54 protein-coding genes (1 of these 54 cut by a window edge) are annotated in these 56,392 nt (G+C 69.9%); 38 read left to right on the forward strand and 16 right to left on the reverse strand.

Features of this window, described 5'->3' with window-relative positions:
- A partial coding sequence (locus tag AB0O44_RS06770) for a DUF222 domain-containing protein (RefSeq protein ID WP_364135841.1) occupies positions 1-939 on the reverse strand: 939 nt, incomplete at its 3' end.
- Between the two features lie 486 nt (positions 940-1,425).
- On the opposite strand from AB0O44_RS06770, the gene AB0O44_RS06775 reads away from it, so the two are divergent.
- The 4 genes from AB0O44_RS06775 (at position 1,426) to AB0O44_RS06790 (ending at position 4,867) form a co-directional block, all read left to right on the forward strand.
- Positions 1,426-2,187, forward strand: a complete 762-nt coding sequence (locus AB0O44_RS06775; protein ID WP_364135844.1) for an aminoglycoside phosphotransferase family protein — start codon at positions 1,426-1,428, stop codon at positions 2,185-2,187.
- Positions 2,188-2,327: 140 nt separating this feature from the next.
- A complete protein-coding gene (locus tag AB0O44_RS06780; RefSeq protein ID WP_364135847.1) occupies positions 2,328-2,933 on the forward strand; it encodes a malonic semialdehyde reductase in 606 nt (201 codons plus the stop codon).
- 20 nt (positions 2,934-2,953) lie between these two features.
- Positions 2,954-3,589: a hypothetical protein gene (locus AB0O44_RS06785; protein WP_364135850.1), complete on the forward strand. Its 636-nt coding sequence runs from the start codon at positions 2,954-2,956 to the stop codon at positions 3,587-3,589.
- Positions 3,590-3,691: 102 nt separating this feature from the next.
- Positions 3,692-4,867: a GGDEF domain-containing protein gene (locus tag AB0O44_RS06790; protein ID WP_364135853.1), complete on the forward strand. Its 1,176-nt coding sequence runs from the start codon at positions 3,692-3,694 to the stop codon at positions 4,865-4,867.
- A 101-nt stretch (positions 4,868-4,968) separates the two neighbouring features.
- Here the strand turns inward: AB0O44_RS06790 and pgm are convergent, their stop codons facing one another.
- A complete protein-coding gene (gene pgm / locus AB0O44_RS06795; RefSeq protein ID WP_290257038.1) occupies positions 4,969-6,642 on the reverse strand; it encodes a phosphoglucomutase (alpha-D-glucose-1,6-bisphosphate-dependent) in 1,674 nt (557 codons plus the stop codon).
- A gap of 162 nt (positions 6,643-6,804) precedes the next feature.
- Here pgm and AB0O44_RS06800 point away from each other — a divergent pair, with 162 nt between their 5' ends.
- Positions 6,805-7,278: a DUF4190 domain-containing protein gene (locus AB0O44_RS06800; RefSeq protein WP_364135856.1), complete on the forward strand. Its 474-nt coding sequence runs from the start codon at positions 6,805-6,807 to the stop codon at positions 7,276-7,278.
- Here the strand turns inward: AB0O44_RS06800 and AB0O44_RS06805 are convergent.
- The 4 genes from AB0O44_RS06805 to AB0O44_RS06820 form a co-directional block, all read right to left on the reverse strand.
- Positions 7,268-8,137, reverse strand: coding sequence for a phosphotransferase (locus AB0O44_RS06805; RefSeq protein WP_364135859.1), 870 nt, complete (start codon positions 8,135-8,137; stop codon positions 7,268-7,270). The genes AB0O44_RS06800 and AB0O44_RS06805 overlap by 11 nt on opposite strands.
- 5 nt (positions 8,138-8,142) lie before the next feature.
- Entirely contained in the window at positions 8,143-9,612 is a 1,470-nt protein-coding gene (locus AB0O44_RS06810; protein WP_364135862.1) for a peptide MFS transporter, read from the reverse strand.
- Between the two features lie 101 nt (positions 9,613-9,713).
- Positions 9,714-10,826 (reverse strand): alcohol dehydrogenase catalytic domain-containing protein, encoded by a 1,113-nt coding sequence (locus AB0O44_RS06815; protein WP_364135865.1) that lies wholly within the window; start codon positions 10,824-10,826, stop codon positions 9,714-9,716.
- Positions 10,827-10,938: 112 nt separating this feature from the next.
- Positions 10,939-12,369 (reverse strand): amidase, encoded by a 1,431-nt coding sequence (locus AB0O44_RS06820; RefSeq protein ID WP_364135868.1) that lies wholly within the window; start codon positions 12,367-12,369, stop codon positions 10,939-10,941.
- A 120-nt stretch (positions 12,370-12,489) separates the two neighbouring features.
- Here AB0O44_RS06820 and AB0O44_RS06825 point away from each other — a divergent pair, with 120 nt between their 5' ends.
- The 3 genes from AB0O44_RS06825 to AB0O44_RS06835 all read left to right on the forward strand — a co-directional run bounded on the left by AB0O44_RS06825 (position 12,490) and on the right by AB0O44_RS06835 (position 14,141).
- The gene (locus AB0O44_RS06825) at positions 12,490-12,816 is read left to right on the forward strand and encodes a rhodanese-like domain-containing protein (protein ID WP_290257031.1); all 327 of its coding nucleotides are present in this window, start codon (positions 12,490-12,492) and stop codon (positions 12,814-12,816) included.
- 14 nt (positions 12,817-12,830) lie between these two features.
- Positions 12,831-13,802, forward strand: coding sequence for a prephenate dehydratase (pheA, locus tag AB0O44_RS06830; protein WP_364135871.1), 972 nt, complete (start codon positions 12,831-12,833; stop codon positions 13,800-13,802).
- 120 nt (positions 13,803-13,922) lie between these two features.
- Entirely contained in the window at positions 13,923-14,141 is a 219-nt protein-coding gene (locus AB0O44_RS06835; RefSeq protein ID WP_290257029.1) for a hypothetical protein, read from the forward strand.
- A 1-nt stretch (position 14,142) separates the two neighbouring features.
- Here the strand turns inward: AB0O44_RS06835 and AB0O44_RS06840 are convergent, their stop codons facing one another.
- On the reverse strand, positions 14,143-15,204 hold the full coding sequence (locus AB0O44_RS06840) for a diacylglycerol kinase family protein (protein ID WP_364135874.1): 1,062 nt from the start codon (positions 15,202-15,204) through the stop codon (positions 14,143-14,145).
- A 78-nt stretch (positions 15,205-15,282) separates the two neighbouring features.
- Between AB0O44_RS06840 and serS the strand changes: the two genes are divergently transcribed.
- The gene (gene serS / locus AB0O44_RS06845) at positions 15,283-16,563 is read left to right on the forward strand and encodes a serine--tRNA ligase (RefSeq protein WP_364135877.1); all 1,281 of its coding nucleotides are present in this window, start codon (positions 15,283-15,285) and stop codon (positions 16,561-16,563) included.
- 135 nt (positions 16,564-16,698) lie between these two features.
- Entirely contained in the window at positions 16,699-17,544 is an 846-nt protein-coding gene (locus AB0O44_RS06850; protein WP_290257026.1) for an HAD family hydrolase, read from the forward strand.
- Here AB0O44_RS06850 and AB0O44_RS06855 read toward each other — a convergent pair.
- The 4 genes from AB0O44_RS06855 to AB0O44_RS06870 all read right to left on the reverse strand — a co-directional run bounded on the left by AB0O44_RS06855 (position 17,541) and on the right by AB0O44_RS06870 (position 20,953).
- Complete coding sequence (locus AB0O44_RS06855) at positions 17,541-18,140, reverse strand: hypothetical protein (RefSeq protein ID WP_290257025.1); 600 nt, start codon at positions 18,138-18,140, stop codon at positions 17,541-17,543. The genes AB0O44_RS06850 and AB0O44_RS06855 overlap by 4 nt on opposite strands.
- Before the next feature lie 66 nt (positions 18,141-18,206).
- Positions 18,207-18,965 (reverse strand): DUF429 domain-containing protein, encoded by a 759-nt coding sequence (locus tag AB0O44_RS06860; protein ID WP_364135882.1) that lies wholly within the window; start codon positions 18,963-18,965, stop codon positions 18,207-18,209.
- 3 nt (positions 18,966-18,968) lie between these two features.
- Entirely contained in the window at positions 18,969-20,294 is a 1,326-nt protein-coding gene (locus AB0O44_RS06865; RefSeq protein WP_364135885.1) for a carboxylesterase family protein, read from the reverse strand.
- Positions 20,295-20,464: 170 nt separating this feature from the next.
- On the reverse strand, positions 20,465-20,953 hold the full coding sequence (locus AB0O44_RS06870) for an inorganic diphosphatase (RefSeq protein ID WP_290257022.1): 489 nt from the start codon (positions 20,951-20,953) through the stop codon (positions 20,465-20,467).
- A gap of 153 nt (positions 20,954-21,106) precedes the next feature.
- On the opposite strand from AB0O44_RS06870, the gene dacB reads away from it, so the two are divergent.
- From dacB to AB0O44_RS06945, 15 genes are all read left to right on the forward strand, one after another.
- The gene (gene dacB, locus AB0O44_RS06875) at positions 21,107-22,678 is read left to right on the forward strand and encodes a D-alanyl-D-alanine carboxypeptidase/D-alanyl-D-alanine-endopeptidase (RefSeq protein ID WP_364135889.1); all 1,572 of its coding nucleotides are present in this window, start codon (positions 21,107-21,109) and stop codon (positions 22,676-22,678) included.
- 185 nt (positions 22,679-22,863) lie between these two features.
- Positions 22,864-23,994, forward strand: coding sequence for a zinc-dependent metalloprotease (locus tag AB0O44_RS06880; RefSeq protein ID WP_364135893.1), 1,131 nt, complete (start codon positions 22,864-22,866; stop codon positions 23,992-23,994).
- 140 nt (positions 23,995-24,134) lie between these two features.
- A complete protein-coding gene (gene tilS, locus AB0O44_RS06885) occupies positions 24,135-25,226 on the forward strand; it encodes a tRNA lysidine(34) synthetase TilS (RefSeq protein WP_364136671.1) in 1,092 nt (363 codons plus the stop codon).
- Between the two features lie 29 nt (positions 25,227-25,255).
- Complete coding sequence (gene hpt / locus AB0O44_RS06890; RefSeq protein WP_290257019.1) at positions 25,256-25,807, forward strand: hypoxanthine phosphoribosyltransferase; 552 nt, start codon at positions 25,256-25,258, stop codon at positions 25,805-25,807.
- A gap of 201 nt (positions 25,808-26,008) precedes the next feature.
- A complete protein-coding gene (ftsH, locus tag AB0O44_RS06895) occupies positions 26,009-28,075 on the forward strand; it encodes an ATP-dependent zinc metalloprotease FtsH (protein WP_364135896.1) in 2,067 nt (688 codons plus the stop codon).
- Between the two features lie 111 nt (positions 28,076-28,186).
- Positions 28,187-28,747 (forward strand): GTP cyclohydrolase I FolE, encoded by a 561-nt coding sequence (folE, locus tag AB0O44_RS06900; RefSeq protein WP_364136673.1) that lies wholly within the window; start codon positions 28,187-28,189, stop codon positions 28,745-28,747.
- A gap of 12 nt (positions 28,748-28,759) precedes the next feature.
- On the forward strand, positions 28,760-29,677 hold the full coding sequence (gene folP, locus AB0O44_RS06905; RefSeq protein WP_364135899.1) for a dihydropteroate synthase: 918 nt from the start codon (positions 28,760-28,762) through the stop codon (positions 29,675-29,677).
- A 12-nt stretch (positions 29,678-29,689) separates the two neighbouring features.
- Positions 29,690-30,049 carry a dihydroneopterin aldolase gene (gene folB / locus AB0O44_RS06910; RefSeq protein WP_364135902.1) on the forward strand — a complete coding sequence of 120 codons (360 nt, stop codon included), beginning with the start codon at positions 29,690-29,692 and terminating at the stop codon, positions 30,047-30,049.
- The gene (folK, locus tag AB0O44_RS06915; protein ID WP_364135905.1) at positions 30,046-30,618 is read left to right on the forward strand and encodes a 2-amino-4-hydroxy-6-hydroxymethyldihydropteridine diphosphokinase; all 573 of its coding nucleotides are present in this window, start codon (positions 30,046-30,048) and stop codon (positions 30,616-30,618) included. Before folB ends, folK begins: the two co-directional genes overlap by 4 nt.
- Positions 30,615-31,139, forward strand: a complete 525-nt coding sequence (locus AB0O44_RS06920) for a DUF3180 domain-containing protein (RefSeq protein ID WP_364135908.1) — start codon at positions 30,615-30,617, stop codon at positions 31,137-31,139. Before folK ends, AB0O44_RS06920 begins: the two co-directional genes overlap by 4 nt.
- Positions 31,120-31,632, forward strand: coding sequence for a PH domain-containing protein (locus tag AB0O44_RS06925; protein ID WP_364135911.1), 513 nt, complete (start codon positions 31,120-31,122; stop codon positions 31,630-31,632). The genes AB0O44_RS06920 and AB0O44_RS06925 overlap by 20 nt, the downstream gene beginning before the upstream one ends.
- Positions 31,629-33,236, forward strand: a complete 1,608-nt coding sequence (locus AB0O44_RS06930) for a PH domain-containing protein (protein ID WP_364135913.1) — start codon at positions 31,629-31,631, stop codon at positions 33,234-33,236. The genes AB0O44_RS06925 and AB0O44_RS06930 overlap by 4 nt, the downstream gene beginning before the upstream one ends.
- Positions 33,229-34,125, forward strand: a complete 897-nt coding sequence (locus AB0O44_RS06935; protein ID WP_364135915.1) for a DUF2520 domain-containing protein — start codon at positions 33,229-33,231, stop codon at positions 34,123-34,125. The genes AB0O44_RS06930 and AB0O44_RS06935 overlap by 8 nt, the downstream gene beginning before the upstream one ends.
- 25 nt (positions 34,126-34,150) lie before the next feature.
- Positions 34,151-35,038, forward strand: coding sequence for a pantoate--beta-alanine ligase (panC, locus tag AB0O44_RS06940; RefSeq protein ID WP_364135918.1), 888 nt, complete (start codon positions 34,151-34,153; stop codon positions 35,036-35,038).
- 106 nt (positions 35,039-35,144) lie between these two features.
- Positions 35,145-36,692: an MDR family MFS transporter gene (locus AB0O44_RS06945; RefSeq protein ID WP_364135921.1), complete on the forward strand. Its 1,548-nt coding sequence runs from the start codon at positions 35,145-35,147 to the stop codon at positions 36,690-36,692.
- Between the two features lie 86 nt (positions 36,693-36,778).
- Here AB0O44_RS06945 and AB0O44_RS06950 read toward each other — a convergent pair whose 3' ends face one another.
- Positions 36,779-37,612 (reverse strand): alpha/beta hydrolase, encoded by an 834-nt coding sequence (locus tag AB0O44_RS06950; RefSeq protein WP_290257008.1) that lies wholly within the window; start codon positions 37,610-37,612, stop codon positions 36,779-36,781.
- 247 nt (positions 37,613-37,859) lie between these two features.
- On the opposite strand from AB0O44_RS06950, the gene AB0O44_RS06955 reads away from it, so the two are divergent.
- Positions 37,860-38,618 (forward strand): hypothetical protein, encoded by a 759-nt coding sequence (locus tag AB0O44_RS06955; protein ID WP_364135924.1) that lies wholly within the window; start codon positions 37,860-37,862, stop codon positions 38,616-38,618.
- Between the two features lie 109 nt (positions 38,619-38,727).
- Here the strand turns inward: AB0O44_RS06955 and AB0O44_RS06960 are convergent, their stop codons facing one another.
- Positions 38,728-39,351: a thymidine kinase gene (locus AB0O44_RS06960; protein ID WP_290257006.1), complete on the reverse strand. Its 624-nt coding sequence runs from the start codon at positions 39,349-39,351 to the stop codon at positions 38,728-38,730.
- 89 nt (positions 39,352-39,440) lie between these two features.
- Here AB0O44_RS06960 and lysS point away from each other — a divergent pair, with 89 nt between their 5' ends.
- The 4 genes from lysS (at position 39,441) to AB0O44_RS06980 (ending at position 44,464) form a co-directional block, all read left to right on the forward strand.
- The gene (gene lysS, locus AB0O44_RS06965) at positions 39,441-40,970 is read left to right on the forward strand and encodes a lysine--tRNA ligase (RefSeq protein WP_290257005.1); all 1,530 of its coding nucleotides are present in this window, start codon (positions 39,441-39,443) and stop codon (positions 40,968-40,970) included.
- A 2-nt stretch (positions 40,971-40,972) separates the two neighbouring features.
- Entirely contained in the window at positions 40,973-41,167 is a 195-nt protein-coding gene (locus AB0O44_RS06970; RefSeq protein ID WP_364135927.1) for a hypothetical protein, read from the forward strand.
- Positions 41,168-41,296: 129 nt separating this feature from the next.
- Complete coding sequence (locus AB0O44_RS06975; protein WP_364135929.1) at positions 41,297-41,623, forward strand: Lsr2 family protein; 327 nt, start codon at positions 41,297-41,299, stop codon at positions 41,621-41,623.
- Between the two features lie 348 nt (positions 41,624-41,971).
- Positions 41,972-44,464, forward strand: a complete 2,493-nt coding sequence (locus tag AB0O44_RS06980) for an ATP-dependent Clp protease ATP-binding subunit (RefSeq protein ID WP_290257002.1) — start codon at positions 41,972-41,974, stop codon at positions 44,462-44,464.
- 127 nt (positions 44,465-44,591) lie between these two features.
- On the opposite strand, the gene AB0O44_RS06985 is transcribed toward AB0O44_RS06980, so the two are convergent.
- On the reverse strand, positions 44,592-45,038 hold the full coding sequence (locus AB0O44_RS06985) for a Rieske (2Fe-2S) protein (RefSeq protein ID WP_364135932.1): 447 nt from the start codon (positions 45,036-45,038) through the stop codon (positions 44,592-44,594).
- Between the two features lie 124 nt (positions 45,039-45,162).
- On the opposite strand from AB0O44_RS06985, the gene AB0O44_RS06990 reads away from it, so the two are divergent.
- From AB0O44_RS06990 to dhaM, 5 genes are all read left to right on the forward strand, one after another.
- Positions 45,163-47,283, forward strand: a complete 2,121-nt coding sequence (locus AB0O44_RS06990) for an alpha/beta fold hydrolase (protein ID WP_364135935.1) — start codon at positions 45,163-45,165, stop codon at positions 47,281-47,283.
- A 58-nt stretch (positions 47,284-47,341) separates the two neighbouring features.
- Positions 47,342-47,851 carry an amino-acid N-acetyltransferase gene (locus tag AB0O44_RS06995; RefSeq protein ID WP_290256999.1) on the forward strand — a complete coding sequence of 170 codons (510 nt, stop codon included), beginning with the start codon at positions 47,342-47,344 and terminating at the stop codon, positions 47,849-47,851.
- Positions 47,852-48,243: 392 nt separating this feature from the next.
- Positions 48,244-49,245, forward strand: coding sequence for a dihydroxyacetone kinase subunit DhaK (dhaK, locus tag AB0O44_RS07000; RefSeq protein WP_364135937.1), 1,002 nt, complete (start codon positions 48,244-48,246; stop codon positions 49,243-49,245).
- 2 nt (positions 49,246-49,247) lie between these two features.
- On the forward strand, positions 49,248-49,889 hold the full coding sequence (dhaL, locus tag AB0O44_RS07005; protein ID WP_290256997.1) for a dihydroxyacetone kinase subunit DhaL: 642 nt from the start codon (positions 49,248-49,250) through the stop codon (positions 49,887-49,889).
- Complete coding sequence (dhaM, locus tag AB0O44_RS07010) at positions 49,886-50,557, forward strand: dihydroxyacetone kinase phosphoryl donor subunit DhaM (protein WP_364135940.1); 672 nt, start codon at positions 49,886-49,888, stop codon at positions 50,555-50,557. The genes dhaL and dhaM overlap by 4 nt, the downstream gene beginning before the upstream one ends.
- A 24-nt stretch (positions 50,558-50,581) precedes the next feature.
- Here the strand turns inward: dhaM and AB0O44_RS07015 are convergent, their stop codons facing one another.
- The gene (locus tag AB0O44_RS07015; protein ID WP_364135942.1) at positions 50,582-51,604 is read right to left on the reverse strand and encodes an A/G-specific adenine glycosylase; all 1,023 of its coding nucleotides are present in this window, start codon (positions 51,602-51,604) and stop codon (positions 50,582-50,584) included.
- Positions 51,605-51,700: 96 nt separating this feature from the next.
- On the opposite strand from AB0O44_RS07015, the gene AB0O44_RS07020 reads away from it, so the two are divergent.
- A complete protein-coding gene (locus AB0O44_RS07020; RefSeq protein ID WP_364135944.1) occupies positions 51,701-52,381 on the forward strand; it encodes a hypothetical protein in 681 nt (226 codons plus the stop codon).
- Positions 52,382-52,446: 65 nt separating this feature from the next.
- Here AB0O44_RS07020 and disA read toward each other — a convergent pair whose 3' ends face one another.
- Positions 52,447-53,523: a DNA integrity scanning diadenylate cyclase DisA gene (gene disA / locus AB0O44_RS07025; protein WP_290256993.1), complete on the reverse strand. Its 1,077-nt coding sequence runs from the start codon at positions 53,521-53,523 to the stop codon at positions 52,447-52,449.
- A 327-nt stretch (positions 53,524-53,850) separates the two neighbouring features.
- Between disA and AB0O44_RS07030 the strand changes: the two genes are divergently transcribed.
- Both AB0O44_RS07030 and AB0O44_RS07035 read left to right on the forward strand, forming a co-directional pair.
- Entirely contained in the window at positions 53,851-55,464 is a 1,614-nt protein-coding gene (locus tag AB0O44_RS07030) for a peptide chain release factor 3 (protein ID WP_290256992.1), read from the forward strand.
- A 186-nt stretch (positions 55,465-55,650) separates the two neighbouring features.
- On the forward strand, positions 55,651-56,392 hold the 5' portion of the coding sequence (locus AB0O44_RS07035; protein ID WP_364135948.1) for a GAF domain-containing serine/threonine-protein kinase. It continues 626 nt past the right edge of the window; the window shows 742 of its 1,368 coding nt (coding positions 1-742); its start codon is at positions 55,651-55,653; its stop codon lies beyond the right edge, outside the window.

Genomic DNA, 56,392 nt, shown 5'->3' on the forward strand with positions numbered 1-56,392 from the left:
GGCGGGGAGTCCGCCGGTGGCGAGAGCGGCCTTGCAGGCGCCGATCAGGCCGTCGAGCAACCGCTGCGGGCGGGACCGGAGATCCAGCCGCTCGTTGGACACTCCCGATTCCGCAGCGAAAACCTCCTCCGCCGAAACTGTGCAGCCTACGGCAGCATCTTTGTCGGCAGCGGCCGGGGTGGTCCCGCTGGCATCCACCGCTCCGGGAACGGTCGCGGCTGTTCGGGGGTTGGTGGCGGTGTTCATGACGGTGAGGAGGTGTTCGAACTGGTCGGTGGTCGCGAAGATTTCCAGGTGCTGGAGACCGTGCCGGGGTCGGCGGATGAACGCGCCCTGGAGTTGGCGGAGGAGCTCCTCGGAGGGTTCGGCACCGTCCTGGTCCAGGCCGTCGACCCAGCGGCGGGCGACCCGGGTCAGGAAGTCCGGGTCATGAACCGCCGCGACCGTGGTCAGGACTTCTTCCATCCGGGTCACGGTGGCCGTGTCGGTCAGGAGTCGGACCCGGTCCAGTGCCTGGGTGATGATGGTCGCGGACCGGGACGGGACCTCCCCTCCCGCGAACGCCGCGGCGAGTTCCTCATGAACGGCCGGGATCGGCTGGCCGGACAACCCAACACGGGGCAGGACTTCCCCGGCAAGGCAGAGGCGGCGGTGGGCTTCGGCGGCGCTGATCCGCAAGCGGTCCCGCAGGAAGTCCGTGGTCCGCCGGTACCCGTCACCCTCCGGCCCGCAGGTGATGGCTTCCGGGGCGGCACCTGGTCCGCCGGCCTCGTCCTCACCGGTCAGCCCCGCGCCGCCGCGCGTGGATGCTGCCGATATCGCCGCTTGGGTGCGCGTCCGGTCGACAGCGCCCGCCGCAACAACCTGGAGGAACTCCACGGCCCGGGCGAGCTCCTCCACATCCCCGGCGAAAGCCGCCGCCTCAGTGAAACCCAGCACCCCAGCGTCGTCGACCGCAGACGTGCAGAACTCCCGCAGCGAAGCAGCGATATCCCCCAACGCAATACCGCCGCACCCGCCAGCGACCGGTCCGGGGACCGGAAGAAACGAAACCGCAGCCGTTGCGTTCATGGGTTAATCCTGCCGCCGACCACTGACAATCAAGCCCGCGCAGGCAGGACGCATGCCCCAGTCACCGACCGGCCAGTGAGCCGGTAGATACGAAACCGCAGCCGTTGCGTCCATGACTCGACTATCCCGCCGACCACTGACAATTAACCTCGCCCAGGCGGGCCGCATGCGCCCGTCACCGACCGGCCAGTGAGCCGGTAGATACGAAAGCGCAGCCAGTGCGTCCATGACCCAATACTCTCGCCGGCCTCTGACAATTAAGCCCGCCCGCCAACCGGGGCAGCCAAGGCTGCCCACAACAACGCCCGCCAACCAAAAACCAGCACCAGCCCCGGAACCGCATAGATTGGTCCGGTGGAGAACGAAGAGGTCCTGGACGGCGGCAACTCGAGCGTCGTGGTGCGCGTGGGGGACACCGTCCGCCGCAACACCGGTCCATGGACACCCGCGGTACATGACTTCCTCCACGCCCTCCACGCCGGCGGCGTCACCAACGTCCCGGAAGCGCTCGGCCTCGACGAGCAGGGCCGCGAGATCCTCACTTTCGTGCCGGGCGACGTCGTCCGCTACCCACTCCCCGCCTGGATCTGGCACCCGGACATCCTCCGCGACGCCGCCACCATGCTGCGGAAAATCCACGACGCCGGAGCCCACCTCGCGGACACAAGCCGGCCCTGGCTTTTGGCCACCCACGAACCGGCAGAGGTGGTCTGCGCCAACGACTTCGCCCCCTACAACATGGTCTTCCGGGACCGGAAACTCGCCGGGGCTTTCGACTTCGACGCCGCCTCTCCCGGTCCCCGCATCTGGGACGTCGCCTACCTGGCCTATCAGCTGGTGCCCTTGATCGAGGGGACCGGTTCCGGGGAACCCGCGGAGGAGGAAAAGCAGGCCCGGCTGGACGACCTCATCGAGGCCTACGGCCAGCCCTTCGCCCACACCGACATTTTTGAGACTCTCGGCCGGCGGCTGCTGGAACTCGCGGAGTACTCCGACCAGCGCGCCGTCGAGACCGGACGCACGGAACTGCACGAGCATGCCGCGGGCTACCGCCGGGACAGCGCCCGGATGATCGCCCGCGCACAGGCGTCGGATGTGGCTGATCTCACGCCCTGAGGCGGGAAGCGGCCGCTGAAGGCGCCGGTTAATTCCTAAGACAGCAGCGCTCCCAATGCACGGACAACGCGCGGAAATCCACGGACAACGCACGGACCGGGCCGGGAAGCAGCAACGCAGACCAGGGAAAAGAGACGCACATGACCATCGCCCACGAAGAAGCAGTAATCGACGCCGAGGCGGTAGACGCCATCTTCGCCCAGGCACGCACCGCTAACGCCTTCACCGGCGAGGTCACCGACGAGCAGGCCCGCGCCATTTACGAACTGACCAAGTTCGGCCCCACCGCCTTCAACTCCCAGCCGCTGCGCATCACCTACGTCCGCTCGGACGAGGCCCGCGCCACGCTAGTGGACGCCCTGTCCGCCGGTAACCGCGCCAAGACCGCCTCCGCTCCGCTGGTCGCCACCCTCAGCACCGACACCGCTTGGCACGAACAGTGGGACGCCTTCCTCCCCGGTTACAACGCCCCGAAGGCCATGTACGACGCCTCCCCGGACCTCGCCGCCGCCACGGGCAACAACAACGCCCACCTGCAGGCCGGTTACTTCATCCTCGCCGTCCGCTCCCTCGGCTTCTCCGCGGGCCCCATGACCGGCGCCGACTTCGCCGCGATTGACGCCTCGTTCTTCCCCGACGGCAGCCAGAAGAGCTTCATGGTGGTCAACATCGGCCGTCCCGCCGAAAACGCCTGGGGCGCCCCGAAGCCGAAGTTCGCCTACGAGGACGTCGTCCGCACCGTCTAGCTCGGTGGCAGACTGGGCCCATGCGGAACCTGGTGGCCGTCGCCTTCGTAGAACCCGTCAGCGCGGGGCAGGTCTTCGCCCGCGACGCGTGGCCCCTGCACATCACACTGGTGCGCTTCGACGTCGCGGACCCGCCTGCGGAGGCAAAGGACGACGACGGCGGGTACCGGGCCCCGGCGTCGGGCGCAGCGCCCTCGGCGTCATCGCCCGTAAATCCGGAGACCGGTCCAACGGAAGCCGGTCCGTCGGAGACTGGCCCGCAGGAGACTGGCCCGCAGGAGACCGACCCGTTGGCGGACGAGGTCGCCCGGCGGATGGACCCGGTGGTGCGCGCCGCGCTCGGTGAGGTCCTCACGGCCGGGGAACCGGCCAACTTCGGCCGTAACGGCTCCATCCCGGTCACCCTGATCGAACCCAACGAGCGCCTGCAGCAGCTGCACGAAGGGCTGCTCGACATCGTCGAATCGCTGCACGGGCGGGTCGCCACCGGTGCCTACACCCGGTCCGGCTACCGCCCCCACGTCTCCCACCAGGGCGCCAAACTGCTGAAGACCGGTGACCGGCTGGTCCTCGACCGGGTCGCACTGGTGGACATGGCACCGGGCGGAACCCACAGTTCCCGCAAGGTCCTGACGCTGTGGGATGCCACATTGTGAATGAAGCTCTTCATTTGTATCCCGTGGTGCCATACTGGGGGCACATGGGGAGTCTGACACCGCTGAAATGGGGTCACCGGGTGCTGGCGGGAGAAAAAGCGGATGGTGCTTGATACGTCGACCCTGCGAGTTTCCTTGGCCGTCGTCACGCTGACGCTGCTCTTCCTCTTCTTCTTCATCACATACCGCAAAACCCGCTCGGCCTACAGCGCATGGTGGTGTTCCGCGCTGCTGCTGTTCCTCACCGGCTCCGCCTCCTATCTGCTGGACGGAACCGTGCATCAGGAATGGGCGAACCCGCTTGGGAACACCCTGCTGGTCGGCGGCGCCGGGGCCATGTGGGCGGGGGCCCGCTCGCTGCGCTCCACCAGTCCAAAGATCTGGTACCTGATCGCAGGTCCGGTTCTCACCGGTATCGTCTCCGTCCTCGACAACCCGGCCACGAATAACTGGTCCGGTGGCCCGGTGCTCCTCGGCCTCATGGCCCTCATGCTGGGGCTTTCCTCGCGCGAGCTCTTCCTCCTCGAGGTCGATTACTCCCGCGTCCACAGGCCGCTCGCCTATGGCTCCGCCCTGCTGACCATCTTCTACGTCGGCCGCCTGGTGGTATTCCTGCTACAGGGGCCGAACAGCCCGGTCTTCGAAACGTACTTCGGCTCGGTGGTGACCACCATCCTGACCACGATGGTTCTGGTGGTGGCCTCCTTCACCATGGTGGAGCTAAGCAACGAGCAGCTGACCCGTGACCTCCGGTCCCGGGCGACGATGGACGGCCTGACCGGGCTGCTGAACCGGACCGCGTTCATGGACCTCGCGGCCGAGGAACTTCGCCGGCTCAGCAACGCCCGGACGCCTGCAGCCCTGGTGCTCGCCGACCTTGACCACTTTAAGACTGTCAATGACCGGTACGGCCACGCCGCCGGCGACGTGGCGCTGCAGGCATTCGCGGAGGCGTGTACCGAATCGGTCCGCTCCACCGACCTGGTGGGCCGCTACGGCGGCGAGGAGTTCATCATGCTCCTGCCCGGCGTGAGCCCCGAGCGCGCCGAAGACATGACCGCTACCATCAGCAGGCGGCTGCAGGAAAAGCAGCCCCAGGTTGAGGCCAAGCTTCCCACCGTCAGCTATGGGATTACCGCCACAGGGGCGGGCCGGGCGGACCTGAAGGCCTTGGTGGAGTGCGCCGACGCTGCCCTCTACCGGGCCAAGACCCAGGGCCGCGACCAGTCTGTGCTGGCGGCCAGCCTCGGCGAGGAAGAGACCGCCGGCACCGTCTGAGCCGGCCGGGTCAGGAAACCGGGGCGCCGCAGCGCCCCGAGCGTCCGCCGAAGCGGACGCGCACGCCAGGCCCGGGGCGCCGCAGCGCCCCGGGGAACGGGTCAGGAGATGACCGAGTCCACCAGCGCCTTCGCCTCGGCCTGGACCTGCTTGAGGTGTTCCTCGCCCTTGAAGGACTCGGCGTAGATCTTGTACACGTCCTCGGTACCCGACGGGCGGGCCGCGAACCAGGCGTTCTCGGTGACCACTTTGAGCCCGCCGATGGCCGCACCGTTGCCGGGAGCCTCGGTCAGCTTGGCGGTGATCGTCTCGCCGGCCAGTTCCGTCGCGCTGACGTCCGAGGAGGAGAGCTTGCCCAGCGCGGCCTTCTGCTCGCGGGTCGCGGCCGCGTCGATCCGGGCGTAGACGGGGTCACCGAACTGGTCGGTCAGACCTTTGTACAGCTCCGACGGCGAGCTGCCCGTGACGGCGGTGATCTCGGAGGCCAGCAGGGCCAGCAGGATGCCGTCCTTGTCGGTGGTCCAGACGCTGCCGTCCATTTTGTTGAAGGAGGCACCGGCGGATTCCTCGCCGCCGAAGGCACCCTCGCCGGAGAGCAGTCCGGGGACGAACCACTTGAAGCCCACCGGTACCTCCACGAGCTTCCGGCCCAGGCTTTCGGCGACCCGGTCGATGATCGAGGAGGAGACGAGGGTCTTGCCGATCACGGACTGGGGGTTCCAGCCGGTGCGGTGCCGGTACAGGTAGTCGATGGCGACGGCGAGGTAGTGGTTGGGGTTCATCAGCCCACCCCGGCCGTTGACGACGGGCGTCACGATGCCGTGGCGGTCGGCGTCGGCGTCGTTGCCCGTGGCGATGTCGAAGGGGGCGGCGCCGTCCGCGCCCGCTCCCATCCGCTGGATCAGGGACGCCATGGCGGCGGGGGAGGAGCAGTCCATCCGGATCTTCTCGTCCCAGTCGAGGGTCATGAAGGCCCACTGCGGATCCACGGTGGGGTTCACCACGGTGAGGTTCAGGTGGTGGCGTTCGCCGATCTCGCCCCAGTAGTCCACGGAGGCGCCGCCCATCGGGTCCGCGCCGATCCGAACGCCGGCGTCGCGGATGGCGTTCAGGTCCAGGACGGAGGGCAGGTCGTCGACATAGCTGGAGAGGAAGTCGAACTTGCCGGTGGTGCCGGCGGCCATCGCCTCGGCGATCGGAACCCGCTTGACGCCGCGGAGGCCGTTTTCGAGCAGCTCGTTGGCGCGGTTGGCGATCCAGCCGGTCGCGTCGGTGTCCGCCGGGCCGCCGTGCGGGGGGTTGTACTTGAAGCCGCCGTCGCCGGGCGGGTTGTGGCTGGGGGTTACCACGATGCCGTCTGCCTGCGGGGCGCCGGCCGCGGCCTTGTTGTTGTGCGTCAGGATCGCGTGGCTGAGGGCCGGCGTGGGCGTGTAGCCGTGGCGGGCATCGATCAGCACGTGCACGCCGTTGGCGGCAAGGACCTCCAGCGCGGAATTCTGGGCCGGCTCGCTCAGGGCGTGCGTGTCCTTGGCCAGGTAGAGCGGGCCGGTAATGCCCTGCCCGGCGCGGTATTCCACGATTGCCTGCGTGATGGCGAGGATGTGCGGCTCGTTGAACGAGGCCTTGAGGCTGGAGCCCCGGTGGCCGGAGGTGCCGAACACCACCCGCTGCCCGGGGTCTTCGAGGTTCGGCGCGACGTCGTAGTACGCGTCGAGGAGCGCTGTGAGGTCAACAAGGTCCTGGGGTTGGGCAACTGTGCCCGCGCGGCTAGCCATGGCTCCAGCATGCCAGAACCGTGGGCCCGGTGGCACGGTTTGGTCGCAATGCGGCCGCGGGTGACGGCGGAAACGGCGGCGGGAGGGCGGCGGGAACGGCTGCCGCCCGGGCCGGCATCGCGGCGGTACGCTGGACGAACACACGTCAACAAGGGGAGTGCCATGACCGAGCAGACCGGGCAAGGGTACGACGGCGGCTACCGCGGTCAGGTGCCGCCGATGCCACCGTCCGCGCCCCACCAGGGAGGCCTCGCCGGCGGTTACGGCCCTGCCGGCTCGGGTATGGGCGGCCCCGGCGCCTACGGACCCCCGGACTACCGGGGAGGCGTCCGGCAGCAGCCTCCCGCCGTCGACGCCTACGGCCAGCCGCTCTACTACCCGGTGCCCGCGGCCCCGAAGGGCCTCAGCATCGCCAGCCTCTGCTGCGGCATCGCGGCCTTCCTGGGCCTGGGATTCTTCCTGCTCCCGCAGCTCGCCGCCGTGCTGCTGGGGCACCTGGCCCTGCTCCGCGAACCGGGCGGCCGCGGCCTGGCCATCGCCGGACTGGTCCTCGGCTACATCGCGATGGCCATCACGCTGCTGGTGGTCATCGTCCTGGGCGTCGCCTTCTCCAACGCGGAGTTCGTCACCCGCTAAGGGCCTCCAGCAGCCGCCCGGCGTTGGCCTCCAGCCAGTCGCGCCGGCGCAGGATCAGTCCGCCCACGCCCTCATCCCACATCCTGGCCCAGCCGCCGCCGAGCGTCCGGGCCCGCTCCTGCATCCGGCCGTAGCTCAGCTCCGCCGCCTCGATGCCCAGGGCGGGCACCCGGCGTCGTTCTTCCGGGGTCCAGCCGTAGGCGTCGGCGAAGACGCGGAGCCGGTGGAAGGGGTCCGTGCCGGCCCAGCCGGGCCAGACGTCCTCCGGGGCCAGCAACGGCACCCAGTGCATTGCCGCGTTGTACGAATCACGCAGGGCAGTGGTGGGACCGGCAAGGTCGAAGTCCACCAGCCCCGCGGCCAGGCCGTCCCGGACCACTACGTTCTGCGGCGTCACGTCCAGGTGGCACACGAGGACCGGGCCGTCGGAGGCTGTGGCGCCGGAATCAGGAACAGGGAACGGCCGGTCCGGGAACGGGTGGGCGTCCGGGACGAAGCCGGCGGAGGCCCAGTGCAGCCGGCGGACCAGCCGGGCTACGGAGGCCAGCAGCTCCTCGGACTGCACCCAGGGTTCCGGCTCGGCCCCGGCGCACGACCCCGGCAGGTAGGTCAGCACGTCCCGGCCCTGAGCGTCGCGGCCCAGGAACCGGGGCGAGCCGTCGAACCCGGCGTCCTCCAGCCAGTCCAGGTACGCCGCGACGGCGAGGCTCTGGGGCTGGTGCGGCCGGCGGATGGTCCCGCCGACCCGCACCACGCCCTCAGTAACATCGCCCGCCGGCATGAGTTCGACGTCGGACGCCTCGCCGGGAGCGGGGACGTAGACGCGCGCCTCAACCGGCGGGCGATGCGGGGTGCTCATTCGGCCTAGCGTACGCCGCCCATGAGCTTCTTGATGGCCGGGGATGCGGCCGCGAGGCCGACCGCCAGGACCATCGCGGTGCCGCCGACGCCGATGAAGTACGGCAGCTCATCGTCAGGGTTGTAGAGGCCCGAGAGGATGCCGGCCAGCGTGGTTCCGAGCGACACCGACAGGAAGAACAGCGCCACCATCTGGGTGTGGAACGCCTGCGGGGCCAGCTTGGTGGTCACGGACAGGCCGATCGGGGAGAGGAACAGCTCCGCGAGGGTGAACAGGAACAGGATCCCGATCAGCGCCAGCAGCGGGGTCTTGCCGCCGCCGGCCAGCGGAATGAACGCCAGGAACGCCAGGCCCATCACGAACAGGCCGATGGAGAACTTCAGCGCCGAGCCGGGCTGCTTGCGGCCCAGCCGGGTCCACAGCGCGGCCATGACGCCGGCGAAGATGATGATGAACACCGGGTTGATCGACTGGACCCAGGCGGCGGGCATTTCCCAGCCGAAGAGGTTCCGGTCCAGCTTCTCCTCCGAGTACACGGCGATGAAGGTGAACTGCTGCTGGAAGAGGGCCCAGAACGCGGCCGAGGCGATGTACAGGGGGATGAACGCGGTCACGCGGCCGCGCTCCAGCGTGGTGACCTTCTTGCTGCTGTAGATCAGCACGAAGTACAGCACCGAGGCGCCGATCGCGGCGTAGGCCATGGACATGGCCAGGTTATTGGCGTTGACCGCGCCCGTGCCCAGCAGCAGGGCGATGACGACGACGATCGCCGCGAAGATCAGGCCGTAGCGGGTGCGCTGGGTGGCCGGCAGCGGGTTGGGGACGCGGTGCGCCTCGGCCGGGAGCTTACCGCGGCCCATGGCGTAGATGCCCAGGCCGATCGCCATGCCGATGGCGGCCGCGCCGAAGCCCCAGTGGAAGCCCTGGCTTTCCTGCAGCCAGCCGGTCACCAGCGGGCCGATCAGGCCGCCGGTGTTGATGCCCATGTAGAAGATGGAGAAGCCGGCGTCGCGGCGTTCGTCCTTTTCCCGGTACAGGCTTCCCACCAGCGCGGTGGCGTTGGCCTTCAGGCCACCGGAGCCGATGCCAACGAGCACCAGGCCGGTGATCAGGCCGGGGATGCCCGGGATCAGCGCCAGGCCGATGTGGCCGGCCATGATCATGATCGCGGAACCGAAGAGGACCCGCTCGGAGCCGAAGAGCCGGTCGGCGAGCCAGGCGCCGAGGATGGTGGAGAGGTAGACGCCGCCGCCGTACGCGCCGACCAGGCTGGCGGCGAGGGCCTTGTCGATCTCGAGGCCGCCCTGGGTGGCCGAGAAGTACATGTAGTACAGGAGGATGCCCTGCATTCCGTAGAAGGAGAATCGCTCCCACATTTCTACGGAGAAGAGGCTGGCCAGCATTTTCGGGTGGCCAAAGAATGAGGTGTCGCCCGGCGTAGTCGCGGGGGGATCAGCTAAATGAGTTGTGCTCATTTACTTAATGCTGACACCGGAGCTCGGGATTGTCACATTCGGAACGGCCCCGGCGCAAGTCAATACCGGGGTGTTTCGCGATGTTTCCGCACGTGGATCCGCTAGTCGGCGTCGAACAGGATGACCTGCCGAACGGCCTTCCCGTCGGCCAGCTGGTCCATGGCCTCGTTGATCCCGGACAGGCTGATCCGCGAGGTGATGAGCTCCTCCACCGGCAGCTTGCCCTCCCGCCAGAGCCGGGCGTAGGTGGGGATGTCGCGGGCCGGGACCGCGGAGCCGAGGTAGCTGCCCACGATGGTCCGGGCCTCCGCCGTGATGGTCAGCGGGGAGAGGTGCGCGAGAGCGTCCGGGGCGGGCAGGCCGGCCGTGACGGTGGTGCCGCCGACGGCGGTGGCCGCGAACGCGGTCTCGAAGGCGCGCGCGCTGCCGGCGCACTCGATGACGAAGCGCGCCTTCACGCCCAACTCGGACAGTTCCTGCGGGGCGTACGCCTCGTGGGCTCCGAGGCGACGGGCGTGTTCCAGCTTCTCCGGGAGCGTATCAACGGCGATGATGCGGGAGATCCCCTGGGACACGGCGGTGATCAACGCGGCCATGCCGACGCCGCCCAGGCCCACGATCATCACGCTGTCCTCGGGGCGCGGTTGCGCGGCGTTAAGGACGGCCCCGCCGCCCGTGAGGACGGCGCAGCCGAGGACAGCGGCGATGTCGGCGGGAATGTCGTCGTCCACGGGGACGGCGGAGGCGCGGTCGACCACGGCGTGGCTGGCGAAGCCGGAGACGCCGAGGTGGTGGTGGACGGGTTGGCCGTCCCGGCTCAGGTGTCGGCTGCCGTGCAGCAGGGTGCCCTCGTTGTTGCTCTTGGAGCCGGCGGTGCAGGGGAGTCGGCCGTCGGCGGCGCAGTTTTCGCACTGTTCGCAGCGGGGCAAGAAGGACATCACCACACGCTGGCCGGGCGCCAGGTCCGTGACCTCGGCGCCGACCTCGACCACCCGGCCGGCCGCCTCGTGGCCGAGGAGCATCGGGACGGGCCGGACGCGGTTCCCGTCCACGACGCTGAGGTCCGAGTGGCAAATGCCCGCGGCCTCGAGCTTGACCAGGATTTCGGTGGGGCCGGGGCCGGTAAGTTCCAGGTCCGCGATGCTGATGGGTTTGGACTCCGCGAACGGCCGGGACCGGCCGATCTCCTCAAGCACTGCTCCGGTGATCTTCATCGATCCCTCTTCCGTCCTCGGGGCCGCCAGTGGCCGTGTCCGCTCCAGTAAACCGCAGGCGGGGGCGGCCGGGAAATCCGCGTCGCCGGCCCGGTGGTTCAGAAAGCCGGCGTCAGTAGCCCAGTTGCGCCGCGACCTGCAGGAGCAGGGCCTCCGAACCCATCGGCCCGACCAGCTGGATGCCCATCGGCAACCCTTCGCCCGGCCGCCCGCCGGTCCAGTGCACAGGGATGCTGATGGCAGGGAGCCCGCAGACGTTGATCATGGAGGACCAGGGCGCGAACTGGCACTGCCGGCGGTAGTCCTCGTCGGCGTCGCCGGCCCACTCCGCGGCGGGCCAGTACCCGTCGCCGTGCACGGCCCCGGTGAACCAGCCCACCGGGCGCGGGGTCTGCGCCAGCGCGGGCATCAGCATCAGGTCCCACGCCCCGTACTGGGCCAGGGTGTCCCGCTGGAAGGTCCGCAGGAAAGACAGGGCCTCCTCCAGCTTGGCCGCGCTCCGCTGCTGCGCGCGGCGCCGGAACGTCCGGGTCAGCGGGGTCAGCAGCGGTTCGCGCTGCGGCGGGATCCGGGCGCTTCCGACGCCGGCCGTCCAGGCGGTAGTGAACGCCGCCGGATACCGGTTGTCGTACCGGATGGACGCCTCGCCGGTCCGGTGCCCGGCCCGCTCCAGCAGGTCGATTCCCGCGGCCAGCGCGGCCAGGGCCTCGGGCTCGGGGGCGATCGGGTAGGCGGCCTGCCACGGGCTGTCCAGGCTGACGCCGATCCGGAGCGGGGGAGGGGCCTGCCCGGTGCGCTCCAGATACCCGGGCCGGCCAGGCTCGGGCGGTGCGAGGGCGTCCAGCAGGAGCGCGGCGTCGGCGGCGGAGCGCGACAGCGGCCCGGCCACCACCAGCCCGGCCCGGTCGCCGGGGCTCTCCCCGGCGGGCACCAGCCCGCGGCCGGGCTTGAGCCCCACCAAGCCGCAGGCCGACGCCGGGATGCGGATGGAGCCGCCGCCGTCGGAGCCCGGCGCAAACGGCAGCAGCCCCGCCGCCACGGCCGCCGCGCTGCCGCCGGAGGAACCGCCGGAGCTGCGGCTCAAGGAATACGGATTACGGGAGGGCGGGGCGATCCGGTTCTCGCTGTACGCGGTCAGCCCAAACTCCGGAACCTGCGTCTTGCCGAGGGACACGACGCCCGCGCCCTTCAACGCCGCGGCCAGTGCACCGTCCTCCAGCGCCGGCCGGGCCTCCAGCGCCGCGCTGCCGTGGCTGGTGGGGACCCCTGAGACGTCGGTCAGGTCCTTGAACGCGACCGGCATGCCGTGCAGCGGCGGCAGCGAGTCCACGGCGCCGGCCTTGGAGGCCCGGTGGAACGCCGCGTCGGCGTCGTCGGCGTCCCTGGCGGCCTGCTCCTCCGTGACGGTGATGAAGGCGCCCAGCCGCGGATTCTGCTCCCCGATCCGGGCGAGAAAATGCGCCGCTGCCTCGCGGGCTGACAGCGCGCCGGCGCGGAGGGCGTCCCGCAGCGCCACGGCGGACAGTTCGTGGATCTCAGCCAAGGTTCGCTGCCATCGGTCTCCCTACGTCGTCCCAGAAGCGTAACCTGACGCGCCGGACGCGGGAGGGCGCGGGGCTGGCGATACGCTGGAGGCACACCTGGTACTGCGGAGAGGACTGCCATGAGTGACATCGATACCGTGACCGTTTCCGACATCCCCGAGTCGGCGAAGATACTGGACGTCCGCGAAGACTACGAATGGGCCGCCGGCCACGCCGAGCGCGCGCTGCACATCCCGCTCGACCAGCTGCCCGGCCGCATCGACGAGCTGGACCCGGACGAGGACCTCTACGTCATCTGCCGAACCGGCGGCCGATCCTTCCGCGCCGCCCAGTGGCTGGTGGGCCAGGGCTACTCGGCCCTGAACGTCGCCGGCGGCATGGACCAGTGGCTGGAGACCGGCCTGCCGCTGGTGTCCGACAACGGCCTCAAGCCCGTCATCCTCTAACCCCAAGGGACCCCATGCCTGCCGCACCGCTCACGTACACGTTCCTGGGACCGGAGGGAACCTTCACCGAGGCGGCCCTGCTGCAGGTTCCCGGCGCCGCGGAGGCCATCCGCATCCCGGCGTCGAACGTCAACACCGCCCTGGACAAGGTCCGTGCCGGCGAGGCGGACGCGGCCATGGTGCCGATCGAGAACTCGGTGGAGGGCGGCGTGACCGCCACCCTGGATGCCATCGCTACCGGCCCCGAACTGCGGATCCTCCGCGAGGCGCTGGTACCGATCACCTTCGTGCTGGTCGCCCGGCCGGGGGTGCGGCTCGAAGACGTCCGCCGGGTCTCCACCCACGGCCATGCCTGGGCGCAGTGCCGGCTCTGGGTGGATGCTCATATTCCCCATGCGGAATACATCCCGGGGTCCTCGACGGCGGCCGCCGCCATGGGACTGCTCGACGGCGCCCCCTACGACGCCGCCATCTGCGCGCCGATCGTCGCGGCGGAACAGCCCGGCCTGCAGGTCCTGGCGGAGAACATTGGCGACAACCCCGGTGCCGTCACCCGGTTCGTGCTGGTGGGACGTCCCGGTGAGCTGCCGGCGGCCACCGGTTCGGATAAGACCACCGTGGTGGTGCCGCTCCCGGAGGACCGGCCCGGCGCGCTGATGGAGATCCTGGACCAGTTCGCCACCCGCGGGGTCAACCTGAGCCGGATCGAGTCCCGCCCCACCGGGCAGTATCTGGGGCACTACTTCTTCAGTATTGACGCTGACGGCCACCTCCTCGACGCCCGGGTGGCCGACGCCCTCGCCGGACTGCACCGGATCAGCCCGGCCACCCGGTTCCTCGGCTCCTACGGCCGCGCGGACGGCCAGCGCACCGAGGTCCAGCCGCACACCTCGGACCAGGCGTTCCACGCGGCGCATGCCTGGGTGGAGGCCCTCCGGTCCGGCACCGGCCCGGATTCCGACGGGTTAACCCTGCCCGCCGGATAGCGCTCCCGGCATTCGCCCAAAGCGTAGACAAATGCCCCATCCTGCACTTTCGCCCCTCGTAAACGGGCGTATGCTGGCGGGAACCAAACCGGGATAGACCTCGACTGGAGGGAGCAGGGCATGTCAACGACGAGCAATGACAACGATGGCCAGGGGATGATCGTCAATCCCAAGCCGACGGCGGAAAACCAGGACTGGGACGGTGACGACGCAGACCGCGCGGACCGCCTGCGCTTCGAAGAGGAGCAGGCCATGATCCGCGAACAGAGCGAGGCGCGCGCCGCCAAGGCCGCCGAGGACGCGAAGAAGGCCGAAGAGGCCGGCAAGGAAGCCAGCTAGGCTAGACGGCTTCGTCTTCCCGGACCCGCACCAGCAGGGACCGGGGGGCGATCTGGACGGTGACCTTCGTGGCCTCGCCCGAGGGGTCACCGTCCACCTGCGTCGGCATCGGCTCGGCGCAGGTGATGACAACCTTGCCCGAGCGGTAGTAGGTCATCACGGGCAGGTTCCGCTTGTGCTTGAGCACGATCTTCCAATACATCGCCAGCCAGCCGATCGCGCTGCGCGGGCTCATCACCACCACGTCCAGCATCCCGTCGTCGATCATTGCCTGCGGAATGAAGTCGATGCCACCGGGAATCAGCCCGCAGTTGGCGAACAGGACGCTGCGGATCTTGCGTGACTGCTCCGGCTCGTCGTCCAGGGAGATGGACACCCGCTTCCGCCGGCCCGGCAGGTGCCGCACCCCGGCCTCGGTGTAGGCCAGCCAGCCCACCGCCTTCTTCAGGCCGTCGCTGGTGTCGCTAACTACCTCTGCGTCCATCCCGATCCCGGCGATCACCAGGAAGGCGTGCTCCGACGACTGGCCGGTGACGCCGTTGGCCACCGTCATCCGGGCGGTGTCGATGAAGCGCTGGTGACCGAAGAGGGCGGTCTCCACGCAGGAATGCAGGTTCCCGATGTCCAGGTGGATGTTGCGGGCCAACAGGTTTCCGGTGCCCAGCGGCAGCAGCCCCATGGCGATGTCCGAGTGGGCCAGGACGTCGGCGACCACCCGCACGGTGCCGTCCCCGCCGCCCACCAGGACGACGTCGGCGCCGGATGCGACGGCGGCCCGCGCCTGCGAGAAGCCGGGATCCTCCGCCGTGGTCTCGAAGAAGAGCGGGGCCTCCCAGCCGGCCGCCAGGCACGCCCCTTCCACCAGGGCACGCGCCTCGGCCGCGCGGGCCTTGATGGGGTTCAGCACCACCGCGACCTTCTGCCGCTCCAGGCCCGGATGGTGGGTCTCCTCCCAGACGGCGCTGCGCGTGTGTTTGGCCTTGAGTCGGCGCACGCCCCACCAGCTGGAGACGGCAAAGGCCAGGGCTCCAGCGATGACGAGGTAGAGCAGCCAGTCGCGCATGGTGCTCCAACACTAACCCGGGCCCGCCCCGCGGCCGGACTGCCCGGCGTCCCCGTGCGGATTCGATACTCTTGTCTGGTGATCGAAGTAAAAGACCTCAGCGAAAATCCGGACAAGTTCCGCGCCAGCCAGCGCGCCCGCGGCGCCGACGAATCCGTGGTGGACGCGATCATCGCCGCGGACGCGTCCCGGCGGGCGGCCCTGATCCGCTACGAGAACCTCCGCGCCGAGCAGAACGCCTTCGGCAAGAAGGTGGCGCAGGCCAAGGGCGAGGAGAAGCAGGCCCTGCTGGCCGAGGTCAAGGTCCTTGCCGCGTCGGTCAAGGAAGCGTCCGCCGAGGCCGACGCCGCCCAGACCGCCCAGGAGGAGCTGCTGCGCGGCATTCCCAACCTGGTCGAGGACGGCGTCCCGGAGGGCGGCGAGGACGACTACGTCGTAGTCAAGACCGTCGGCACCCCGCGCGAGTTCCCCGATTTCGAGCCGAAGGACCACCTGGAAATCGGTGAGCTGATCGGCGCCATCGACATGGAACGCGGCGCCAAGGTCTCCGGCTCCCGCTTCTACTTCCTCCGCGGCGTCGGCGCCCGGCTCGAGATGGCGCTGCTGCAGATGGCCATGGAACAGGCCATCGACGCCGGCTTCGTCCCGATGATCACCCCCACCCTGGTCCGTCCCGAGACCATGCAGGGCACTGGCTTCGACGTCAAGCACGACGCCGAGATCTACCGCCTCGCCGAGGACGACCTCTACCTGGTGGGCACCTCCGAGGTGGCCCTCGCCGGCTACCACGCGGACGAGATCCTGGACCTCTCCGCTGGCCCCATACGCTATGCCGGCCAGAGCTCCTGCTACCGCCGCGAGGCCGGCTCGCACGGCAAAGACACCCGCGGCATCATCCGCGTGCACCAGTTCAACAAGGTGGAGATGTTCATCTACACCACGGTCGAGGAAGCCGCCGCAGAGCACGCCCGGCTGCTGGCCTGGGAAGAGGAAATGCTGGCCAAGTGCGAGCTTCCCTACCGCGTGATAGACACCGCCGCGGGCGACCTCGGAACCTCCGCGGCGCGGAAGTTCGACTGCGAGGCGTGGGTCCCCACCCAGGGCGCCTACCGCGAGCTGACCTCCACCTCCAACTGCACCACCTTCCAGGCGCGCCGGCTCAACATCCGCGAACGCGTGATCACCGAGGACGGCACCCCCAAGGGCACCCGCGCGGTCGCCACGCTCAACGGCACCCTCGCCACCACCCGCTGGATCGTGGCCATCCTGGAACACCACCAGAACCCGGACGGCTCGGTCAACGTGCCGGCCGCGCTGCAGAAGTACCTGGGCGGGATGACCGTCCTGCCCGTCCTCTGACCATTCGCTCCAGCCCCCCGCCAGCCTCCCGCCGTCGGCCCCGCCATCCAGCCACCCAAGTGTTCACGGGCGCTTCATTTCGTGCTGTGGCGCGCGTCCTAGCTGGTTGTCGGGGGTGTCTGCTCTACTTGTTGGATGACTACATTGACTGAAACCTCAGTCGCTGGCAACGACGACCAGCGCAACGCCAACGACAAAATGATGATCGCCCTCGACGTCGACGGAACCCTCGTCGACCACGACGGCCACATGTCCGTTCCCGTCCGGGAAGCCGCGCAGGCCGTGGTGGCCGCGGGGCATGAGGTGATGATCGCGACCGGCCGCTCCCTCGGCGCCACGCTGCCCATCATCGAGCACATCGGCATCGAGACCGGCTACGCCGTCTGCTCCAACGGCGGCGTCACCCTCCGCGTCGACTCCGGACTCGCCGACGGCTACGAGGTGCTGCACAGGGCCACCTTCGATCCCGGACCCGCGCTGCGGGCACTCCGGAAGCGGCTGCCCTCCGCCAAGTACGCGCTCGAGGACGCCGACGGCAACTTCCTCTCCACCGAGCGCTTCCAGGACGCCAGCTTCGGCGTCGAGGCCATCGGCGTGGACTTCCAGACCATGCTGGAGGCCACCGCCGTGCGCGTCGTGGTGTTCAGCTCGGAGAACACCCCGGAGGAATTCAACGCCGCGATCCGGCACGTCGGGCTCGCCGGTGTCACCTACTCGGTGGGCTGGACCGCCTGGCTGGACATCGCCGCGGCCGGCGTCACCAAGGCCAGCGCGCTGGAGCAGCTCCGCGGCCGGCTGAGCATCGGGGCGCACCGCACCGTGGCGGTCGGCGACGGACGGAACGACATCGAGATGCTGACCTGGGCCCGGCGCGGGGTGGCCATGGGCCAGGCTCCCGCCGAAGTCATTGCCGCCGCGGACGAGGTCACCCACTCGGTGTTCGAGGACGGCGCGGCCCACGTGCTGCGCAGTCTGCTCTAGCGCACCTCGAGGATCAGGGACAGCAACCGGGCGGCCGCAGGCCGTGCGGCGTGCTCCTCGTTCCACTGGGCCCGCGCCACTGCCTTGCTCACCGCCTGCGTGGTGATGCCGAGCTCCTCGGCCACGGCCTTCTGCTGGCCCCGGACGCCGGGAGTCAGCAGGTCCAGGACCCGCCACTCCGCCGCGCTGCGGTCGTGCACAATCTGGCCCAGCAGGCGCAGCACCGCTTCCGCCTCCGCGGCCAGCTCGGCCAGGGGGCCCTCGACGGCCACCGGGATCCGTTCCTTGCCGTTGCGCAGCCGGTCCACGGCCCGCCGGGCGTAGACCAGCCCGTGGCCGGAGGCGTCCTTGATCTGGTTGGGCAGCGGCTCATTCACGGGTCCGACGCCGATCCCGACGTACCAAGCGCCGGTGCGCAGGGCGATCAGCGCCGCGTCCACAGCCTGTCGCGGGCAATCCACGATGCCCTGGACCTCATCCTCGACGGACCGGTCGAAATCGAGGCGCGCCGGAATATGCCGCAGGTCCTTGAGGAGCTGCGGCACGCGGTCGCCGTCGTGACGGCTGTCGGTCTGATTGATCGTCAGGGTGAACATTCTGGATGCCACACTACCCGGTGGCCGTGCCGCCGCAAACGGACGACGTCGGCCGTCATCCGGCGTCTATCCGGCGGCCACGAGGGCGTCCAGGCCGCCCGTTGGCACGTGGATCCAGCCCTCGGTCCGTGCCGCCGCGGCGTGGGCTTCATCCGGCCCGACGGTTGCCCCCACCGCCACGGCCCGGGCCGTGAGGGCGGCGATCACGGCGTCGAACAGGTCATCGGACCCGGCCAGCCGTTCCTCGTTTCCGGCAAGGTCAAGCCACGGCGCGGCATCGCGCAGCGCGGCCAGCAGCCCGCCCAGCCGCTCCGCCTCGGGCGCGCCCCGGCCCTTGTACCCGCGGGCCAGGAGCCCCCAGGTCTTCAGCGACCCCGCCGGGTACACCTCGGCCAGCCGGCCGCTGCCATCCCGCGGCTGCAGCCCGTGCTCCCGGGCAATCTTGGCCTGGATCACCGCGCAGCGCATCGCCGGGTGCGCCAGCCGGTCCGCGGAGACACTCAACGGGATCAATCCGGTCAGTCCGGTGGTGAACCGGTCCGTCTCCCGGTACGCGAGCAGCCGGCGGCCCTCGATGCCGTCATAGTCCAGCACCGGGTGCGGCTCCCCGGCCAGGTGCGCGGCGATGAAGGGCAGGAAGGCGTCGGGCCAGCCCACCGGGCAGTCGATGCCCGTCATGGCGCAGCCGCCGAAGAGCCGAACGATGTCGGCGTCGTCAACGTCGAGGGCCAGGTGCACCAGCCGGGCGGATCCGCCGTCCCACTCGAGGATGGCGGCCGCGGTCTTCTTGGTCGCCGCGGCGAGGTCCACCCCGAGGGTCCGCACGGCTTAGACCGCCCGGTAGCGGAGCGCGCCGGGGATCCCGCCGTCGGCGTCGAGCCCTTCACCGGAGGCGAAGCGGGCCCAGAGCGACCGCATCGCCTTGCCCGGGACGTTGACGTCCTCCCAGCTGGCGCCCGCGAGCAGGCCCACCCCGGCCCAGGTCTGCTCGTCGCCAAAGAGCAGCGGCAGGTCCACGGTGTGGGCGGCGCCGTAGATGTTGCCCGGGGCGTGCCAGGAGAGCAGGTAGCGGTGCGCGCGGCCGCCCGCGCGGACGTGGCGGCGGGCGAACTTCCGGGACGCCCGGCCGTAGACGGCCTCCGTGACCGCCCAGTTGATGGCCTTGACGACGGCGTTCCCCAGCACCGGGACCCGGCCGATCCGGCCCACGATGCGGTTGCGCGGCAGGAACATCCGCGCCTCCTCCGTGGTGTGCCCGATCAGGACCTCGATCCCGGGGGCGGTGGCGTCCCAGGCCTGCTCGATGGCGGCCTCGGGCGGCAGCGGTTCGTGGCCGTACTGGGTGCCGAACGGCATGGCGGAGGCCAGCCCGAACTTCCGGGCCGCCCGCGCCACCCGGGCCTCGGCGGCCACGACATCCAGTGCCGGGGTGTCCTCGGTGACGTGTTGGGCCGCGGCCCCCATTGCGGCGCTCATCTTGTCGCGTCCGCGGGTGATGCCCAGCGGGGCGCTCTGGATGATGGCGCGGCGGAACAGCGACGGCGCCTCCGGCACGGCCATCAGGTGGGCTACGGCATCCCCGCCCGCGGACTGGCCGAAGGCGGTCACGTTCTCCGGGTCGCCCCCGAACGCGGCGATGTTGCGGCGGACCCAGCGGAAGGCCTCCAGCTGGTCCAGCAGCCCCAGGTTCGCCGGGCGGCCGTCGCCGGCGGCGAGGTAGCCGAAGAGGCCAAGCCGGTAGGTGACCGAGACGACGATTACCCGGTTCTCCGCCACCAGGGCTTTGGGGTCGAAGATGGCCAGGTCGCCCGAGCCGGAGGTGTAGGAGCCGCCGTGCAGCCACACCATCACCGGGACTTTTTCTCCCGGCCCGAGGCCCGCCGGGATGGTGATGGAGAGTCGCTGGCAGTCCTCGCTGCCGGGCAGTTCGCCGTACCGGGTGCCCAGGATGTCGTCCAGGAACGGCACCGGGGCCTGCGGGCACGCAGGGGAGAGGGCGGTCGCGGCGAAGGGCGCGGTCCACTCCGGGGCCGGTGCCGGCGGCTGGAACCGGGCGGCCGTGGCGTAGGGAATGCCGGTGGCGCGCAGCACCTCGCCGTCGTGCCAGCCGGTCACGGGGCCGCAGGGCGGGTTAAACGCGGGCTCGGTGGTCATGAACCAACGATTTCACATCTTCCTGATTCGCGGCTGGCAGTGTCCGCCGCTGATCAAGGCTCGGCCGTTAAACGCCGGAGGCCACCCGGCGCCGCCGCCCCAGATGGGCGGTCGGCGCGGGTGGCCCCGGCAGGAGAAAACTGAAAGCAGTGTCGTTTACCGACGCGGCCTTAGTGAGCGTGCGGAACGAAGCGCTTGATTGAGGCTTCCAGCTCGGCTTCGGCGGCGGCGCGGTCGCCCCAGCCCTCGGCCTTGACCCACTTGCCCGGCTCCAGGTCCTTGTAACGGGTGAAGAAGTGCTCGATTTCCTTGATCAGGAACTCGCTGACGTCGCTGATCTCGTTGATGTGGTCGAAGCGGGCGTCGGCCGGCACGCAGAGGACCTTGGCGTCCCCGCCGCCGTCGTCGGTCATGTTGAACACGCCAATCGGGCGGGCCTCGACAATCACGCCGGGGTGCAGGTCGAAGTCCTGCAGCAGGACCAGGGCGTCCAACGGGTCGCCGTCCTCGCCCAGGGTGTTCTCGAAGAAACCGTAGTGCGTCGGGTACTGCATGGAGGTGAACAGGACGCGGTCCAGGCGGACGCGGCCGGTCTCGTGGTCGACTTCGTACTTGACGCGCGATCCCTTGGGGATCTCGATGGTCACGTCATGCTTCATGGAATGCTCCTCGACGGATGTAAGGGGGTGCGCGGCACGGGCTGGCGCCCCAAAAAGGCCACCCGGTACCGCCGACTATTATTGAGGATATAGCGACAGGCCCTGGTTTCAGGAACTAGTGGGGACATTTCGGAACTAAGGACCATCAGCACCATGACACGCACAACCAGCCCGCGCGGGCAGGATTCCCGGGCTGACGGGTGGCGCCGGAGCGTTCCGGCCGTGCTGCTGGGGCTGCTGGTCATCGCGCTCCTGATCCCCGCCGGCTTCGCCCTTGGCCCCGGATTCGCCGGCCCTTCCCGCCCCCCGGCAGTGCCCGCCGCGGGCCCGTGGCAGCTCCCGCCGTCGGCCCTCACCGCCGTCCCCGGCGCGGTTAAACCGCTCGACGACGCCGCCCCCGTCCCGAACGCGGCCACCCTCGCGGGCCGGCTCAACACCACCCTGAAGACCGACGGCGGCGGCACCTTCACCGGGATGGTGCAGGACGCCGTCACTGGCGAGGTCCTCTTCGACCGGGCGGGCGACGAGGGCCGCGCGCCGGCGTCGAACATCAAACTGCTCACCGCGGCCGCGGCCTTCCGCACCCTCGGCCCGGACCGCCGCTTCACCACCCGGGTGATTGCCGGCGCCACCCCCGGCACCGTGGTCCTCACCGGCGGCGGGGACGTGCTGCTGGGCGCCGGGGATTCCGCCCCGGACGCGGTGCTGGGCCACGCCGGCCTGGCGACCCTGGCCAAGTCCACCGTCACGGCCCTCCGGCAGGCAGGTGTGACCGGTCCGGTCACCGTGCAGCTGGACGATTCACTCTTCACCGGCCCGTCCCTAAGCCCCGCCTGGAGCCCGGATGACGTGGCCGCCGGCGAGGTGGCGCCGCTGTTCCCGCTGGCATTGAACGGGGCCCGGTTCGCGCCCGGCAGCACCGCAGGGGCCCGGCCCCAGGACGCGGCCATGACCGCCGCCGAGGCCTTCGCCGCCCGGCTCGGCGAGGCTGGCATCACCGTGGCACCCGGCGTCGTGCGCGCGAAGGCGCCCACGCGGGACGTGGGCAGCAATGGCCAGGGAGGCAGTGATCCGGCAGAGAAGGGCGACGGCGGCGCGTCCGACGGATCGTCAGATGGTTCGTCCGAAGCGGCGGATGCCGGCCCTCGCGCCGGGGCGGTGCTGGCCGAGGCCGAATCCGCGACCGTCGGCGAACAGGTGGACCTGCTGCTGCGCACCTCGGACAACTACCTCGCCGAGGTCATGGGCCGGATGGTGGCACTGGCCAGTGGGCAGCCGGGCAGCGGCGAAGGCGCCATCGCCGCCGTCTTGAAGCAGCTGCAGGAACTCAAGATCCCCACCGACACCCTGCACGCCGCGGACCTGGCCGGGCTCACCCTGGAGAACCGGGTCACCGCCCGGCAGCTCACGGAGCTGGTCCGGGCCATGACCAACGGCCCCGACACCCGGCTGCGCTCCGCCCTGGCCGGCTTCCCGGTGGCCGGTCTGACCGGCACGCTCGGCAGCCGGTACACGGACGCCACCACCGCCGCCGGCGCGGGCCTGGTCCGGGCCAAGACCGGAACGCTGAACTCCGTGATCGCCCTGAGCGGCTACGTGGTGGACGCCGACGGCCGGCTCCTGGTCTTCTCCTTCATCGGCAATGGCCTGACCCCGGGGGCGGCCGGCAACAAGGAGGCCCTGGACCGGACCGCCTCCACCCTCGCGGCCTGCGGCTGCCGCTGAGCCAGCCCCCGTTACTGACCCAGCCCGCCACACGTCTCCGTCCTCGGCCACCCGACCCGCCACTTCGACGGTTCCCCGCCGATTCGATGCTGCCGGCCGTGGAACCGGCAGGGAACCGTCGAAACGGGCCCGGTCCGGGGCGGAGTCCTGTGCGGCGGCCCGGGCCCTGTGATCTGATGGGGACTATGGAGACCCCCTCGCGCGCCGGATCAGCAGAGACGTCAGCCCAGGCCCAGGCCCTGGTGAATTGGGAGCTTGCGGCGTCCACTGCCGCGCGGCTCACGCCGGCCGGTCCCACGCTAGGGGCCAAGGAAATCGGAGCCGCGGTGGAGAACCTCCGCCTGATGGCCGACCTCTCCGTCCCGCACGTCCACGACATCACCGGCCTGGAGGCCGCCCGGGACCTGCGCGACTCCTCCGTCCTGGTGGTGGACCGCGCCTCCTGGGCCAAGGCCAACACCCAGAGCTTCGCCGTCATGCTGCAGCCCGCCATCGAGAAGATGCTGGAGGGCCGCCGCGGCAGCATCGGCCCCGGCAGCGCGAGCGTCGGCGGCGCCATCACCGGCAGCCAGCTCGGCGCCATCCTGGCCTTCCTCTCCAGCAAGGTCCTCGGCCAGTACGACCCGTTCTCCGCCCTGGCCCCCGGCTCTACCGCCCCGGCCGCCGGCCGCCTGCTGCTGGTGGCGCCGAACATCATCTCGGTGGAACGGGAACTGAACGTCGCACCCGAAGACTTCCGGCTCTGGGTCTGCCTGCACGAGCAGACCCACAGGGTCCAGTTCGCCGCCGCACCCTGGTTGAGGCACCACATGCTGGACCAGATCGAGGGCCTCAGCGGGCACCTGCTGGGCAACGTCGACTCGATCATGGAACGCGCAGCCGCGGCAGCCAGGTCGCTCAAGGACCGGTCCGCTCCCGGGGCCGCCCCCGGCCGCGGCGCCATCCTGGACCTGCTGCAGGACCCGGAGGAGAAGGCCGCGATCTCGCACCTGACCGCCGTGATGAGCCTGCTCGAGGGCCACGCCAACGTGGTCATGGATGCCGTGGACGCCAGCATCGTGCCGTCCGTGAAGACCATCCGGCAGCGCTTCAACGCCCGCGGCAAGGACCGTGGCGCGGTGGAGAAGTTCATCCGCAGCCTGCTCGGCCTGGACGCCAAGATGCGCCAGTACAGCGACGGCTCCAAGTTCGTCCGCGAGGTGGTGGATACCGTCGGCATGGCCGGGTTCAACCGGGTCTGGGAATCCGCGGACCACCTGCCCACCGAACCCGAAATCCACGACTCCAAGCTCTGGGTCGAACGGATGGGCCTCTAAGCGGCATGCCCCCCACGAACCAACCCGCCACCGCGGACGCCCACGACTACACCAGCGGGCCCGCCAGCGGACACGTAGCCCGTCCCGCCGGCCGGCGCCGGCCAGGCCGCCTCTCGCCAGTGCTGGGCAAGGCGCGGAAGCTGCTCGAGACCGCCCTCGCCGACGCCGGCTACCCCGAACGCGTCCTCGTCGCCTGCAGCGGCGGTCCCGACTCCCTGGCGCTCGCCGCCGCCGCGGCGTACTTCGCCCGCCGCGGCCACGTGGACGGCCACCCGATCAGCGTCGGCGCCGTCGTCGTCGACCACCAGCTGCAGCCCGGCTCCGCCGAGGTCGCCCGGACCGCCGCCGCGGCGCTGCGGGAGCTGGGACTCGCTCCCGTGGAGATCCGGACCGTCACGGTCGCCGCAACCGGGATGGGGCCCGAGGCGGCCGCCCGGGAAGCCCGGCACGCCGCCCTGGACGCGGCGGCTGACGACGCCGGGGCGCAGGCCATCCTGCTCGGCCACACCCTGGACGACCAGGCCGAACAGGTCCTGCTTGGCCTGGCCCGCGGCTCCGGCACCCGCTCCCTGGCCGGCATGCGGCCGGCCCGCGGGCGGCTTCTCCGGCCGTTCCTCGGCCTGCGGCGGGCCGAGACGCTGGAAATCTGTGCGGCCGAAGACCTGGATCCCTGGCACGACCCGAGCAATGCCGACCCCGCCTTCGCCCGTTCCCGCACCCGGGTGGAGGTCCTGCCGATGCTGGAGGAGAAACTGGGCCCCGGCGTCGCCGAGTCCCTGGCCCGCACCGCCGCCATCCTGCAGGCCGACGCCGACTACCTGGACTCCGTGGCGAACGACACGTACCTCACGCTGAAGACCTACGACGGCGGGGACCTCGGCCTGCCCGAGGACGAGCTCCGCGCCCTGCCGGCCGCGCTCAGGTTTCGGGTGATCGCGAAGGCCGCGGCCGAGGTCGGTGGCCAGCAGCCCAGCCACCAGCGCCTGCTCGCCGCCGAGGACCTGCTGCGGCGCCGGGGATCGGCCGGTCCCGTGCAGCTGCCCGGCGGCGTCAGCGTCTACCGGCTCTCGCTCGCCCAGCTGCAGGCGGCCGCCGGGGAGGCGTCCGGTCAGCCGTCCGACCAGGCGCCCGGCCACCCCGCGGAGGGCGGCCCGGCCACCGGCGGCGTTCCCCGCGAGGCGGCCCGCTGTGGGAAGCTAGTATTCCGGCCTCACAAACGGCCCCAAGATTAGTCGCACCCGCATCTACACAGGAGCCATTGGTGGATTCAAACGACGTCCAGGCGGACCTTAAGCACGTTCTCTACTCCAAGGAACAGATCCAGTCCCGCATCACCGAACTCGCCGCAGAGATCGACCGGGACTACGAGGGCCGCGAGCTGCTGATCGTCGGCGTGCTCAAGGGCGCCGTGATGGTCATGGCCGACCTCGCCCGCGCGCTGCACAGCCACGTCTCCATGGACTGGATGGCCGTTTCCTCCTACGGCTCCGGCACCCAGTCCTCCGGCGTCGTCCGGATCCTCAAGGACCTGGACACGGACCTGATGGGCAAGGACGTCCTGATCGTCGAGGACATCATCGACTCCGGCCTGACCCTGTCCTGGCTCAAGACCAACTTGGAATCCCGCGGCACCGCGTCGGTGGAAATCTGCACCGCCTTCCGCAAGCCCACCGCGGCCAAGGTCCAGATCGACGTCAAGTACGTCGGCTACGACATCCCGAACGAATTCGTCGTCGGCTACGGCCTGGACTACGCAGAGAAGTACCGCAACCTGGACTTCGTGGGCACCCTCGCCCCGCACGTCTACGAGTAAGTCCGCCGCGCCGCCGCCGGCGCCCACGGGACCCGGCGGCCGGGCCGGACCCCGCCCTCCGCTACGCCCATAGGGAACTTTTGATCCCGACCGTGCGTGAGGTACAGCGACGGTGTATAGCTAGACTGACGCAGCACCACACGCGCGCCCATGGGACGCCGTGCAGCACTACCAGGAGGGACGGGGCCAGCCCCCGATCAGATGAAAGCTAAGAGTTTCTTCAAGGGCCCCGGCATCTGGATTGTCGTCGTCATCGGCATGCTCCTGCTGGCCTTTGCCACCCTCGCCCCGGGCGGGTCGAGCCGCATCGACACGGACAAGGGCCTGGCGCTCCTGACCGACGGCGGCAAGGTTGAACAGGCCAAGATTTTCGACGCCGAGAACCGCGTGGACCTGGTCCTGAAGGACAACCTGCAGATTGACGGCCAGGACAAGGGCAAGAACGTCCAGTTCTACTTCGTCAACGCCCGCGCTGCCGACGTCGTCAAGGCCGTCACGGACTCCAAGCCGCCGAGCGGCTTCACCGACCAGCCGGTCGAGAGCAACTGGTTCTCCGGCCTGTTCTCCCTGCTGGTGCCGGTCCTGCTGCTGGGTGTGCTCTTCTGGTTCCTGCTCTCCCGGATGCAGGGCGGCGGCTCCAAGGTCATGCAGTTCGGCAAGTCCAAGGCCAAGATGGTCAACAAGGACATGCCGCAGGTGACCTTCAGCGACGTCGCCGGTGCCGACGAGGCCGTCGAGGAGCTCCAGGAAATAAAGGAATTTCTCCAGGAACCGGCCAAGTTCCAGGCCGTAGGCGCCAAGATCCCCAAGGGCGTGCTGCTCTACGGCCCTCCCGGCACCGGAAAGACGCTGCTGGCCCGCGCCGTCGCCGGCGAGGCCGGCGTCCCCTTCTTCTCCATCTCCGGCTCGGACTTTGTTGAAATGTTCGTCGGCGTCGGCGCTTCCCGCGTCCGCGACCTCTTCGAGCAGGCCAAGGCCAACTCCCCGGCGATCATCTTCGTCGACGAGATCGACGCCGTGGGCCGTCACCGCGGCGCCGGCATCGGCGGCGGCAACGACGAACGCGAGCAGACCCTCAACCAGCTCCTGGTGGAGATGGACGGCTTCGACGTCAAGACCAACGTCATCCTGATCGCCGCCACCAACCGGCCCGACGTGCTGGACCCGGCGCTGCTGCGCCCCGGCCGCTTCGACCGGCAGATCTCCGTGGAGGCCCCGGACCTGATCGGTCGCGACCAGATCCTCAAAGTTCACGCCAAGGGCAAGCCGATGGCTCCCGGCGTCGACCTCAAGGCCGTGGCCAAGAAGACCCCCGGCTACACGGGTGCCGACTTGGCCAACGTGCTCAACGAGGCCGCGCTGCTCACCGCGCGCTCCAACGCGAACCTGATCGACGACCGTGCCCTTGACGAGGCGATCGACCGCGTCATGGCCGGCCCGCAGAAGCGCAGCCGCGTCATGAAGGAACACGAGCGCAAGGTCACCGCCTACCACGAAGGCGGCCACGCCCTCGTCGCCGCGGCCTTGCGGAACTCGGCCCCGGTCACCAAGATCACCATCCTGCCCCGCGGTCGGGCCCTCGGCTACACCATGGTGGTGCCGGAGAACGACAAGTACTCCGTGACCCGCAACGAGCTCCTGGACCAGATGGCATACGCCATGGGCGGACGCGTCGCCGAGGAACTGGTCTTCCACGACCCGTCCACCGGCGCCTCGAACGACATCGAGAAGGCCACCGGCATCGCCCGGAAGATGGTCACCGAGTACGGCATGAGTGAGCGCGTCGGCGCGGTCCGCCTCGGCCAGGGCGGCGGCGAGCCGTTCCTGGGCCGCGACGCCGGGCACGAGCGCAACTACTCGGACCAGATCGCCTACGTCGTTGACGAGGAAGTCCGGCGCCTGATCGAGAACGCCCACGACGAGGCGTACGAGATCCTCACCGCCAACCGCGACGTCCTGGACCAGCTGGCCCTCGAACTGCTCGAGCGCGAGACCCTGAACCAGAACGAGATCGCCCAGGTCTTCGCGGACATCCGCAAGCGCGACTTCCGCGAGATCTGGCTCTCCAAGGAGACCCGGCCCATCCACGACGTCGGCCCGGTGGAGTCCCGCCAGGAGAAGGCCGAACGGGAGGCGCAGGAGGAAGCCACCAAGGCCCGCCTGGAGGAACCGCTGGACACCCAGCCGCCGCACGCCCAGGGCGTCCCCGGCCAGGAGCCCTTCCAGGGCGGGACCACGGATCTGGGGCCTGACGGCCTTCCCGGCTAGGCTTTTGCTGTGACTTCTTACTTCGACGACGACGACGTTTCGGCCGCCGCCGATCCCTTCCGCCCGGAGAGTTCCGTGGCGGCGGGGGCCGACGGCGGCACCGCCACCCTGGTGGACCGGCCCCGGATCGAGGCGGCCGTGCGCGAAATCCTGCTCGCCATCGGCGAAGACCCGGACCGCGGCGGCCTGCTGGACACCCCCAAGAGGGTGGCCAAGGCGTACGCGGAGATGTTCGCCGGCCTGCACCACGACCCGGCTGAAATCCTCGCCACCACCTTCGACCTGGACCACGAGGAACTGGTCCTGGTCAAGGACATCCCGTTCTACTCCACCTGCGAACACCACCTGGTGCCGTTCCACGGCGTCGCGCACGTCGGGTACATCCCTTCGCACGACGGCAAGGTCACGGGCCTGAGCAAGCTGGCCCGGCTGGTGGATCTCTTCGCCCGCCGCCCGCAGGTGCAGGAACGGCTCACCACCCAAATCGTCGAGGCGCTCACCACCCACCTCAAGCCCCGCGGCGCGATCGTCGTCGTCGAATGCGAGCACCTGTGCATGTCGATGCGCGGCATCCGTAAACCCGGCGCGAAGACCGTCACCAGCGCGGTCCGTGGGCAACTGCATGACCCGGCCACCCGCGCCGAAGCCATGAGCCTCATCCTCGGAAGGTAAGAAAGACACACTATGGACTCCCTCGCCGCAGCCCCCGGAACCGGGCCTGCCACCTCGCCGCTGCCCGTGCTGCGGAAGCCGAGGCCGGCAGCCGCCTTCAAGGACCTGCCCACGAACCGCACCCTGGTCATGGGAATCCTCAACGTCACCCCCGACTCGTTCAGCGACGGCGGCCGCCACGCCACCCCGGAACAGGCCATCTCCGCCGGGCTGCGGATGTACTACGCCGGCGCGGACATCATCGACGTCGGCGGCGAGTCCACCCGCCCCGGCGCCGCCGAGGTCACCCCGGACGAGGAACAGCGCCGCGTGCTGCCCGTGATCGAGGCGCTGGTGAAGGCCGGCGCTTTGGTGAGCATCGACACCACCCACGCCGCCACGGCCGAGGCGGCCCTGGCCGCTGGCGCCGCCGTCATCAACGACGTCTCCGGGCTGACCATCGAACCGGAGATGGTGGAACTCGTGGCCCGCCGCAAGGTGCCCTACGTCCTCACACACCGCCGCGGGGACGCCCGCACCATGGACTCCCTGACCGACTACCGGGACGTCGCCGCCGAGGTGGCGGCCGAGCTGGCCGGCGTCCGCGACAAGCTGGTCGCCGCCGGCGCCGCGCCGGAGCAGATCATCGTGGACCCGGGACTGGGCTTCGCCAAGAACGAGGCACAGAACTGGGAGCTCCTGCAGCACTTGGACGTTCTGCAGGCGATGGGCCACAAGGTGCTGGTGGCCGCGTCCCGGAAGCGTTTTTTGGGCAGCCTCCTGACGGTCGCCGGCAAGGCCGCCGCCCCCGAGGACCGCGACGCCGCCACCGCCGCCATCACCGCGATCAGCGCCTTCCGGCGCGCCTGGGCCGTCCGGGTCCACGACGTCGGGCCGAACCTCGACGCGGTCAAGGCCGCCGCCCGGATGACCACGTCCGGCAACAGCTAGGCCGGCGGAACCATGGACCGGATCACGCTCAGCGGCGTCACCGCCGTCGGGCACCACGGCGTGTTCGACTTCGAACGGCGCGAGGGGCAGCCCTTCGTCGTCGACGCCGTCCTGCACCTGGACTTCACCGCCGCCGCCGAGAGCGACGACGTGCTGGACACGGCGCATTACGGTGAGGTGGCCGAATGCATCCGTGGCTGGGTCACCGGTGCGCCGGTGAACCTGATCGAGGCCCTGGCCGTCCGGATCGCCGAGGACCTGCTGGAACGCTTCCCGGTCACCGCCGTGGACATCACCGTGCACAAGCCCAAGGCCCCGATTCAGGTCCACTTCGGCGACGTTGCCGTCAGTGTGCACCGGGAACGCCCATGAGCTCCGCCGCGCACGCCCCGGCTACGCCGGAACCCGCCACGTACGCCCGCGCCGTCCTGGCGCTCGGCAGCAACCTCGGCGCCCGGAATGACACCCTCTCCGCCGCCGTCGCCGACCTCGTTGACCCGCCGGAGGTGCGGCTGCTGGCCATCTCGCCGATCGTGCAGACCAAGGCCGTGGGCGGCCCGCCCAACCAACCGGACTTCCTGAACATGGTGATCGCCGTCGAGACCTCCCTGTCCCCGCGCCAGCTCCTGGACCACTGCCACGCCGTGGAACGGAAGCACCACCGGGTCCGGGAGGTCCACTGGGGCCCCCGCACCCTGGACGTGGACATCGTCACCTACGGCGAGCTGGTCAGCGGCGACCCGGTCCTGACGCTGCCGCACCCGCGCGCGGCCGAGCGGGCCTTCGTGCTGTACCCGTGGTCCCTGATCGACCCCGCGGCGGAACTGGGCGGCGAACGCGTCGCCGATCTCGCCGTCCGGGCTGCCGATTTCCGGGACCTGGCCCCCTTCGACGGCTTCGAGGAACTCAACGGCGCCAACGGCCCGGCGGTGTCGCCATGAAGCTGACCAACCCGCTGGTGCTACTGGTGATCGGCGTCGGCCTGGCCGCCGCCGGCTGGGCCGCGACCCTGCTGGCGGCCCGCTACAGCCTGGCCACCCCGGTGCTGCCGCTGACCGGCCTGATCACCATGGGCGTGATCGTGGTCCTTACCCTGGTGCTGGGCATCCGGGTGCTGCGCTGGCGCAACGGCAAGAAGAAGCAGCTGCTGAACCCCATCCTGGCCGCCTGGACCCTGGTTCTCGCCCAGGCCTGCGCGTACACCGGCGCCATGCTGCTCGGCTGGCATGCCGGGATCTTCATGGACCAGCTCCGGCTCTGGAATGTCCGCAGCGGCCAGGCCATCACCTGGCAGATTGCGGCCATGGCTGGCGGCGGCCTGGTGATGATCGTGGTGGGGCTGATGGTGGAGCGGTTCTGCCGCATCCCGCCGGAGGACGGCGACGCAGGCAAGCCCCCGGGGGTGGCCGGGAAGCGCGGAAAACCGGAAGCCGAAGGCGAATATGCCTACCGAGGCGATTGATCCGCCGGGCATCTCCTGGCTGCGGGTCTCGCCGCGCTACCTGACGGCCCGCCTGCTGGGCTGGGGCGCCGAGACCGTGCTCGTCACCGCCGCCCTGGCCTTGCCGCTGGCTCTGGTGTTCGCCGGAGCGTGGCGGTGGCCGCCGCTGTGGTTCGCCGTCGCGCTGCCGTCCGCCTACCTGCTGCTGGCCCTCTGGCGGCTGGTGCTGATTCCGCGCCAGGTCCGCGCCGTCGGCTACGCCGAACGCCTCGATGATTTGCTGATCCGCCGCGGCATCCTCTTCCAGCGCACCTTGGTGGTTCCCTACGGCCGGATGCAGTACGTGGACATCGCGGCCGGACCCGTGGAGCGGGCGCTGGGGCTCTGCACGCTGAAACTCCACACCGCCTCCGCCGGGACCAGCGCCGTGATCCCGGGCCTGCCCGCCGCGGAGGGCGCCCGGCTCCGGGAGCAGCTGACCGCCCGCGGCGAGGCCCGGCTGGCCGGACTGTGAACGGCGGCACCGACAACTGGCAGCGGGTGCACCCCGCCTCGCCGTTTGTCCGCGGCTGGCTGGCACTCGCGGCGTTGTTCTTCTTCTTCGGCCGCGACGCCGCCGAACGGCTGCTGCGCGGCGGCCCGGTCTTCGACGAGCGCTTCGCGGGCCGCGCGCCCTGGCTGCTGCTGGGCGGCGGCACCATGCTGCTGCTGGTGGTGTCCGGCTTCGTCCTGAGCTGGTACTCCACCCGCTATCAGGTGGCAGGCGGCTTCGTCCGGGTTACCACCGGCGTTCTGGTCAAGCAGCACAGGCAGGCGCGGCTGGACCGGGTCCAGGCGATCGACGTCGTCCAGCCGCTGCTGGCCCGCATCTTCGGCCTCGCAGAGTTGCGCTTCGAGGTGGCCGACGCCGGGCAGTCGGCGGTGCATCTGGCCTACCTGCGCGTCGCGGAGGCCCGCCGGCTGCGCGCCGCCATCCTTGACGCCGCCGTTCGCGAGGCCGCCCTGCGGGGCGCTGCGCGACAGGCCGCCGCGGTACCCGTCGCCCAGGGACATGATGCACAGCCCGATGCACAGCTCGCTGCGCGACCTGCGGCGCCGCCCGGACCGGCCGCGCCCGCGGACCCGCCCGAACGGCCGGTGCTGGCCGTCCCGCCCCGACGCCTGGCCGGTTCACTGCTGCTCAGCGAGCAGGCCGTGGTCCTGCTGCTGGGTGCCGCTGCGTCAGTGCTGTTCTCCGCTTTCACGGAGAACCGGAGCTTCTCCTTCTACCTGGTCCCCGCCGGGCTCGGCATCCTGGCCGGCTTCTGGACCTCCTTCAGCAAGGGTTACAACTTCACCGCGGCTGCCTCCCGGGCCGGAATCCGGCTGCAGTACGGGCTGCTGGACACCCTCGCCCAGACGCTCCCGCCGGGCAGGATCCAGGCCCTGCGGATCAGCCAGCCGCCGCTCTGGCGGCCGCTGGGCTGGTACCGCATCCAGGTCAACGTCGCCGGCTACGGGACGCCCGGCCAGGACAGCCAACGATCCGCCCGGACCACCCTGCTGCCGGTCGGCACCCTGCAGGACGTGACCGCGCTGCTGGACCTGGTGCTGCCCGATGGGGCCGCGCGGCCGGGCTCCGATCAATCCTTCGCCGCGGAAGCCGAGGGCGCTGACGCCCACGCCGTCCTCGCCGCCGGGCTGAGCGGGCTGGCGCCCGCAGCCCGCATCCAGGCCCGGCGGGACCCCGCCCACACCATCGGAGATACCGACGGCGGCTTCACCACCACCCCGCGCCGCGCCCGGCTGCTCGCGCCGCTGGGATGGCGTCGCAATGGCTTCGCCGTGACCGGCAGTGCGCTGCTGATCCGCACCGGCCGCTGGTGGCGGCACCTGACCGTGGTGCCGCACGGACGCACCCAGTCCATCGCCCTGCACCAGGGACCCGTGGCTCGGCGCTTCGGCGTCGTGGACCTGGTCCTGCACACCACCTCCGGACCGGTGGCCCCCCGGGTGATCCAGGCGGGCATGGCCGAAGGCCGCGCCCTGCTCCTGGCCCAGGCTGCACGCCTGAGCCCCAATCCCCAGCCGGCGGGGAACACCGCCGAAGATCCACAGGAAGGCCCACAGCATGGCTAAGCCAGGACGCCTCGGCGTCGGAATCATCGGCGCCGGAAAGGTCGGAGCCGTCCTCGGCGCGGCCCTGCGCGCCGCCGAACACGCCGTCGTCGGCGTCTCCGCCGTCTCCGAGGCCAGCCGTGAACGGGCGGACACGCTCCTGCCCGGCGTGCCGGTCCTGGAGATCCAGGACATCGTCGAACGCGCCGAACTGGTGCTGCTGGCCGTCCCGGATGACGCCCTCGGCCCGCTGGTGGACGGGCTCGCGAAACTCGGCGCCTGGCAGCCGGGGCAGCTGGTGGCCCACACCTCCGGGCGCTTCGGCGTCGGCATCCTGCATCCGGTCCGTGCCGCCGGCGCCGTGCCGCTGGCCCTGCACCCGGCCATGACCTTCACCGGGATGAGCCTTGACCTGACCCGCCTGCTGGACTGCACCTTCGGCGTGACCGCGGACCCGGCCATGCTGCCCATCGCCCAGGCCCTGGTGGTGGAGATGGGGGCCGAGCCCGTCGCAATCGCCGAGGGGGACCGGCCGCTGTACCACGCCGCCCTGGCCCACGGCTCGAACCACCTGGTCACCCTGGTGGCACAGGCCGCGGAAATGCTGCGCGAGGTTGGCGTCGAGGAACCCGGCCGCATGCTGGGCCCGCTGCTGCGCGCCAGCCTGGAGAATGCCCTCGCCTCCGGCGAGTCGGCGCTGACCGGACCGGTGGCCCGCGGGGACGCCGGCACCGTCGCCGCGCACGCGGAGGCGCTGCGGGACCTCGACGGCGGCTCCGGCGGGGATATTCTGGAGGCTTACCTGGCCATGGCGCGGGCGACGGCCCGCCGCGCGGGCAGCCGCGGGCTGCTCAGGCCGGACCAAATCGACGGCATCCGCCAGGCGCTCGACGGCGCCGCACCGGACTGACCGTTTCCTGAGGAAGGACCCCGATATGCCCATCCAGCTGGTGACCACCGCCGCGCAGCTGCGTGCCGAGAGTGCCCGCCTGCTCACCGAAAAGGGCGGCAGCTCCCAGGGCATCGTCCCCACCATGGGCGCCTTGCACGAGGGCCACGCCGCGCTGGCGCGCACCGCCGTCGCGCAGAACGACGTGGTGGTGGCCACCATCTTCGTTAACCCGCTGCAGTTCGGCGAGGCCGTGGACCTGGAACGCTACCCGCGCACGCTGGAGGCGGACCTGGCGCTGTTGGAGGCGGAGGGCGTGGACCTTGTGTTCGCGCCGTCCGTCGAGGAGGTCTACCCCGGCGGGGAGCCGATGGTCCGGATCACCTCCGGCGCGCTGGCCGAGAAGTGGGAGGGCGCCTCCCGCCCCGGGCACTTCGACGGCGCGCTGACCGTGGTGGCGAAGTTGCTGCACTACGGGCTGCCTGGTGCCGGCCAGGCCGACTACCGGGCGTACTTCGGCCAGAAGGACGCCCAGCAGCTGACCCTGGTGCGCCGGATGGTGGCGGACCTGAACTTCCCGGTGGAGATCGTGGCCGTCCCGATCGTGCGGTCGGCGGACGGGCTGGCGCTCTCCAGCCGGAACCGCTTCCTTTCCGACGCCGAACGCGAGGCCGCGCTGGTCCTCTCGCGGGCGCTGCGGCTGGTGGAGGACCGGGCGAACGCGCACGAACCCCTCGACCTGGACTCCGCCCGCGCGCTGGTGGAATCCCAGCCGCTCGTGGAACTGGACTACTTCGACGTCGTCGATCCGCTCACCCTGGAGCCGCTCGCGGAGAACTGCCGCGAGACGCCGTTCCGGGGCGAAGCTTTGGTGCTCATCGCTGCCAAGGTGGGCCCGGTCCGGCTGATCGACAACGTGCCCCTGGACTCCTAGGGAACAAATAGTCCGCCGGGAGGGAATGACCTTTCCGGCCGGAGGGTTGAGAATCGTAGTGGCGGCCGTGTCCGCCAATCCGCCATCGCATCCCCGAGGGAACCCCATGCCTGAAGAATCCCGTTCCACCGTCCAGGAGGGCCTGGCCCCGCCCCGGATCGACGCCGAAAGCACCGACGCAGAGAGCACCGGAACCGGAAACCGCGCGGAAATCCCCGCCGGCGCCCCGGCAGCGAACGCCCGCACGGCCAAACCCGCGCCGGAGAAGCTGTCCCGCGAATCCGTGACGGTCATCGCCACCCTGCTGGTGGCCACCTTCGTCGTGATCCTGAACGAGACCATCATGAACGTCGCGCTGCAGCGGCTCATGGTGGACCTGCGCGTGGACGCGCCCACGGTCCAGTGGCTGGCCACCGGCTTCATGCTGACCATGGCCGTGGTCATCCCCACCACCGGGTTCATCCTGCAGCGGCTGACCACCCGGGCCGTCTTCATGCTGGCCATGGGACTGTTCTCCGGCGGCACCCTGCTGGCCGCCCTTGCCCCGGGCTTCCCGGTGCTCCTGCTGGCCCGGATCGTCCAGGCCGCCGGAACCGCCATCATGCTGCCGCTGCTGATGACCACCATCCTGACCCTGGTGCCGATCTCCCGGCGCGGCGCGGTCATGGGCAACGTCAGCATCGCGATCTCGGTGGCCCCGGCCATGGGTCCCACCGTCTCCGGCCTGATCCTGCAGAACTTTTCCTGGCGCTTCATGTTCGTCTTCGTCCTGCCCATCGCGCTGCTGGCCCTCGCGATCGGCGCCAAGTACCTCCGCAACATCGGCGAGAACGAGAAGACCCGGCTGGACGCCCTCTCCGTGGTCCTGACCATCCCGGCCTTCGGAGGCGTGGTCTACGGCCTGAGCCAGATCGGCGGCGGCACCTCCGGCCCGCCCGCCCCCGCGGTGGCCGCGCTCGCCGTCGGCGTCGTGTCCCTGGCCGCGTTCGTGTTCCGGCAGCTGCGGCTGCAGAAGCGGGACGAGCCGCTGCTGGACTTGAGGGCTTTCAACTTCCGGATGTTCACCGTCTCCGTGCTGCTGCTGGTGGTCGCGATGGTCGCGCTCTTCGGCGCCGTCATCCTGTTGCCGCTTTACCTGCAGGAAATCCGCGGCCTGAAGTCGCTGGAAACCGGCCTGGTGCTGCTCCCGGGCGGTCTCGCGATGGGCCTGCTGGGCCCGGTGATCGGCCGGCTGTTCGACAAGGTGGGCCCGCTGCCGCTGACCGTGACCGGCTCCGTGCTGATGGTGCTCTCGCTCTGGCAGCTCGCCGGACTGGACGCGCAGTCGCCGGTGGGCTGGATCATCGGCCTGCATGTGACCCTCAGCCTAGGCCTGGCGCTGTTGTTCACCCCCGCCTTCACCACCGGGCTGAACCCGCTGCCGCCGCACCTGTACTCGCACGGTTCGGCCATCCTGAGCACCCTGCAGCAGGTGGCCGGCGCGGCCGGCACCGCGCTGCTGGTCTCGATCTTCGCGGTGGTCTCCGTCTCGTCCGGTCCGGCAGCGGGCATGCACGCGGCGTTCCTGACCGCCGCCGCGATCGCCGTCGCCGCGCTCGTGCTCTCACTGCTGATGCGCAAGACCGAAGGGGCGGCAGGGCCAGCGGGCCACTGAGAGAACCGGCCACTGGGGCAGGGGGAGCGGGCAAGTCCCGCTCCCGGGTCAACAGACGCGGCTGGCGCCGCCGCGGGGGAGCGGCTTCAGCCGGCGAAGAAGGCGCTCAGCTCGGTGATGAGCTTCTCCGGGGCCTTGTTCACGCCGTCGTGGCCCATGCCGGGCAGGATCGTGTAGCTCGAACCGGACAGCACGTCGTGGATCTGGGCGCAGGCCACGCCGAAGTACGCCGGGCTCTTCTCGCCCACCACGATCAGTGTCTCCAGCGGCAGTGCCAGGAACGGTTCGGCGGGCATGTCCGCGGCGATGATCGCCTTGATCTCGCGGACGCCGGTCTTCATCAGCTCCCGCAGTTGCTTGCCCACGGGGGTCCCGGCGGTCAGCTTGTTGGCCAGGGTCAGCATGGACAGCGGCATCCGGGAAACGGCGCTGCCGGTTTCCAGCCCGCGGACCAGCACGGCCAGGGCCCGGTCGTCGTCGCCGGCGGCGGTGAGGCGCTCATACTCGGGGATCCAGTCGGCGGTGACGCTGTGGTTGACCGAGACGGCCGGGTCGTAGACCGCCAGCCGCTCCACCGGCAGGGTGCGGGCGGCGTGCAGGGCTACGGCGCCGCCGAAGCTGTGACCGAACACGTCCGTGCTGTTGGTGTGCTTCATCACGGCGTCGAGGTCGTGGATGTCCACGTCAAGTGTGTAGTCCTCCGGCTGCGGGGAGGAGCCGCCGCGGCCGCGGCGGTTAAAGGTGTGGACCGGCCGGCCGAGGGAGGCGCTGAGCTTCTGCGCAAACTTGGTGTAGTCGGCGGCGGTCACCATCGAGGCGGACACGACGACGACGCCGGAGCCGGCCGCGGACAGTTCCGCCCCCGTGCTGAACAACTCGAGGGTTCCGCCGTCGGGGGTGTGGATGTTCTCGCGCGTCATGGTTTGAGCCTAGCCCAGCCGGCCGCCCTCGCGCAGGCGGCTTCGGCCCAGGCTGCGCGGGCGGCCCTATATGGAGCCTTCTGAGAGCGGCGTGCACATTCCCCGCCAGTTTCGTAGCCCTCGCGCCGGTGGATGGGACGGCAAAATTTATTACTAAGCGTGCTTGCTATTACCTTTTCGATCGTGTGTACTCAATTTGGAAAGCATGCTTAGTTTCGTTCGACCCTTAGCCGATATGTGAGGAAAAATGGAAGATACACTCAAGGCCGGCCTGGCCACCGTCATTGACTTCGTCCCCAAGCTGGTGCTGTTCCTGGTCATCCTGATCGTCGGCCTGCTGATTGCAAAGGCGATCGCGAAGGCTCTGTCCAAGCTGCTGCACAAGGTCGGCTTCGACCGCGCCGTGGAGCGAGGCGGCGTGAAGAAGGCGCTGGCCAATTCCGAGCTTGATGCCAGTGACGTTATCTCCAAGATCATCTACTACGCCCTGGTGCTCTTCGTGCTTCAGTTCGCGTTCGGTGTCTTTGGGCCCAACCCGGTCAGCACGCTGCTCGCCGCGATCATCGCCTTCCTCCCGCGCGTCGTCGTCGCCATCATCATCGTCATCGTCAGTGCCGCGATCGCCGCGGCCGTCAAGACCCTCATTCAGGGCTCCCTCGGCGGCCTCTCCTACGGCAAGACGCTTGCGAACATCGCCAGCATCTTCATCCTGGGCATCGGCATCATCGCTGCCCTGAACCAGGTCGACATTGCCACCACCGTGACGACCCCGATCCTCATCGCTGTGCTTGCCGCGATCGTGGGCATCCTTGTTGTAGGCGTCGGCGGCGGGCTTATCAAGCCCATGTCCCAGCGCTGGGAGCACTACTTGAACAAGGCCGAGGCCGAGGCCCCGAAGATCAAGTCGGAGGCCCAGAATTCTCCCCCGGCCACCGAACAGATCAAGGACGCCGTCCACACCTACACGCCGGAAGCAGACTCCACCGGCGGGACGCACCGCCTCTAAGGCATCCTCCCGCATTCGTTGGACCACAGGAACCGGCTCCGTCCCCTCAGGGACGGAGCCGGTTCTTTGCGCTTTGAGGGAGCCCACGTCGCTCACGCGGCTCCGTCGGTCAACCCAGCCGGCCGCCGGATACCTCGAGATAGCAGGAGCCGCAGAGGGATTCGTACCAGGCGTCCTGGCCGTCGATGGCGACCTGCTCGCCGTCGAACACCACCCGGTCGCCGATCCGGCGGGTGTTGAAGATCGCCTTGCGGCCGCAGCGGCAGATCGTCTTCAGCTCCTCCAGGGTGTGCGCGATCTCCAGCAGCCGCAGCGACCCCGGGAAGGCGCGCGTCCGGAAGTCCGTGCGGATGCCGTAGGCCAGCACCGGCACGTTGTCCAGGACGGCGATCCGGAACAGGTCATCCACCTGCTCCGGCGTCAGGAACTGCGCCTCATCCACCAGCAGGCAGGCCACCGGCGGGGTGTCCACGTGCTGCAGCAGCGCGTCCGGATCATCCCCGTGCGCCAGGGCGGAGAACAGTTCCCGCGCGGATGCGCCCGCCGGGATCAGGAAATCGACGTCGCGGGTCATGCCCAGGCGGGAGACGACGGCGGTGTCGCCCTTGGTGTCGATGTCCGGCTTGGCCAGCAGCACCCGCTGGCCGCGTTCCTCGTAGTTGAAGGCCGCCTGCAGCAGGCCCGTGGACTTGCCGGAGTTCATCGCGCCGTAGCGGAAGTAGAGCTTGGCCAAGGGGGTCCTTTCAGGAGCGGTCGCCCCCGATTCTAGTGCCACCGCCCCCGATCCCGGGCGCTCAGGAATCCCCGGTAAACTTAGGGATTGTGACTTCCCAAAACACTCCTGCCCCGAACACGCCCGAGCACTCCGAGGCCAGCGAACAGACCCTGGTCCGGATGGAAAAGCGCGCGAAGCTGATCGAGCGCGGGATCGAGGCCTACCCCGTGGGCGTCGAGAGGACCCACTCGCTGACGGATATCCGGGAGAAGTACGCCCACCTCGTCGCCGACGAGACCACCGGCGACGTCGTCGGTGTCACCGGCCGCATCGTCTTCATCCGCAACACCGGCAAGCTCTGCTTCGCCACCCTGCAGGAGGGCGGCCTCGACGGCAAGGCGGTCCGCCTCCAGGTCATGCTCAGCCTGGCCAACGTCGGTGAGGAGGCGCTCGCCGACTGGAAGTCCCTCGTGGACCTCGGCGATCACGTCTTCATCAAGGGTGAGGTCATCTCCTCCCGCCGCGGCGAGCTCTCCGTCATGGCCGAGTCCTGGTCCATGGCGTCCAAGGCCCTGCGCCCGCTGCCCGTGCTGCACGCTGAACTGAACGAGGAAACCCGCGTCCGCCAGCGCTACGTGGACCTGATCGTCCGCGACGAGGCCCGCGAGATGGTCTACACCCGCGCCGCAATCACCCGCTCCATCCGCGAGACCCTGCACCGCCAGGGCTACGTGGAGGTGGAGACCCCCATGCTGCAGCTAGTCCACGGCGGCGCCACCGCCCGCCCGTTCGAGACGCACATGAACGCGTTCGACCAGAAGATGACCCTGCGCATCGCCACCGAGCTCTACCTCAAGCGCACGGTCGTCGGCGGCATCGACCGGGTCTACGACATGGGCCGCGTCTTCCGGAACGAGGGCGTCGACTCCACGCACAGCCCCGAATTCACCACCCTGGAGAGCTACGAGGCCTGGGCCGACCAGTTCGTCATGGCGGACCGGATCAAGGAGATCATCCTCGACGCCGCGGACGCCGCTGGCGTGGGCCGGGTGCTGCAGACCGAGGCCGGCGAGATCAACCTCGACGGCGACTGGGCCTGGATGGCCGTCTACCCGGGCCTCTCCGACTTCGTCGGCCAGGAGATCACCCCGGACACCCCCGCCGCCGAGCTGCTGGCCCTCGCGGAAAAGCACGAGGTCAAGGTGGACGCCGCCTGGGACGCGGAGAAGCTCGTCGTCGAACTTTTCGGCGAACTGGTCGAGCCCACCCTGCTGAACCCGACCTTCGTGTACGACTACCCGCCGTCCGCGCAGCCGCTGGCCCGCCAGCACCGTGAGGACGGCCGCCTGATCGAGGCCTGGGACCTGATCATCGGCGGCATGGAGCGCGGCACCGCGTTCTCCGAGCTGATCGACCCCGTCATCCAGCGCGAACGCCTCACCGAACAGTCGCTGCGCTCCGCTGCCGGCGACGTCGAGGCCATGCAGCTGGACGAGGACTTCCTCCGGGCACTCGAATACGGCGCCCCGCCGATGGGCGGCATTGGCCTCGGCATTGACCGGCTAGTGATGCTGTTCACCGGTGCGGGCATCCGCGAGACCATCCTGTTCCCGCTGCTCAAGCCCGAAGGCAACTGATCATGGATTACATTGCCGTGCTGCTGCCCTCCGTGGTGGTGGGCCTCATTTTCTGGTTCGTGATGAAGGCAATATTCAACGCCGATAAATCCGAACGCCAGGCCGAGGCCCGCGCCCAGGCGGAAGCCGACGCAGCAGTAAACGCCCCGGCCGCGAATTCCGCGCCGGATCAGGGGCATTCCCCGGAACAGTCCTAGAAAGTCATTAGCCGGCGCTGTTTTCCCGCAGCGTAGTTTTCGCTTTGACTCGGTGCCATAAAGCGATGGATACTTTTTACAGTTACATCCTGCTTTTCTAAATGCTCCTCCTTCGAAAAGAGAGTCTTTATGGCACAGAAAGTTGAAATCATCCTCGTGGATGATCTGGATGGGGGATCCGCGGACGAAACTGTCCGGTTTGGGCTGGACGGCGTCAGTTACGAAATTGACCTGTCGGCCAACAATGCTTCAGAACTGCGCTCGTCGCTCGAACGTTATGTGGGCCAGGCCCGCAAAACGTCCGCCGGCCGGCCCGCCCGCACGAAGGCCGCCAGCGGCCGAAATCAGGATTCGGCCCAGATTCGCCAGTGGGCCCGTGACAATGGCTACGCGGTCAACAGCCGCGGCCGAATCCAGGCCGAAATTCAGGAAGCCTACCAAAAGGCCAATTCCTAAGATTGGCGCCGTTTCCGGCCCCTAGGGCCGGAACGAATTGCCTACAGCGAAGCCCCCGCCATCCGGTGGGGGCTTCGCTGCGTCCGGGGTCCGTACGTTCCTCCCCGGTTACCGTCCGGAGGCTGGCCCGGCGTGCCGACGCCGGAGCCCGGCCGGGCAGTGTTTGGGCCGTTTCCGGGGACCACCCGGCCTGGTGCGGCGGAGGTAACCGGGTAGGAGCGCATACACGGGCCGTGCACGCCGCCCGGGTCCCCGCAACCGCCCCGGTTTCCCCTGTGGCGAACAAGCCACAAATTACGAAGACCGCCACGTAGCATCAAAGTACGTCGTAGCTAGGAGTGTGGCGAAATGTTTGAGCGATTTACGGACCGTGCCCGTCGCGTAGTTGTGCTTGCCCAAGAAGAGGCACGCATGCTGAACCACAATTACATCGGTACCGAACACATCCTCTTGGGTCTGATCCATGAGGGTGAAGGTGTTGCCGCCAAAGCCCTCGAGTCCTTGAGCATTTCGCTCGACGGCGTCCGCGAGCAGGTGCAGGAGATCATCGGACAGGGCCAGCAGGCGCCGTCCGGTCACATCCCCTTCACGCCGCGGGCCAAGAAGGTGCTGGAACTCTCCCTGCGCGAGGCCCTGCAGCTCGGCCACAACTACATCGGCACCGAGCACATCCTGCTCGGCCTCATCCGCGAGGGTGAAGGCGTTGCCGCCCAGGTGCTGGTCAAGCTCGGAGCAGACCTGAACCGGGTCCGCCAGCAGGTCATCCAGCTGCTCTCCGGCTACCAGGGCAAGGAATCCGCCGGAGCCGGTGTCGGCGCCGGCCAGGCCGAGGGTACCCCCGCCGGCTCGGTCGTCCTCGACCAGTTCGGCCGGAACTTGACCCAGGCCGCCCGGGAGAACAAGCTCGACCCGGTGATCGGCCGCGAGCAGGAAATGGAACGCGTCATGCAGGTCCTTTCCCGCCGCACCAAGAACAATCCCGTCCTGATCGGTGAACCCGGCGTCGGTAAGACCGCCGTCGTCGAGGGCCTGGCCCAGGCGATCGTCCGCGGCGACGTCCCGGAAACCATCAAGGACAAGCAGCTTTACACCCTGGACCTCGGTTCCCTGGTGGCAGGCTCCCGCTACCGCGGTGACTTCGAAGAGCGACTGAAGAAGGTCCTCAAGGAGATCCGCACCCGCGGCGACATCATCCTGTTCATCGACGAGATCCACACCCTGGTGGGTGCGGGCGCGGCCGAGGGTGCCATCGATGCGGCCTCGATCCTGAAGCCCATGCTGGCCCGCGGCGAGCTGCAGACCATCGGCGCCACCACGCTGGATGAGTACCGCAAGCACATTGAGAAGGACGCCGCCCTGGAGCGCCGCTTCCAGCCGATCCAGGTCAAGGAGCCCTCCGTCGCGGACGCGATCGAGATCCTCAAGGGCCTGCGTGACCGCTACGAGGCGCACCACCGCGTGACCATCACCGACGGCGCCCTCGCCTCGGCCGCGAGCCTGTCCGAGCGCTACATCTCGGACCGCTTCCTGCCGGACAAGGCCATCGACCTGATCGATGAGGCCGGCGCCCGGCTGCGCATCCGCCGGATGACCGCTCCGCCGGAGCTGAAGCTGATGGACGAGAAGATTGCGGCCATGAAGCTGGAGAAGGAATCGGCGATCGACGCCCAGGACTTCGAAGGAGCCGCCTCGCTGCGCGACAAGGAGCAGAAGCTCATTGCCGAACGCGCCGAGAAGGAACGCCAGTGGAAGACCGGCGGCATGGACGACATCTCCGAGGTGGATGAGGACATCATCGCCGAGGTGCTCGCGAACTCCACCGGCATCCCGGTCTTCAAGCTGACCGAGGAAGAGTCCTCGCGCCTGCTGAAGATGGAAGAGGAACTGCACAAGCGCGTCGTCGGCCAGGACGAGGCCATCAAGGCCCTGTCCCAGGCGATCCGCCGCACCCGTGCCGGCCTCAAGGACCCGAAGCGTCCCGGCGGCTCGTTCATCTTCGCCGGCCCCACCGGCGTCGGCAAGACCGAGCTGGCCAAGGCCCTCGCGGAGTTCCTGTTCGGCGAGGAAGACGCGCTGATCACCCTGGACATGTCCGAGTACTCCGAGAAGCACACCGTCTCGCGGCTCTTCGGTGCCCCTCCGGGCTACGTGGGCTACGAGGAAGGCGGCCAGCTGACCGAGAAGGTCCGGCGTCGTCCGTTCTCCGTGGTGCTCTTCGACGAGGTGGAGAAGGCCCACGCGGACCTCTTCAACTCGCTGCTGCAGATCCTGGAAGACGGCCGCCTGACCGACTCCCAGGGCCGCGTGGTGGACTTCAAGAACACCGTGATCATCATGACCACCAACCTCGGTACCCGGGACATCTCCAAGAGCGTCGCCACCGGCTTCCAGTCCGGCACGGACACGCAGACCGGCTACAACCGGATGCGCGCCCGGGTCACGGAGGAGCTCAAGCAGCACTTCCGCCCCGAGTTCCTGAACCGTGTTGACGACGTCGTGGTCTTCCCTCAGCTGACCCAGGACGAGATCATCGAGATCGTCGACCTGTTCGTCACCCGCCTGGAGCGCCGCCTCAAGGACAAGGACATGGGCATCGAGCTCACGCCCGCGGCCAAGGTGCTCCTGGCGACCCGCGGCTACGACCCCGCGATGGGTGCCCGGCCGCTGCGCCGCACCATCCAGCGCGAGATCGAGGACCAGCTCTCCGAGAAGATCCTCTTCGGTGAGTTGCACTCCGGCGACATCGTGGTGGTCGACGTCGAGGGCGAGGGCGACGACGCGAAGTTCACCTTCGCCGGCAACGCCAAGCCGAGCATCCCGGAGATCGCGCCGACCCACTAGGGCAGGTTCGCTGCTCCGCATGGCACCAGACGCAACGGCCCCGGCCGCTTCCCTCGCGGGAGCGGCCGGGGCCGTCGTCGTTAAGCCTTAAAGCGTCGAGGCCCGCGCCCAGGGCCGCGACGGGTCATCAGGCGGTGACGGTGATCCACTCGCCGTCGATCGCGGCCTTCAGCTTGGCCAGCGGCGCGCGGGCCGGGCCCTGGATGACGCTGCCGTCGCTGCCCTTGAAGGAGGAGCCGTGGCAGGGGCATTCGAAGTCGCCGCCGGCCGGGGCCACCGGGCAGCCCGCGTGGGTGCAGGCCGCGTCGTAGGCCAGGACGGTCTTCTCGTCCGGGCGGAAGATCACCACGGCCTTGCCGTTGACCTTGCCGGTGGCGGTCCCGCCCACCTTGACCTCGCTGACCTTCCCCACCTGCACGGGGGTGCCCGCGGGGACGGAAGACGCCGCGGCGTCGCTGGTGGCGGCCGCGTCGGACTCCGGCCCGGAGCAGGCGGAGAGCGTCAGGGCAGTGCCGCCGGCTGCTCCGGCGCCAAGCAGCAGGGAACGTCGGGGGAGCATCTGTTCAGCATTCATGGCCCCATTCTGCCAACCGGCGCTGGGAATTGGCTGCGGGCCTACACACCGGAAACTTGAAAGTATTGTTTCACTCTTAGTGAACCCGGTGTGATCGGGGGCACATCGGGTGTTGAATCGGACCATGCCTTCAACCGAAACGCCTTCGACCGGCGGGCTCCCGCAGACACCCTTCCACGACCTGGACCACTACCTGGCTATCCCGCGCCTCAGCGGCCTCGCGATGAGCCCGGACGGCCGGCGCCTGGTCACCTCCGTCGCCACCCTGAACGATAAGGGCACCGACTACCGCACCGCGCTCTGGGAGATCGACCCGGCCGGGACGCGCCCGGCCCGTCGGCTGACCCGCAGCGCCAAGGGCGAGGCCGGAGCCGCGTTCGCCGCCGACGGCACCCTCTACTTCACCTCCGAGCGACCCGACCCGGAGAACCCCGACGCCGACGCCGTTAAGGCCCTCTGGGCGCTGCCGGCCGACGGCGGAGAAGCGCGCCTGGCTCTCTCCCGCGCCGGCGGGGTCAGCGGCGTGCTGGCCGCCCGGGACGCCGACGCCGTGTTCGTCACCGCCCCGGTGCTGGCCGGTTCCATGGACGAAACCGATGACGAGGAGCGCCGGAAGGCCCGCAAGGACAAGAAGGTAGCCGCCATCCTGCACACCGGCTATCCGGTGCGGTACTGGGATGCCGACCTCGGTCCCGGCCAGCCGCGGATCTTCGCCGTCGAACCCGGCACGGAACCGGAGAACGGCACCCCGGGAACGGTCGACGCCGCCACCCCCGCCACCCTGCGCAACCTCACCCCGGAGGCGGGCAGCGGGCTCCGGGAGGCCGATATGTCGGTCAGCCCGGACGGGAAGACCATCTACAGCAGCTTCACCCGGCCGCTGGCCAACGCCGACTCCCGGATCGTCCTGGTGGCCGTGGACGTCGCCACCGGCACCACCCGCGTCCTGCTGGATGAGCCGGGCATGAGCTACTTCCCCGGCCCCGTCAGCCCGGACGGGAGCACCCTGGCCGTGCTCAGCGAAACCGACACCACCCCGGAACAAGCGCCGCAGGTCCGGCTGCACCTGCTGGACCTCACCGGACCCGACGCGAGGCTCAGCCCGCTGGCGGAAGGCTGGGACCGTTGGCCGCGCCCGGCCGCCTGGTTGCCGGACGGATCGGCCCTGCTGGTCACCGCGGACGAGGACGGGGCCACCCCGGTGTTCCGGGTGGACGTGGCGGACTCCGGCACCGGCGCCCCGTCCGCTTCACCGCGCCGGCTGACCGACGACGCCGCGGCCTACACCGACGTCGTCGTCTCACCGGACGGGCAGCATGCCTACGCGCTCCGCAGCTCCTACGAATTCCCCGCCGAGGCGGTCCGGATCGACCTCGCCTCAGGCGACGTCACCCGGCTGCCCGCCCCCGCCGGGCGCCCTGCGCACCCGGGCCGGCTGGAGCGGGTGGAAACCACCGCCGCGGATGGCCGGCGGGTCCCCGCCTACCTGGCCCTGCCCGACGACGCCTCGGCGGAGAGCCCTGCTCCGCTGTTGCTCTGGATCCACGGCGGCCCGCTGGGCTCCTGGAACGCCTGGACCTGGCGCTGGAACCCGTGGCTGCTGGTGGCCCGGGGCTATGCCGTCCTGCTCCCGGACCCGGCCCTGTCCACCGGCTACGGCCAGGACCACATCCAGAGCGGCTGGGGCGAGTGGGGCAAGGCCCCCTTCACGGACCTGATGGCCATCACCGACGCGGTCGTGGACCGGCCGGACATCGACCAGACCCGCACCGCGGCGATGGGCGGCTCCTTTGGCGGCTACATGGCCAACTGGGTGGCGGGCCAGACGGACCGGTTCAAGGCGATCGTCACCCACGCCAGCCTCTGGGCACTGGACCAGTTCGGCCCCACCACCGACGCGGCCCAGTACTGGCTGAAGGAAATGACCGAGGAGATGGCCGCGGCTAACTCCCCGCACCTGTTCGTGGAGAACATCCGCACCCCCATGCTGGTGATCCACGGCGACAAGGACTATCGGGTGCCGATCGGCGAGGGCCTGCGGCTCTGGTACGAGCTGCTCGCCAAGTCCCAGCTCGCCGCGGACGGGGATGGCCGCACCGACCACCGGTTCCTCTACTTCCCGGACGAAAACCACTGGATCCTGCAGCCGCAGCACGCCAAGGTCTGGTACGGCGTCATCGAGCACTTCCTCGCCCGGCACCTGCTGGAGGAGGACATCGCGGTGCCCGCGGAGCTGGGCGTCTAGCCCGGCGGGGAGGCGGGAGAAGCACGGGGGCGGCGGGGCGGAGCCGTAGGATGGGGCTGTGACTGAGCCCATCCGGATCCGCCCTGCCCGCACCCATGACGTCGCCGCGATCAAGACCCTCGTGGCGCCCCTGGCGGACCAGCGGATCCTGATGGCGAAGGAGACGGTCGCCTACTACGAGAGCCTGCAGGAGTTCCGGATCGCCGAATCGCCCGACGGCGAGGTCATCGGCTGCGGCGCGCTGCACGTGATGTGGGAGGATCTGGCCGAGGTGCGCACACTGGCCACCTCCGACGCGTGGCGCGGCAAGGGCGTGGGTCACCAGCTGGTGGAGCACCTGCTGGACGACGCCCGCGCGCTGGGCGTCTCCCGGGTCTTCTGCCTGACCTTCGAGGTGGAGTTCTTCAAGCGCCACGGTTTCGCCGTCATGGCGGACCAGACGGCGGTGGACCCGGTGGTCTACTCCGAGCTGCTGCGCTCCCACGACGAGGGCGTCGCCGAGTTCCTGGACCTGGCCCGGGTCAAGCCCAACACCCTCGGCAACACCCGGATGATCCGCGCCTTGTAAGGGCCACCCGGCCTCTTCCGCCACCTCCACTCGGTGGATAAACTGATGCCGGCCCGGCGGGGAAGGGCCGCCGTCGTCCGGAGGCAGACTGTGCATCACCGTGTCATCTTTCCTGACTTTTCCGCGTTCCAGATGTCCGTGGACGCCCCTCCGCTGCCGCCGTGCGACGCTCCGGCCTACGACGGCGGAGCAACGGACGGCGCCGGCGGTGGCGGTGAAGCCGGCGGCGGCTTGCGCCCCGGCCGGCGGCTGCCCCCGCAGGAGGGACTGGGGCCGGACGCGTGGCCGGAATTCCCCTCCGCAGTCCCGCCCGGCCCCGGAGCCTACCGCGGGCCGGACGCCGGTAGTAGGGTTCAACCAAAGCAGCCAGGACACCATCCAGGAGCGCAGCCATGAAGAAACTCATCAACGATCCCAAGGCCGTGGTCGACGAATCAGTGGAGGGCTTCGGGCTCGCCCACGCGGACCTCGTCACCGTCCACCCCGACCCGAAATACATCGTCCGCAAGGACGCCCCGGTGGCCGGGAAAGTGGGCCTCGTCTCCGGCGGAGGCAGCGGCCACGAACCCCTGCACGGCGGCTACGTCGGGAAGGGCATGCTGGACGCCGCGGTCCCCGGCGCCGTCTTCACCTCGCCGACGCCGGACCAGATCCTGCCCGCCACCCTCGCCTCCAACTCCGGGGCCGGCGTCGTCCACATCGTGAAGAACTACACCGGCGACGTGCTGAACTTCGAGACCGCTGCCGAACTCGCCCAGGCCGAGGGAGTTGAGGTCCGCACCGTGCTGGTCAACGACGACGTCGCCGTGCAGGACTCGCTCTACACCGCCGGGCGGCGGGGCGTGGGCGGCACCGTCCTGGTCGAGAAGATCGCCGGCGCCGCGGCCGAACGCGGCGATGACCTGGATGCCGTCGCCGCGATAGGGGACAGGGTCAACCAGAACGTGCGCAGCATGGGCGTGGCGCTGACCGCCTGCACGGTCCCGCACGCGGGTGTCCCCAGCTTCGAGCTGGAGGACAACGAGATCGAGATCGGCATTGGCATCCACGGCGAACCCGGCCGGCAGAAGATCCCCATGGAGCCCGCGGACGGCATCACCGACCGCCTCCTGGACCCGGTGGTCAGCGACCTGGGCCTGGCGTCCGGGGACAAGGTCCTCCTGTTCGTCAACGGCATGGGCGGCACCCCGCAAAGCGAGCTCTACATCGTCTACCGCCGCGCGGTGCACCGGCTCGAGGAGCAGGGCGTGCGCGTGGAGCGCTCGCTGGTGGGCAACTACATCACCTCCCTCGAGATGCAGGGCTGCTCCATCACCGTTCTGAGGCTCGACGACGAGATGACAGCCCTCTGGGATGCACCCGTGCACACCGCGGCCCTGCGCTGGGGCGCCTGACCGTGGGGCTGGACGTCGGCTGGGCCGTCCGCTGGCTGACCTTGTCGGCCGAGGCCATGGCCGAGCACCGGGTGGAACTGATCGAACTGGACCGGCCCATCGGGGACTCGGACCACGGCGAGAACATGGACCGCGGCTTCAAAGCCGTAATGGACAAGCTCGCCGAGGCGCCCCCGGAAACCGCCGGAGCCGCGCTGAAGCTGACCGCCATGACGCTGATGTCCAAGGTGGGCGGAGCCGCGGGACCGCTGTACGGCACCGCTTTCCTGCGGGCGGCGACCGCCCTCGGTGACGCCGCGGACATCGACGCCGGCACGCTCGCCACGGCGCTGACGGCAGCCCGGGACGGGATCGTGGCCCGCGGCAAGGCCGAATCGGGGGACAAGACCATGGTGGATGCCTGGACCCCTGCCGTCGACGCGGGCTCGGCGGCTGCCGGGGCCGACGGCGGAAGCCCGGGACGTGTGCTGGCCGCGGCGGCTGACGCCGCGGAGGCCGGGGCCGTCTCCACCGACCCGATGCAGGCGCGGAAGGGCCGCGCCAGCTATCTGGGGGAGCGCAGCATCGGCCACCGCGACCCGGGGGCCGTGTCCACCGCCCTGATCCTGCGCGCCGCCGCCGAGGCTGCGGAGGGCGCCGCATGACGGTGCGGCTGGTGGTGGTCTCACACAGCGCGAAAATCGCCGAGGGCGCCGTTGAACTCGCCGCCCAGATGGCGCCGGACGTGCCCATCATCGCGGCGGGCGGCACCGACGACGGGCGGATCGGTACCAGCTTGGAGAAGGTCATGGCCGCGCTGGAACAGGCCGACGGCGGCGAGGGCGTGGTGGTCCTCACGGACCTGGGCTCCGCCGTGATGACTGCGGAATCTGCCGTGGAGTTTGCCGCGGACCCCGGTTCCATCCACCTGGCCGATGCTCCGCTGATCGAGGGCCTGGTGGCGGCCGCGGTGTCCGCGCAGACCGGAGCCGACGCGGAGACCGTGAAGGAGGCGGCCGAGGCCGTCTACCGGCCGCCGGAGCACCACCACGTCCATGCGGAGAGCGCCGCGGCTCCGGACGCGCAGGGAGACTTCGAACTGGTCAACAAGGCCGGCATGCACGCCCGGCCGGCCGCCAAGATCGCTGGGAGCCTCGCGGGAATGGACGCCACGGTCACCATCAACGGCGTCGACGGGGAGTCCATGACGGAGCTGATGATGCTGGGTGCCGGGCAGGGCACCGTGCTGCACATCGAGGCCAGCGGTCCGGACGCGGTCAAGGCCGTCGACTACCTGGGCGGACTCATCAGCGACGGGTTTGGTGAGCCCTAGGCTTCACCTAGTTCGTCTGGGCGCTCAGGCCGGCAGCTGCAGCCCGGCCGGATGCTGTTCTGCCAGGCCGTCGGCCAGCAGCCCGGCCACGGCACGCTCCAGCTGTTCCGGCGGGGCATTCAGCCGGTGCAGGGCGGCCAGCGGGATACCGATCCCGACAGGCGTGAACCCCAGGTCGGCGGGCGCGCGGTCCAGCAGCTCCCTGGGCACCGGTGCCTCGGCAACACGCAGCACCGCGACCACAGCCCCGCGGACCTGGCGGTCCGTGCCGTGCCAGGCCTGGCCCTTGGGGGTGTAAGTGGGCGCGGGTTCCCCGGCGGCCAGCCAGGCGCACGCGTCCCGGACCGGACACTGCCCGCACTTCGGTGAGCGGGCGGTGCAGACCAGGGCTCCGAGTTCCATCACAGCGGCGTTCCAGCGCACCGATTCCGGCCCGCCCTCGGGCAGCAGCTCCGCCGCGAGGCGCATCTCCGCGGCGGTGAGGGCCGGGGCGGGCAGCGCGGCGCCGCCGATCAGCCGGGCGTGCACCCGGCGGATGTTGGTGTCCACCACCGTTTCGCGGCGGCCGAAGGCGAAGGCGGCGACGGCAGCCGCGGTGTAGGTTCCGACGCCGGGCAGCGCCAGCAGCTCCGGGTAGGTGCCGGGCACGTCGCCGTCGTGGTCATTGACGATCGCCGCCGCGGCAGCGTGCAGCCGCAAGGCGCGCCGCGGATAGCCCAACCGGCCCCAGGCGCGGACGGCCTCGCCGGGGGCTTCCTTGGCCAGGTCGGCCGGTTCGGGCCAGAGCCGCAGCCACTCCTCCCACACCGGAAGCACCCGCACTACCGGGGTCTGCTGCAGCATGATCTCGCTGACCAGGACGCCCCAGGGGGTGCGGTCCGCCTCGCGCCACGGCAGGTCCCGGGCCGTGTCCGCGAACCAGGAGTCCAGGGCAGCGTGGAGCTCCGCCAGCCGGCCGGCGGGCGGAGCGGCGGGGGCGCCCACTGCCTGCGCGGCGGGTGAGCCGGGCGCGGTGGGGGCGGCCGTTGTTTCGGGGGAGGGAGTCATTGTTTTGATCGGACCAGCTTAATAGAGACGCGCACCATAGCCGGACCAGCGGCGTGGTGGTGCGTGATCGGAGGCGCGGTTCTCTAGCCTAGAAGAATGGTCAGGCAAGGCAACGCTCGCGGTACGGCCCGGAAACCGGGTAAAGCCGTCTACCGCCGTCGACGCCTCCTTGCTGGCGCCGTCCTGCTCCTGGTCCTGGCGCTCGCCGTGGCCGGTGTCGTGTCCGTCTCCAATGCCCTTTCCGGCGGCTCTTCCGACGACGCAGGGCAGGCAGGCAGCGCCAACGTTAGCGGCGCCACCGCGTCTGCCGCCGCGTCCGGGACGGCCTCCGCCGGCGCCTCAGCGTCCGCTAGCCCGACTGCCTCCGCGACGCCCAGCCCGACGTCGGCCTGCGACGACAAGCTGATCACCGTCAGTGCCGCCACGGACAAGGCCGTCTACGGTCCTGGCGAGAACCCGCTGCTGACGCTCAAGGTCACGAACGGCAACCAGGTCCCCTGTGAGGTCAATATCGGCACTTCGCAGATGGAGTACGTCGTCACCAGCGGCGCGGACCGGATCTTCTCCTCGGCGGACTGCCAGGCCGAGAGCGGCGACCTGGTGAAGTCGATCGGACCCGGCCAGAGCGAGACGGCCAACTTCCCGTGGGCCCGGAACCGGTCCGTCGACGGGTGCAAGGCAGTCGCGGCGCAGCCCGGAGGCGGCGGCGCGTACTACGTCTTCACGGCGCGGCTGGGGAACAAGACCAGCCCCAAGGCCGTCTTCCAGCTCGGCTAAGCCTGCCGGTCTCGAGGAGAAAACCCGGCGGAGCCGGTTGAGGGAGCCGGTTTAGCGGAGCCGGTTTAGAGGAACCGGTCCAGCAGGCTGGCCTCCGCCATCCGGCTCAGGCCCTCGCGGACGGTCCGGGCGCGCTGGTCGCCGATCCCGTCCACGGTCATCAGGTCATCGATGGTGGCCGCCATCAGGAACTGCAGGCCGCCGAAGTGGTCCACCAGCCGGTCGGCCACGGCCTTCGGGACCGCCTTCAGCCCGGACAGCAACCGGTAGCCGCGCGGCTGGACGACGGCGTCGAGGTTGGCCTCCCCGCCGGCGAACCCGACGATCCCGGCGATCTTGCCTAGGTCGATCAGCTCCGTCGAATCCAGGCTGACGAGGGCCTTGACGGCCTTGTCGATGTCCTCGACCGAGGCGTGCGGGCCCGAGTAGTCCCGGATGATCACGTCGCTGCCGGGACCGCGGCCCACGGTGAGCTCGTCCAGCTGCAACGACAAGAGGCGGCCGTCCTCGCCGAGTTCCAGCACGTACTGGGAAATTTCCTCGGAGATCCGGCGGACCATCTCCTGGCGCTGCAGGGTCACGGCGACGTCGCGGACGGTCACCATCGCCTCGATTTCCAGGGCGGACAGGGAACTGGTGACCTGGTCCAGCCGCGACCGGTACCGCTCAAGGGTGGCGAGGGCCTGGTTGGCGCGGGCCAGGACCTTCTCGGAGCCCTCCAGCACGTGCCGCAGCCCGTTGACGTACAGGGCGATGATCTGCATCGACTGGCTCACGGAGATGACCGGCACGCCGGTCTGGATGGCGACGCGCTCGGCGGTCCGGTGCCGGGTGCCGGTCTCCTGGGTCTCGATGCTGGAATCGGGCACCAGCTGCACTCCGGCGCGCAGGATGTTGCTGGCGTCCTTGTCACAGACGATCGCGCCGTCCATTTTCGCCAGTTCCCGCAACCGGGTGGGGGAGAAGTCGATGCCGATCTCGAACCCACCGGAGCAGATGGATTCGATGGTCCGGTCCATGCCCAGCACGATCAGCGCGCCGGTGCGGCCGCGCAGGATCCGTTCTAGCCCGTCCCGAAGGGCGGTGCCGGGGGCCACCCTGGCCAGCGTCGCCTTGAGTGCGTCTTCGGGGCTCCGAGCCATGGGTGTTTCCCTTCAAAGGTGCAGGCCGCTGCCTGCTGTGCGCCGGATCCGCGGATTTCACGCGGTGGCCGGTCAGAACAAAAATGCCCGGTCGCCCGGTAGCACCATCATAGGGGTACGGTGCCCCGTTTTCCGCACGGACAAGCCCCAAAGTGGTCCATGGGAGCACTCCGGCGGGGCCCGGAAAGTGCTCTTCCCGCGGACCCCGGCGGACCGCATTTTGGGCTCCGCCGGGGCTGTCCCGCCCCTGCGATAAACTGGAGTCCTGGGTGTATCGCGGGCTCTCCGCGCAGTGAACCCGCCCCAAGCCGCAGCGAAAGTAGCACCGTGTCTCAAGATGTCCACAGCCCCGCCCGAGTCCAGGAGATTCACAAGCAGGCGGGCCGGCGCCGGACCTTCGCAGTCATTTCCCACCCCGACGCCGGTAAGTCCACGCTGACCGAGGCGCTGGCGCTGCACGCGAAGGTGATCGGCACCGCCGGTGCGTCCAGCGGCAAGGCCAACCGCAAGGAAACGGTCTCCGACTGGATGCAGATGGAAAAGGACCGCGGCATCTCCATCAGCTCCGCGGCGCTCCAGTTCGCCTACCGGGACACCGTCATCAACCTGCTGGACACCCCCGGCCACGCCGACTTCTCCGAGGACACCTACCGCGTGCTCGCGGCCGTTGACTGCGCCGTCATGCTGGTGGACGCGGCCAAGGGCCTGGAAACCCAGACCATGAAGCTCTTCGAGGTCTGCAAGCAGCGGAACCTGCCCATCATCACCGTGATCAACAAGTGGGACCGCCCCGGCCTGGACGCGCTGGCGCTGATGGACGAGATCACCGAGCGCACCGGTCTGCAGCCCATGCCGCTGACGTGGGCCGTGGGCATCTCCGGCGACTTCCGCGGCGTCTGGGACCTGCGCAACGACCGCTTCGCCCGGTTCCAGCGCAACAACGCCGGCGCCAACATCGCCCTGACCGACTACTTCACCCCGGAAGAGGCCGCCGAGAGCCAGGGCGATGACTGGTCCAACGCGGTGGACGAGGCCGGGTTGGTCATCGAGTCCAACCTCGCGTTCGACGTCGAGGCCTTCCACGCCGGCAAGGCCACGCCCATCCTCTTCAGCTCCGCGGCGCTCAACTTCGGCGTCAAGGAGATCCTGGATGCGCTGGTGGACTTCGCCCCGCCCGCCGCACCCCGCCCCGACGTCGACGGCGACCCGCGGCCGGTGGACGCCCCGTTCGCCGGCTTCGTCTTCAAGGTCCAGGCCGGCATGAACAAGGCCCACCGCGACCACGTCGCCTTCATCCGGGTCTGCTCCGGCGTTTTCGAACGCGGCATGGTGGTCACCCAGGGCCGCACCGGGAAGTCCTTCGCCACCAAGTACGCCCAGCAGGTCTTCGGCCGCGAACGCGAGGTGATCGACGAGGCCTTCCCCGGCGACGTCGTGGGCCTGGTCAACGCCTCCGCGCTGCGGGTGGGTGACAGCCTGTTCCTGGAGCAGCCGGTGGAATTCCCCGCGATCCCGCTGTTCGCGCCGGAACACTTCCAGGTGGCCCGCTCCAAGGACCCCAGCCGCTTCAAGCAATTCCGCCGCGGCATCGAACAGCTCGAGCACGAGGGCGTCATCCAGGTGCTCCGCTCGGACATCCGCGGCGACCAGGCACCCGTGCTCGCCGCAGTCGGCCCCATGCAGTTCGAGGTGGTCGAGGACCGGATGGCCCACGACTTCAGCGCCCCGATGCGGCTGGAGCGGCTGCCTTACTCGCTGGCCCGGATTACGACGGCGGACGCCATGCCCGCGCTGGCCAACGTCACCGGCGCGGAGGTGCTGCTGCGCTCCGACGGCGAGTACCTGGCCCTCTTCAACGACGTGTGGGCGCTGCGGCGGATCGAGAAGAACCTGCCGGACCTGACGCTGGTCCCGATCGGCACCCACAACCCCGCGAAGTAGCCACCGCATCACCTGGCCCGGACGCCCGGGGACCGCGGCGAAATAAACGCCGCGGCCCCTATCATTCCGGCGATTCCGCGTTATCATAAGTAACCTTGCTAATTTGCGGGCGCCGGCCCCAGGCCAGCTCACAGCACCGATCCGCCGAGGTTCAGCGGACCCCGAACGAGGGAACACCTACACGCGTTGACCATCACCATCGAACCGGGCTCCCTGTTTGGAGGGCGCTACCGGATTGAGTCCCTGATCGGCCGGGGAAGCCAGTCCACCGTCTACCGGTGCTACGACCAGCAGCTGCGCCGAGAGGTAGCCGTGAAACTCTTCCGCGCCGACCCGGAAGGCCCCGGTGCCGTCCGGCTGCAGCGGCAGGAGGCCCGCATCCTCGCCGGAATGAGCCACCATGCCCTGGTGATGCTGCTGGACGCCGGTTCGGACCACGACGACGACGGCCAGGAACTCAGTTACCTGGTGATGGAGTTCGTGCCGGGCCAGGACCTGCGGCACCGAACCCTGCGCGGGCCGCTCTCTGCCGCGCATATGGCACACATCGGCTACGACCTGGCCGAAGGCCTGTCCTACATCCACCACCACGGCGTGGTGCACCGGGACGTCAAACCCGGAAACGTCCTGCTGGTGGACTACAGCAACCAGGACCGCAGGCCGCGGGCCAAGCTCACCGACTTCGGCGTCGCCTGTTTCGCGGATGCTCCGGAGGACGACGCGGAAGACGGCGGCACCTCCGGAACGCCCGCCTACCTCAGCCCCGAGCAGGCCTCAGGCGGCCCGGCCGGTCCCGCCAGCGACGTTTACTCCCTGGGTCTGGTGCTGTTGGAGGGCCTCACCGGAAACATGGCTTACCCCGGCGCGCCGATCCAGTCCGCCGTCGCGCGGCTCCTTCACGACCCGAAAATCCCCGACGGGCTCGCGC

Origin of the sequence: Arthrobacter sp. NPDC080082 (assembly GCF_040686595.1) — a bacterium.
Classification (GTDB): Bacteria; Actinomycetota; Actinomycetes; order Actinomycetales; family Micrococcaceae; genus Arthrobacter.

Bases quoted from the DNA above. Each gene is read 5' to 3' on its own strand.
- AB0O44_RS06780 (WP_364135847.1), top strand. From the start codon at position 2,328: ATGACCATCGCCCACGAAGAAGCAGTAATCGACGCCGAGGCGGTAGAC.
- AB0O44_RS06785 (WP_364135850.1), top strand. From the start codon at position 2,954: ATGCGGAACCTGGTGGCCGTCGCCTTCGTAGAACCCGTCAGCGCGGGG.
- AB0O44_RS06790 (WP_364135853.1), top strand. From the start codon at position 3,692: ATGGTGCTTGATACGTCGACCCTGCGAGTTTCCTTGGCCGTCGTCACG.
- pgm (WP_290257038.1), bottom strand. From the start codon at position 6,642: ATGGCTAGCCGCGCGGGCACAGTTGCCCAACCCCAGGACCTTGTTGAC.
- AB0O44_RS06800 (WP_364135856.1), top strand. From the start codon at position 6,805: ATGACCGAGCAGACCGGGCAAGGGTACGACGGCGGCTACCGCGGTCAG.
- AB0O44_RS06805 (WP_364135859.1), bottom strand. From the start codon at position 8,137: ATGAGCACCCCGCATCGCCCGCCGGTTGAGGCGCGCGTCTACGTCCCC.
- AB0O44_RS06810 (WP_364135862.1), bottom strand. From the start codon at position 9,612: ATGAGCACAACTCATTTAGCTGATCCCCCCGCGACTACGCCGGGCGAC.
- AB0O44_RS06815 (WP_364135865.1), bottom strand. From the start codon at position 10,826: ATGAAGATCACCGGAGCAGTGCTTGAGGAGATCGGCCGGTCCCGGCCG.
- AB0O44_RS06825 (WP_290257031.1), top strand. From the start codon at position 12,490: ATGAGTGACATCGATACCGTGACCGTTTCCGACATCCCCGAGTCGGCG.
- pheA (WP_364135871.1), top strand. From the start codon at position 12,831: ATGCCTGCCGCACCGCTCACGTACACGTTCCTGGGACCGGAGGGAACC.
- AB0O44_RS06835 (WP_290257029.1), top strand. From the start codon at position 13,923: ATGTCAACGACGAGCAATGACAACGATGGCCAGGGGATGATCGTCAAT.
- AB0O44_RS06840 (WP_364135874.1), bottom strand. From the start codon at position 15,204: ATGCGCGACTGGCTGCTCTACCTCGTCATCGCTGGAGCCCTGGCCTTT.
- AB0O44_RS06850 (WP_290257026.1), top strand. From the start codon at position 16,699: ATGACTACATTGACTGAAACCTCAGTCGCTGGCAACGACGACCAGCGC.
- AB0O44_RS06855 (WP_290257025.1), bottom strand. From the start codon at position 18,140: ATGTTCACCCTGACGATCAATCAGACCGACAGCCGTCACGACGGCGAC.
- AB0O44_RS06865 (WP_364135885.1), bottom strand. From the start codon at position 20,294: ATGACCACCGAGCCCGCGTTTAACCCGCCCTGCGGCCCCGTGACCGGC.
- AB0O44_RS06870 (WP_290257022.1), bottom strand. From the start codon at position 20,953: ATGAAGCATGACGTGACCATCGAGATCCCCAAGGGATCGCGCGTCAAG.
- dacB (WP_364135889.1), top strand. From the start codon at position 21,107: ATGACACGCACAACCAGCCCGCGCGGGCAGGATTCCCGGGCTGACGGG.
- AB0O44_RS06880 (WP_364135893.1), top strand. From the start codon at position 22,864: ATGGAGACCCCCTCGCGCGCCGGATCAGCAGAGACGTCAGCCCAGGCC.
- ftsH (WP_364135896.1), top strand. From the start codon at position 26,009: ATGAAAGCTAAGAGTTTCTTCAAGGGCCCCGGCATCTGGATTGTCGTC.
- folP (WP_364135899.1), top strand. From the start codon at position 28,760: ATGGACTCCCTCGCCGCAGCCCCCGGAACCGGGCCTGCCACCTCGCCG.
- folB (WP_364135902.1), top strand. From the start codon at position 29,690: ATGGACCGGATCACGCTCAGCGGCGTCACCGCCGTCGGGCACCACGGC.
- folK (WP_364135905.1), top strand. From the start codon at position 30,046: ATGAGCTCCGCCGCGCACGCCCCGGCTACGCCGGAACCCGCCACGTAC.
- AB0O44_RS06920 (WP_364135908.1), top strand. From the start codon at position 30,615: ATGAAGCTGACCAACCCGCTGGTGCTACTGGTGATCGGCGTCGGCCTG.
- AB0O44_RS06925 (WP_364135911.1), top strand. From the start codon at position 31,120: ATGCCTACCGAGGCGATTGATCCGCCGGGCATCTCCTGGCTGCGGGTC.
- AB0O44_RS06935 (WP_364135915.1), top strand. From the start codon at position 33,229: ATGGCTAAGCCAGGACGCCTCGGCGTCGGAATCATCGGCGCCGGAAAG.
- panC (WP_364135918.1), top strand. From the start codon at position 34,151: ATGCCCATCCAGCTGGTGACCACCGCCGCGCAGCTGCGTGCCGAGAGT.
- AB0O44_RS06945 (WP_364135921.1), top strand. From the start codon at position 35,145: ATGCCTGAAGAATCCCGTTCCACCGTCCAGGAGGGCCTGGCCCCGCCC.
- AB0O44_RS06950 (WP_290257008.1), bottom strand. From the start codon at position 37,612: ATGACGCGCGAGAACATCCACACCCCCGACGGCGGAACCCTCGAGTTG.
- AB0O44_RS06955 (WP_364135924.1), top strand. From the start codon at position 37,860: ATGGAAGATACACTCAAGGCCGGCCTGGCCACCGTCATTGACTTCGTC.
- AB0O44_RS06970 (WP_364135927.1), top strand. From the start codon at position 40,973: ATGGATTACATTGCCGTGCTGCTGCCCTCCGTGGTGGTGGGCCTCATT.
- AB0O44_RS06975 (WP_364135929.1), top strand. From the start codon at position 41,297: ATGGCACAGAAAGTTGAAATCATCCTCGTGGATGATCTGGATGGGGGA.
- AB0O44_RS06980 (WP_290257002.1), top strand. From the start codon at position 41,972: ATGTTTGAGCGATTTACGGACCGTGCCCGTCGCGTAGTTGTGCTTGCC.
- AB0O44_RS06985 (WP_364135932.1), bottom strand. From the start codon at position 45,038: ATGAATGCTGAACAGATGCTCCCCCGACGTTCCCTGCTGCTTGGCGCC.
- AB0O44_RS06990 (WP_364135935.1), top strand. From the start codon at position 45,163: ATGCCTTCAACCGAAACGCCTTCGACCGGCGGGCTCCCGCAGACACCC.
- dhaK (WP_364135937.1), top strand. From the start codon at position 48,244: ATGAAGAAACTCATCAACGATCCCAAGGCCGTGGTCGACGAATCAGTG.
- dhaM (WP_364135940.1), top strand. From the start codon at position 49,886: ATGACGGTGCGGCTGGTGGTGGTCTCACACAGCGCGAAAATCGCCGAG.
- AB0O44_RS07015 (WP_364135942.1), bottom strand. From the start codon at position 51,604: ATGACTCCCTCCCCCGAAACAACGGCCGCCCCCACCGCGCCCGGCTCA.
- AB0O44_RS07020 (WP_364135944.1), top strand. From the start codon at position 51,701: ATGGTCAGGCAAGGCAACGCTCGCGGTACGGCCCGGAAACCGGGTAAA.
- disA (WP_290256993.1), bottom strand. From the start codon at position 53,523: ATGGCTCGGAGCCCCGAAGACGCACTCAAGGCGACGCTGGCCAGGGTG.